Consider the following 57671-nt stretch of genomic DNA (forward strand, 5'->3'; position numbering starts at 1 on the left):
AAGCGGTGATCATCAATCTGAAAGTTGGGGACGCAACCTGTGACGCGCTGTGCGAGACGCTTTATGCGGCGGCCCCGGAGCAGTTTCTCTATGACGATCGTACGGATCGGGCTGGTGCGAAATTCGCTGACGCGGACCTGATGGGGCACCCGTGGCAACTGATTGTCGGACCGCGTGGAGCGAAAGAGCAGAAAGTAGAACTGAAGCGCCGCGCGACAGGGGAGCGCTTTGAACTGCCGGCCGATGAGGCGCTGGCCAGAGTCATCAGTCGCTGATGTTCGGATCATTCGAGCGTGCCGTTGCCGCCCGGTATCTGAGGGCCCGGAAGGGTGAGCGTTTTGTCTCGGTCATCGCGATTTTTTCCCTTGCCGGTATAGCGCTCGGTGTAGCAACACTGATCATCGTCATGGCGGTGATGAATGGATTCCGTTCCGATCTGATGGGACGTATTCTCGGGCTGAACGGCGATCTCACGCTCTATGGTGTGACGCGTTCAATCACGGATTACGAAGATGTTGCAGCGCAGGTTCGCAAGGTGCCCGGTGTCTTGAGTGCCACGCCGCTGCTTGAGGGGCAGGTTCTTCTCAGTGCCGGACCTTACAGTGGGGGTGGGGTCGTTCACGGCATGACACGCGAGGGTCTGCTGGATCTCAAAGCGATCAGTTCTTCGATTATCGCCGGTTCTCTTGACGATTTTCAGGGTGATGATGCGATCGCAATAGGTGTGACGCTGGCGGACCGCGCCGGATTGTCGATCGGGTCAAAAATCACACTGGTTTCGCCGAATGGCGCCGCGACAGCATTCGGGACAATACCGCGCGTGCGGGCTTACCGGGTCGTGGCAATCTTTGACGCCGGTGTGAACGATTACAACGCTGGCTACGTGTTTTTGCCCCTGCCAGCGGCACAGGTGTATTTTCAGAAACCTGGAGCCGTATCTCAGATCGTTGTTATGACGTCGGATGCGGAAAATGTCAGGCCCGTTACGCGGGCGATTGAGCAGACGCTGGGTGATCCCCGTATCCGGGTTCTGGACTGGACGAGCAGCAACAATGCCTTCTTCGGAGCGGTTCAGGTCGAGCAGAACGTGATGTTTCTGATTCTGACCCTGATTATTCTTGTGGCAGCATTCAATGTCATTTCGTCTCTTATCATGATGGTGAAGGACAAGACGGCTGACATAGCGGTGTTGCGGACACTCGGGGCTACACGCGGAGCAATCATGAGGATTTTTCTCATGTGTGGTGCGTCAGTGGGCGTTACAGGAACAATTCTGGGTACGCTGACCGGGGTCGTCTTCTGCGAAAATATCGAGCGTATCAGACAGGTTCTTCAGAAAATAACGGGAACAAATCTGTTTAATCCAGAGGTGTATTACCTGGAGCATCTGCCTGCGAAACTGGTCTGGGGACAGGTTCTGGAAGTAATCGCCATGGCGCTGATCCTCTCCTTGCTGGCCACGCTCTGGCCGTCCTGGCGTGCGGCCCGGACGGACCCGGTGGAAGCGTTGCGTCATGGTTAAAGCGGCAGGAGAGGTGGTGCTGCGGTTGCGCGACGTAGCGAGATCTTATGTCAGTGGTGATGAGACACTGCACGTTCTTCGCGATATCAGCTTTTCTCTGTGCGCCGGGGAGATTGTCGCGCTTGTTGCACCATCCGGTACCGGTAAATCCACACTGCTGCATATTGCCGGGTTGCTGGACCGGCCAGACAGCGGGACTGTCGAGATCAGTGGCCGCGATTCCGGGCGCCTTGCCGATAATGACCGTACGGCAGTGCGCTGTTCGGAAATTGGCTTTGTGTATCAGTTTCATCATCTGCTTGGTGAGTTCACCGCCCGCGAAAACGTTATGCTGCCTCAGATGATCGCAAAAAAATCACAACGTGCAGCGCGCGCGCGCGCGGACAGGCTGCTCGGGCTGTTCGGACTTGATCACAGGCTGGATCATCTTCCTGGCAAACTGTCGGGTGGTGAGCAACAGCGTGTTGCAATCGCGCGCGCACTGGCGAACGAACCTTCCTTGCTTCTGGCGGATGAGCCGACAGGCAACCTTGATGTGAAAACTGCTGATATCGTCTTCGATGAACTGTTGCGGGCCGTCCGTAGCTCGGGTCTCGGCGCGTTGATTGCAACGCATAATGACGATCTGGCTGCCCGGATGGATCGCGTGGTGACATTGCGTGACGGAACGCTGGCAGAACTTTGACGAAGGAATGGGCGCGTTATGCCATTCATGCGGACCGATCTGTGGCGCTGCGCTGCGGTGCATGCGCCTGTCCGGGACCTGGTGTCAGCAGGGACACTGGAAGGCCGGTCAGTCTCCTGGCTGAATGACACGCATTCTTTCCGCTTTCTGGCTGATCCTTTCGGATTCTGGCGCGACGAAATCCTGCATGTCTTCGCCGAAGCCTATGATTATCGTGACCGGCATGGGCGAATTGATCATCTGGCGTTTGATTCCGATTTGAGGCTTCTCGGGCGTCAGACGGTCCTGAGTATGCCGTGGCACCTTTCCTACCCTGTGATTATCGAGGATGCCGATGACATTTTCATGCTTCCCGAAGCGTGGAATTCCGGAACGTTGCAGCTTTATCGCGCAGTTTCTTTTCCGGCGAGATGGGAGCCGGTTACAGACTGGTTATTTCCGGTGGCGGCTATTGATGCTTCTCCGGTCCTGTATGACGGTTTATGGTGGATGTTCTTCTCACCGCCGGGAAATAAGCAGGAAAGACAGTCATTACTGTGTGCCGCCTGGGCGGAAAAGCTGACGGGGCCATGGTATCTGCATCCGGGAAATCCTCTGCGCCGCGATCTGGCTTCGGCGCGACCAGGTGGAACGCCGGTTGTAACGGCAGCGGGTCTGGTGCTGCCGACTCAGGATTGTTCGCGCACTTATGGCGGCGCGATTTCTCTGCTGACCATAACTGATCTTGCACCCGACAGATTTCAGGCTTCTGTCAGCGGTCATCTTGCCGCACCAGCTTCTTTTGCGCCGTGGATAAGCGGGCTTCACACACTTTCAGGCGCAGGGCCGGTTACCCTGATTGACGCGAAACGCATCAGTCTTTCGCCCGCCAGGCACCTTTTTGATCTGCGACGCACAGTCGGGAAGCCTTTTCTGAAGATATGAGTCAGAAAAGATCCGGCACATTCTTTTCTTTGCCACGACATAATCTCTGGGACAGCGATAGTAACTTCATTGTTGTCATATACCGGGCTGTCCTGCCCGTTGAGGATGCTGTGAGGAGAGAAAGGTGTGCCGTTCTTTGTAGGTTTTATGGGACTCGTGATCGACGGCCCCGCGGATATTGCGAGTGAGGCAAGCGGCGATGGTTACGTGCGGCAGCCGGTCAGCTTCACGTCACCGGGTGATGGCAGGCTGACCAGAGCCATTTCTTCATCCTATAGTTTCGGGCTTGCGACGGAGGACTGGGGACTTGTAACCGGTATTCGTATCTATTCCAGTCTCATAGCTGATGCATCTCCTGTTGCATCATGGGGCGTAAGGCCGAAGATGATCGCTGCAGGACAGACATATACGGTGCCTGTTGAAGCATTGTCGCTTCTGATCGAGACACGAGAAGTCTTTGCAGCCGACGATATTCTTGGTCTGACCGCAGATGGCGCAGAGGTTATTGCCGGTCAGACGCTGTCAATTGTGGATGGCGTTCTGATGCTGGCCTCTGCTTCCGGAGGCGGTGACGGATCCGGGGCGCTTACGCTGGCGCAGCTGAATGTAATGATGTCGCAACTGCTGCAGAGTTTGCCACAGGACGATCCGGGGGACGGCACATCACTGTGGCTCAACTCTGATCTTCTCGCGCTTTCTCAGAAAGGGTGAATATATAGATGCGGGTCATGTATATTATCCGTTTCTGTACATGATTGCCTGAATTTAACTAAATGCATCTGACTTTTATTTTGAAATTCATTTTGATCTCTCTTTATATTGATAGAAAGTTTCATGCATGGACGAAGAACGTCATCTTTCGATAACGGATCAACTGGCTGGCATTTCTCCTATTATGCCGGAGACAGGAGCTGATCCGCGTGAGTTCGCAGCCCGGAATGCTGCCGGTCCCATTGTATCGTTTCTGACCGAATCCCAGATTGCCGGTTCCGCCGGCGGAAGTTCAGGAGTGCCGTTGAACGTCGTGACGAAGCCGGGAGCCAGACTGACGCTGGCGTTCGCCGCAACAGGCGACATCACATGGGACGTAACTCCTGACACGGCACTGACTCTGACACTTGCTGGCGGCACAACGGGCGTTTTGCAGCGGCTGACGCTGATACTCCGGCAGCCTGCATCAGGAGGATTCACTGTAACGTTGCCCCCGGCAAAATATCAGGGGGGTGTGACGCCTGTGGTCAGCACGATTGCCGGACAGACCACGGTGATTACATTTATGACTGACGATGCAGGTACGACGATTTATGGGGGCGTGTGAGGCATCAGAACATTGTCGAAGAAAGGGCTGAATACGGACTGTACGCATTAATATGCGAATATCGCCGATTAGCCAGTTTCCGGAAAAGCGGGAGTGACATCTCTGCTTTCATAATGACCTGACGATGCAGCCTGATATATGCCGATTGCGGCAGGGCGATCTTCGTCTAAACTCGGACTGAATGTCGCCGGTAACGCCTTCTCCTCATGATGCACCAGCCCTCATCGCAGGGCATGGTTTTTTTTCCTGTTTGACGCAGGATGGCGAAGTGTTGTCGCTCGACAGAGAGATGGCGCGGCGCTTCGTGGAACGGGAAGACGCTCTGCTTGTCGTACATGCCCCCGCCACAGCCAGAATGTTGGGAGTATCGGCGCCAGGCCAGCCTTCACCATGGTTTGACCTGCTTGAACTCTTCGCTTTCGTCCATCCTGCACGTCCGGTTGTGCCGACATCACGTGGTCTGGCGCTCGCGCTGGATATCGATGATGTTGCCGACGGACGTATTGAAGCCGGTCTGCTGCCACGCCTCGTTGCGCGACTGCTGACCGATCTGGGACGAGTAAGGGGAACGGAAGAACAGGAACTGGTTTCAGCGCTGGCGGTACGTCTTGCGAGGGCAGGATGGATCTGGGGCCAGGCGGTGACGGATGTGCTTGGTGTGAGCGCGCCGCTGCCGAAGGAAGTCATGCAACCCGGCGATGCTCTGCGTATATGGCGTAATCTGCCAAAATGGGAAGAAACGGCGCGTCGGCCTCCGCCGGGATCAAAGCCGGTGACGCCGGCCGAGGCGCGTACACGTTTATCTTTGCTTCTTGGGACAAGCGCCGAAATCCGCGTCGGACAGGCTGATTTTGCCGATGTGGCGACGACAGCTTTCGCTCCCCGGGAAAGTCCCGGCCTGCCACAGGTTGTGCTCGCCGAGGCCGGGACGGGTACCGGCAAGACGCTTGGATATATCGCGCCGGCAAGTGTCTGGGCAGAACGCAATGGCGGTGCTGTGTGGGTCAGCACTTACACACGACATCTTCAGCGCCAGATCGAAGCGGAGACGGCCCGGCTGTATCCCGATGCAGCGATTCGACGTCATCACGTCGTCGTCCGCAAGGGGCGTGAAAACTATCTTTGTCTGCTTAACATGGAAGAGGCCGTAAACGTGGCTCCCACACGCGGGAACGCCGCGGTGATCGCGCTCGCTCTTCTGGCGCGGTGGGGAGTGACATCAGCGGAAGGGGATCTGTTTGGCGGTGATCTGCCAGGATGGTTCGGGGAGATATTTGGTCATGGTGTCGTCTTTGCTGTGGCAGACCGCAGGGGAGAATGCATTCATGGGGCCTGTCCGCATTACCAGCGCTGCTTTGTCGAACATTCGATCCGGCGGGCGCAGGAGGCCGATCTCGTTATTGCCAACCATGCATTGGTAATGTCACAGGCGGCCTGGGCACAGATACAGGGTGTACATGCTGTGGAACGGGGAGATCCGGACGGTGGCGGCCAGCAGAAAAAGGAAGCGGTTCCGGACGAGGATGGTTTGCCGACACGCTATGTTTTCGATGAAGGTCACCATCTCGCTGATGCAGCAGACAGTGCATTTGCACTTGAGCTTTCAGGGCTCGAGGCAGCGGAGCTGCGGCGATGGCTTCTCGGTGCCGAAGGCAGCCGCTCGCGGGCGCGCGGGCTGAAGCGACGGCTTGACGATCTGGTTGTCGGTTTTCCGCGCCTTGAAACACCTCTTGACGCGGCTCTGCTGGCCGCGAAGGCTCTCCCCGCTCCGGGCTGGTCAGCACGTCTCCGGCCAGATGAAGAGAAAGAGCCGGTAGCTGAAGATTCGGAGCCTGTGACCATGTTGCCTGCGCTTTTGTTGCCGCTTCAGCAGGTTGTATCCGAACCTGTGACGGTCAATCCCACTGAGACTTTTCTCAGACTGCTGCGTGAACAGGTTCAGGCCCGCACACCGGGCTCCGGGCGCGAACGGTACGGCAGCAGGGAATGTGACCTTTATCCGCTAATTCCCGGTCTCGGCGATGCGGCAACGACGCTTGCACGGGCGCTGGGCAGGATTTCTGAACCGTTGAGAACATTGGTCTCCCGTCTTGAGGAGCGGTTGCGCGAGGAAACGGAAACACTTGATTCGACGTCCCGTGGGCGAATCGAGGCCATGATCCGTACAATCCGGCGCCGTGCCCTCTCCCGGCTGGACGGATGGGTGGCCATGCTGGCTACGGTCGCTGAACCTCAGAACGGTGAGATCACGCCCCGGTTCATCCGGTTCATCCGGACAGAAACCAGAGAGGGACAGCGGCGTGGCGAGCAGGATGTCGGATTGCACCAGCACTGGCTTGATCCGACTATTCCTTTTGCGGCTGTCGTCGCGGCACCAGCGCACGGACTGCTCATTACCTCTGCGACGTTGCGTGATGAGACGGGATCGGTCCGGGAGGGCGAGGCCGAACGAATCTGGGAGGCGGCAGAAGCGCGCGTGGGCGCAAATCACCTGCCGATGCCAGCGCTGCGTGCGGCGCTGGCCAGTCCGTTTGACTACGCGTCGCAGACACGGGTTTTCCTGGTGAATGACGTTGCACACGATAATCTCGATGCTCTCGCCGCCGCCTATCGCACCTTGTTTCTGGCGTCCGGCGGCGGCGGTCTGGGGCTGTTTACAGCGATCGAAAGGCTGCGCGGAGTGCATCGCAGAATCGCCGCGCCGCTGGAGGAAAACGGCATTCCACTCTACGCGCAGCATGTTGATGCAATGGATAATACCACCCTGGTCGATGTGTTTCGAACCGAAACGGATTCCTGCCTTCTGGGCACGGATGCCATGCGGGACGGGGTAGATGTGCCTGGCCGCGCTTTGCGGTTGGTGGCATTTGAACGTGTGCCCTGGCCGCGACCGGATATTCTGCACCGGGAGCGCAGGATGCACCTTTCTCATGGAGCGCCCGGAGTTTATGATGACAGAATTGCCCGTCTACGTCTTCGGCAGGCTTTCGGGCGTCTGATCAGAGCCCGTGATGACAGGGGTGTATTTGTGTTGCTGGACCGGCGGACACCATCGCGTCTTCTGGGTGCGTTTCCAGCCGGTGTCGCGCCGAGGCGAATGGGGATTGCGGCGGCCGCAGCGGAAATACGGACTTTTTTCGCAGAACGGGACGACTGAGAAAATAGCGTCTTGGCAGCCCCGGACTATGTTTAACCTGATGCTAAATCTTCTCTGTAACACTCTGCCGGATCGAAAGGACTTTCGTAAGGGTTTGACATATCAATGGAGTTTCAGGACCATCACCCGGACAGCGACGTGCGGCAGCCAAAGACCGTCGAACTGACTGCGCTGCATTCATCTGTCTCCCGTTTTGCGTCAACCGATCCTATTATCCTGGCCTGGGCGCAGCAATGTGCCGGTAACCTGGCTGAAGAAGATCAGACAACCGAGGATATGATTCGTCTCTCAGCAACTGTCCTGAAATTCGTTCTTGATCTGGAATTGCAGGCCAGAGCTGCTGTCAGGCAGACACTGCCACGTAAATGGTGTTCTGCGCTCTGAAAAACTCTGATCCGGTCACCTGTTTCAGCGTCTTCTGAAAAGAAGCTCAAGATCGTTCCGTGTCATTCTGACCCATGTCGGGCGGCCATGAGAACAGGTCCCGGCGTGTGGAGTTGCCTCCATGCGGCGAAGCAGCGCACTCATTTCGGCGATCGATAGTTTTCGACCCGCACGAATGCTGCCGTGACAGGCCATGCGCGCGATAACCGCATCAAGTCGTGCATCCAGTGCCGGTGTTTCGTCGATCGTGGCGAATTCATCCGCGTCCAGTTCTTCGGCCAGATCACGCAACAGTTCGACCGGGGATGTGTTGCCGAGCAGAGCCGGTAACGAACGTACGAGTATCGCTCCCGGGCCGAAGGCTTCAATATCGATTCCGAGTTTTGAGAGCGAAGAGGTGCGGGAGACCAGAAGTTCCGCCTGACTTCGGGACAGTTCCACGACATCGGGAACCAGAAGGCGTTGCGCCTGGATGGTGCCACCCAGAAACTGCTGACGGAGTTCCTCGTGAGTCAGCCGCTCATGAGCCGCGTGCTGATCGACCAGGATCATATTCTCATCGCGGGTTACGGCAATGATATAGGTATCGAGAATCTGTGCGACAGGTGCGCCCAGCGGGTAATCAGACTCAGGAGTCGGACTGGCCACCAGATCTTCTATGTCTTTCGTTTGTACTGGCTCGCTCAGCCGGGACGACTCCGGCCGCGTTTCGGGAGCCATGAAGCTTCGGGCGGTCGGTATTGAGCTGAGTGCCAGGCCCGGCTCAGCGAATCCGGGCTGGCGGGGAGGTTCATCCGGCGGATAAAAAATTCTGGCGGTACGGGGTGGTGTAAAGTCCGGCCGCACGCCGACTGAACCAGCGCCGGTCCCGAGAGCCCGTCCGATCGTTCCGATGACCAGGGACCGCACACCGGCTTCATCTGCGAAGCGCAGTTCTGTTTTGGCCGGGTGGACGTTGACGTCGACCTGGTCATAAGGCAGCGCCAGACTGAGTATCGCGACAGGGTGTCTGCCTGCTTCGATGACACGACGGTAAGCAACCCTGATCGCTGTCTTCAGCAGAGGATCGACGACCGCCCGGCCATTGACGAGCATGAACTGTCCGGCTGCTGTGGGGCGATGCACCGAAGGGCTGCAGGCGAATCCTGTCAGACGCATGTTGCCACGTTCTCCGCTGAGTGTGAGGAGGCCGTCGGCATCCGTTACGCCAAGAAGGGCGGCTGCGCGTGCTTCCGGTGTCTCGGACGGACGGTCGAGCACAGAACGTCCATCGATTTCCATAAAGAAGGCGACGCCTGGTGCCGCGAGAGCAAGACGACGCACTGCTGTTTCCGCATGCCTGCCTTCAACGCGGGCGCTTTTCAGAAATTTACGCCGGGCTGGCGTGGCAAAGAACAGATCTTCCACAAGAAGACTGGTGCCAGGCGCTCCCGCGCATGGTTCCGGCGGCAGAATCTGTCCTCCGGCTACATGGATGCGCCACGCGCATTCGCTGTCAGCTTTCCGTGATGTGATTGTCAGACGGGCAGCAGCCCCGATGGAAGGCAGCGCTTCACCACGAAAGCCAAGACTGGCGATTCTGACCAGTGTCTCATCGGTCAGCTTCGAGGTGCAATGCCGCTGGACAGCCAGTTCCAGTTCGTCCGAAGTCATTCCGATGCCGTCATCGGTCACAACAATCCGGTCCGCGCCACCATTTACAATGGCGATCCGGATGCGTCGTGCGTGTGCATCGATGGCGTTTTCGACCAGTTCTTTGAGTGCTGCTGCCGGACGTTCGATCACTTCACCAGCGGCAATCCGATTGATCACATCATCCGGAAGACGGCGCAGTACGGGAAAGGAGGCAGGCATATCGGTCATAGAATATTCATTCTAGCATTTCGTGGCGCGAGACAGGAGGGCACCGATACTCTTTTCCTTTCATCCTCTTTACCTGCAGGGACTCTCTGCGGCAGGAAAGAGAGATGACGAGGATTTTCATTGATGCTGACGCCTGTCCGGTAAAAGACGAGGTCTATCGTGTGGCTGCCCGGTACAGTCTTCCGGTTTCTGTGGTTTCGAACCGCATGATTGCGGTACCACAGAGCCCGGATATCGAACGGATTATTGTCGAGGCTGGCCCCGATTGCGCGGATAACTGGATCGCTGAGCATGCCGGTCCAGGAGACGTGGTGATCACGACCGATATTCCGCTTGCTTCACGCTGTGTGGCATGCGGGGCTGAGGTGCTGGATCCGAAGGGAAAGCATCTCGATGGCAATGCGATCGGTATGGCGCTGGCAATGCGGGATCTGATGACCGACCTTCGGTCTGCCGGTGTGATGACATCAGGCGGTTCTGCCTTCACGAAGACTGATCGTTCCCGGTTTCTTTCCGCGCTGGACACGCTGATTGTCCGGGTCCGGAAAAAGATCCGCTGACAGGCCGGCTGCGTTCAGCCGAACGGGATCAGGGTATTTTCAAACATATCCGTGCAGACGTCCCACGTGAAACGTTCAGCATGCGCACGACAGGCTTTCCGCCTGGCCGTAAGGGCTGACAGGCAGGCCTCCCGCAGATCCGTGCCGGCAGTTCCGACATTTCCCTGAGCAGAGGCCAGAATGTCGCGAGGACCAGTCACATCAAAGGCGGCAACAGGGGTGCCGCATGCTAGGGCTTCCAGGACAACCAGGCCAAATGTATCGGTCAGACTGGGGAAGACAAAAACATCGCCACCCGCATAGGCGGAGGAAAGTTCGTCGTCCTGCAGGCGACCGGTAAAGATTGTTTTCGGAAAGGTTTTTTTCAGAAACGGAAGATGAGGTCCGTCGCCGACGACGATTTTTGTTCCCGGAAGGTCAAGCGACAAAAAGGCGTCGATGTTTTTTTCAATCGACACACGGCCGACATTGATGAAAACAGGCCCGGAAATGCCGCGTTCTGCTTTCCAGTCGCGCCGGGGTTCGGGTGAAAAGCGTGTAAGATCGACCCCTCTCGTCCAGGGAGCGAGACCGGTGAAGCCATGTTTTTTCAGATCTTCCTGCAGGCTGGCTGTCGCGACAAGTGTGGCTCCGGCAGCATTGTGAAAATGCCTGAGTATTGCGTAGGCTGGTCCGGCTCCCATGCCGAGCCGGGTCTGGATGTACTCCGGAAACCGCGTGTGATACGAAGTGGTAAAAGGAAGTCTGCGTCTGCGGGCCCAGCGCCATGCAGCCCAGCCAACCGGTCCTTCCGTAACGATATGGATCGCCTGCGGATGAAATGAGCCGGCAATACGTCCGAACTGAGGTCCGGGGCATACTGCAAGCGGTATTTCCGGATAGCCTGGACAGGGCACGCTCAGAAAACTGTCCGGTCCGACGACGTGAACCTGGTGTCCCCTGCTACGCAGACTGGCGACGATCGTTGTCATTGTCCGCACGACGCCATTGATCTGTGGCGTCCAGGCATCCGTTGCAATCAGAATGCGCAAGACGTGATCTTCGTCATAAAATTATTCCGTTATTGTTTCACGCTGGTCAGCGTGCATCGTCATGCCTTTGCCGGGACGAAAAGGCTGAAAAAAAGATGCCTGCGTGTAGGAAGCTTTCGACTCCACGAGCCAGTCGATCAGAGTAAAAGTGCCATTCCGGTTTTCAACAAGTGCCGTGCAGCTTTCAACCCAGTCACCGGTGTTCATATAGGTAATGCCGTCGATATCCCGGATTTCCGGACTGTGAATATGACCACAGATAACGCCGTCAGCACCGCACCGGCGCGCCTCGCGCGCGAGCGCTTCCTCAAACCGGTCGATGGCCTTGACCGCGCCTTTGACCTGTCTTTTGGCCCAGGCGGAAAACGAGCGATAGGGCAGGCCGAGGCGTCGTCTGACGGCATTGATCCAGCGGTTCATGACCAGCGCGGCGGAATAGGCATGGTCCCCGAGAAGAGCCAGAAACGGAGCATAACGTACGACGCTGTCGAATTCGTCGCCATGCATCACGAGATATCGCTTCCCGTCTGCTGCGGTATGTTCTGCCCGGGGCAGAAGCCGGACGGAGGCGATTTCAAGTTCCATCTGCAGCCAGGAACGAAACATCTCGTCATGGTTTCCGGGAATGTAGATAACGTCCGTACCGCGTCGCGCCATCCGCAGCACTACGCGGAGCAGTTCGTCATGATCTGCGTCCCAGTGCCAGGATCGTCTCAGCCGCCAGCCGTCAATAATGTCTCCGACAAGATAAAGTCTTTCACAGGAAACAGATTTCAGAAAATCTGCGACAAGTCCCGCCCGACTTCCTTTCGTCCCGAGGTGAATATCGGAAAGAAACACCGTGCGATGCGACGTCAGACCAGGAAATGGCGTATCAAAGCTCATGGCGCCCCGCTCATGCAATGTGCGGCTGATAATCCTGTCAGGGTAATAGGTGATCTTCAGCGTAAATTACGTGACAGTTCGATGATTTGTGCAGAGCAGCCATATCGTCCCCTGGTGTTTTCGCGTTGATGCGGTGACAGTGCGGGTGGGAGATGGAGTCAGTCGATGCCGAAGGTCATGTTTGTCATCCATAATCCGACGGCCGGTCGCCGGAATGCTGGCAAACTCTGGGCCGTTCTGGATTGTCTGATGGATCATGGAGTGTCAGTGCGTGTCCTTGAAACACGGTCCGGAGGTCACGCCACTGAACTGGCCCGTTATGCATCCCGTTCCGGTGCGGATGTGATTGTTGCGGCTGGTGGCGACGGCACCATCGCGGAAACTGTGGCGGGTATGACGGGCTCCGCTGCCCGGCTCGGGATCATTCCGCTGGGAACGGCGAATGTGCTGGCGCACGAGTTTGGTCTGCCATCGGATTCAAAAGCCCTCGCTGTCGCACTCACCTCAGCAGAAAGCGTTACACTCTGGCCTGGTCTCATCCAGAGGGCTGACTGGATGCGGCTGTTTGTGCAGATGGTGGGGGTCGGATTTGACGCGCACGTCGTTGATCACATCGATCCGGGTGTCAAACGTTGTCTTGGACGTGGCGCCTATGTCCTGCAGACCTTGCGGGAATTATCACGTTACAGTTTTCCATCGTTGCGCGTGAGTGTCGATGGTACGGATTACCACGCGGCAGGTGTCATCGTGAGCAAGGGACGTTTTTACGGAGGACCCTATCTCGTGGCACCGGACGCGCTGCCGGTCGAACCGGGGTTTTCCGTGCTGCTTTTTGAAAATGGGGGTGCATTTTCGGCTTTGCGGGCAGGTCTGTTACTTCCTTTTGGCAAAATGCCCCATCTGTCTGGTCTAAGATCCTTGCGGGCTTCATGTGTCGAGATCACGGCACCAGAGGATCTGCCGGTCCAGGCAGATGGTGATTCTGTGGAGACGCTTCCTGTTTCCATCCGGGACGCACCGGAACCTGTCAGGCTCGTTGTAGGAGCAGGCTCAGATATTCCCGCTGCTTTTACTCTTTCTCCTCTCCCAGCTGAGCACGCCAGGTATCAAGAGAATGGGAAAATGCCGGGTCCATGACCGGAGGTTTCTGAGCCAGTTTTTCAAGCGTGCCGATAATGGTTTCAAGCACCGTCAGACGGGCAAACCATTTATGGTTGGCCGGAACGACAAACCACGGCGCATAAGGCCGGGATGTATGGCCGATCGCTTCCTCATAGGCATGCTGATACTGATCCCAGAACTCGCGTTCTTTCACGTCGGATCCGGAGAATTTCCATCTCTTGTCATGATCATCCAGGCGGGCGAGCAGACGATTGCGCTGTTCCTCCCGAGAGATATGGAGAAAGAATTTCAGGATGAGCGTACCCTGGCGTGACAGGTAATGCTCGAAATGCCGGATATCCTCGAAGCGCCCTTTCCAGAATGCCGGGGTGCCGACGTCGCCGGGCAGATGTTCCCGGTCAAGAAGCTCCGGGTGTACACGCGTGACGAGGACGTCCTCATACTGACTTCTGTTGAAAATGACGATGCGTCCGGCTGCGGGCGCGTTGATATGGATACGCCACAGAAATCCATGCAGAAGTTCCTGCGGTCCGGGCTGTTTGAAAGACGTCACACTCACGCCCTGCGGATTTACCCCGGACATGACATGTTTGATTGTGCCGTCTTTCCCTGCGGCATCCATTCCCTGCAGCACGATCAGCAGAGATGTTGTGCCATTGGCGTAGAGAAGCTCCTGGAGTTCGAAAAGCCGCTTTTTGGCGATCTTCAGCAGAGCTTTGCCCTGAGCTTTGTCGAGAGGCAGTCCGGCGGTATCAGCCGGATCATAATCAGAAAGGTGGAATGGTTTTTCTTCTCCAACTCTGAAGCGCTGGAGAAGGGCCGACCGGATGTCGGATGGTGCGGCGGTGCTTCCGGGGTGTTCCGTCATATGTATGCTGTCTCCTGTAGCTCCGATGGAACTCAGTCCACACCGTGTTTGACGGCGAGGCCGGCGGATGCCTGGCAGACCGGCATCATCTCGATGCGGTTAATATTGACATGTGCCGGAAGTTTCACGATCCAGGAAACCGTTTCCGCAATGTCTTCCGGCAGAAGCGGATGTGTGTCTTTGTAGACATCGGCGGCTTTCGCATCGTCGCGAAGACGAACGTTGCTGAATTCACTGCCTCCGCAGAGCCCGGGTTCCACGTTGGTCGCCCGGATGCGGGTGCCAAGAAGATCGGAGCGCAGGTTGCGCATGAACTGTGAGACGAAGGCTTTGGTTGCGCCGTAAACATTGGCTCCCGGATAAGGGTAAGTCCCGGCTGTGCTGCCGACTGAAACAATGTGCCCCTTATTACGGTCGACCATACCAGGGAGAAGCGCCCTCGTGATCTCCACCAGCCCCGATACATTGGTGCGGATCATCTGCTCCCAGTCATCGATATTCGCCGTCTGCGCCGGATCGAGGCCAAGCGCGAGGCCTGCATTGTTGATCAGCACATCCACGGTCTGCCAGCCATTCGGCAGACTGTCAGGCAGCGCACGCAGCGAGGCTGTGTCATCCATATCAAGTCTGAATGGCAGAAAAGCGTCACCAAGCACGCTTTTCAGTTCGTCCAGCCGTTCCTGGCGGCGTCCGGTACCGATCACACGATAACCGTCTTTGACAAGCCGGTGAGCAATCGCCTTGCCGAAACCGGCTGTGGCTCCTGTGACCAGAACTGTCCCGACCATCATGTGTCCTCCTTCTATCGTCCGTTCCTGTTCATTAGCCCGCGTCAGTTGCCGTGTTGTCAAATGTCGCGGGGCGCACCATATCTCGGAGTATGTCTCTATCCCTGACTGATACCCTGACTTCCGGCGGAACAGAGGATTCGTTCACCGGGCAACTTCTGATTGCAATGCCTTCCCTGTCCGAGACGGGGTTCGCGCAGTCGGTGATCTATATGTGTGCTCACTCCGCTGACAGCGGCGCAATGGGAATTGTAGTGAACAGGCGCCTCCCTCAGCCAGCCTTCGATGATCTCCTGCTGCAGCTCGACATTGCTCCGGCTCCGCCACGCCGCCGTATAGGGCTGTGTGCCGGTGGTCCCGTCGAGTCAGCACGTGGTTTCGTTCTCCATTCCTCGGACTGGAACGGGGAAGGCAGCCTGACGGTCGATGACAGTACGTGTCTGACCGCCAGCCTGGAAATCCTCAAGGACATAGCTTCGGGTTCAGGTCCGCGGGATGCGCTTCTCGCGCTCGGACATGCGAGCTGGGCCGCCGGTCAGCTTGAGGAGGAGATTGCCCGTGACTCTGCCTGGCTGCTTGCGCCGGCAACACGGGATATCGTCTTCGGAGCGGATCACGCTGTCAAATGGCGCAAGGCACTTGCGGGTATCAATATCGATCCGTTGCGACTGGCGTCTTTTGTCGGGAACGCGTGAACAGTTCCGCGCTCTGGTGAAAGCAGCAGGTGCCACCCGATAGTGTGGCGGTGACTGGCAAATGGCTCTGCAAGATAAAACGCGGCAGATGACCGGAAACAGGTTCGACTCTGGCTGAGCCGAATATGTTCTTAGTGGCAGCCTCCGCCATCTTTGCCACAGCCCTTACATCCGCCACATCCACTTCCGGATCTGGTCGTGATGCGTCCGGCCACGGCGTGACGCAACGGGGCTGGCGCGTGTACGACTTCGAGAACGCTGCCGGCTCCCTGCCACAGTGTGCGCGTCACGGATGGAGCCAGACGTCCGATCCAGTAGAGAGCACAGGCTACGACTGCAACACTGACGATAAACGCTTCGATCATGACGGCCCTCCTCCCAGCGCCAGCGCAACCCGCCATGTGACGAAGGATGCAGCATAGGCAAGCCCGAACAGATAGGTGGCGGTCACGGTAACCATTTTCCAGCCCCCTGTCTCACGGCGGATCACCGCCAGCGTGGAAAAGCACTGGGGCGCGAACACGTACCAGGCCAGAAGGGACAGGGCCGTCGCCAGGCTCCACTGCGCCGAAAGGATCGGGGTCAGCTGCGCGGCGGCATCCGTATCAGAGCCGCCAGTGGCATAAACGGTTGCCAGAGCGCTGACAGCTACCTCACGTGCCGCCAGACCCGGGATAAGAGCCACACAGATCTGCCAGGTAAATCCGATCGGTGCAAAGACCGGCAGAATCCAGTGTCCGATCATCCCGACAAGACTGTAATCGATCGCAGGTGCCGTAGCGCCCGTCGGTGGCGCGGGAAAGCTTGATAAAGCCCAGAGCAGCACACTCACCGTCACAATGATCGTGCCGACACGGGACAGGAAGATGACTGCCCGCTGCCACAGCCCGAGGCCAAGATCTCTCAGATTGGGCAGGCGATAGGCTGGCAACTCAAGCAGCAGAGGATGCTCGGTCGCTTTGCCGCCACGCTTGAGAACCCATGCGACAATCAGTGCGCTGAGAATGGCAGCGATATACAGGCCGAACAGCACCAGACCATGCAGGTTGAACAGGCCTCCCACGGACCGGTCCGGAATGAACGCGGCGATCAGCAGCGTGTAAACCGGAAGACGCGCCGAGCAGGTCATCAGCGGCGCGATGAGAATGGTCGTCAGCCTGTCCCGTGGATTCTGAATGGTGCGTGTGGCCATGATCCCCGGCACAGCGCAGGCAAAGCTGGACAGCAGCGGAATAAAGGACCGTCCGGACAGCCCGGCCGATGCCATGATCCGGTCAAGCAGAAACGCCGCACGCGGCAGATAGCCGGACTCTTCCAGCACCAGAATCCACAGGAACAGGATCAGGATCTGCGGAAGATAGACGATAACCGTGCCTGCCCCTGCGATCACGCCATCCACCAGAAGGCTCTGCAGTACGCCGTCCGGCAGAATATGCCGCACCGTCTCGCCAAACCCGGTCACCAGGGCATCGACAGCATCCATCGGAGGCTGTGCCCAGGAGAAGACCGCCTGAAACATGACAAACATCAGCGCGAACAGGATCAGCAACCCCCAGACCGGGTGCAGCACCCAGCGATCCAGCCGGTCCTCTACTTCTTCGGCAACAGCGGAGGGGCGGGTCACGCAGTCGGCCAGCAGCCGCCGCACCGTCGCATGTATGTCCTCATTTCCCGGCAGGGGAGCAGGGCCGACAAGCGGCGGATGATCCAGCAGATCCAGCAGATCAGACGCCCCGTTCTTCCGGATCGCGACCGCCGTCACGACAGGAACGCCCAGTTCCTGCTGCAGTCGCGGGACGTCGATGGCCAGTCCCTGTTTGCGGGCCGCGTCCAGCATGTTGAGGACGACAATCATCGGACGACCGAGCTGCCGGACTTCCAGCGCAAAACGCAGATGCAGGCGCAGATTGGTCGCGGACAGAACGCAGATTAGCAGTTCCGGCGCCGGCTCACCCCGGTAGCGCCCGGCGCAGACATCCCGTGTGACGGCTTCATCAGGACTGGTCGCCGTCAGACTGTAGGCGCCCGGCAGATCGAGCAGCCGGACGGCGCGACCCGACGGCGTGGTCAGCCGGCCCTCCTTGCGTTCGACCGTCACGCCCGCATAGTTCGCAACTTTCTGCCGGCTGCCCGTCAGCTGGTTGAACAGGGCTGTCTTGCCGCAGTTCGGATTGCCGACCAGAGCGGCCCGCAGCGGAAGATTTTCGACCATTGCGTCCATGATCAGGCCGCATCCCGCAACACCACGCGGGAAGCCTCCACCCGGCGCAGTGCAAACCGCGTAAAGCCGATTTTCACTGCGACCGGATCGGCGCCGAACGGACCGAATGCGATGATCCTGACCGGCTCGCCCGGCACAAAGCCGAGTTCCCGAAGGCGCACGGCGACGACATCATCGGCCTCACGGTCCTCGATGTGGTCTATGATCGCTTCAGATCCGGGTGACAGTTCGTTCAGGCGCATGGCTGCGGATTGTCCGCCTGTGCAGAGTTGAGAATGATACCTATTTCCTTCTCTGTCCCATGTCCATCCTGGCGTGTTGTGCGATGCGGGATGAATCTGGCAGGACGGGCATAACGGGAGCGCAACCCTGTTTCGGGGAGGGGCGTTCCGTTGCCTGTCTGACGGATAAAGGGAGCGCACGACATGACCGCAGAGACCAGAGCGGAAGCTGTGCCGTTCGATCCACGGGATAAGGCGCTGAATGCCCCGGTCTGCATCTGGGATCTGAAAGCGGAACTGGGAGAGGGACCAGTCTGGAGCGAAGCGGAGAAAGTTCTCTGGTTCGTCGATATTCTCGGTCACAAAATTCATCGTTACAATCCGGTCAGCGCCGCGACACGATCATGGGACACGCCGGTCCGGCCCTGCTTTCTCGTCCCGCTGAAAGGCGGGGATGTGCTTTGCGGCATGGAAGACGGACTTCGCCGGTTTGCTCCGGCCACCGGACAATTCGACGATGTTCTCGCTGTCGAGCGCGATCTGCCCGGAAACAGAGTCAATGACGGGCATGTCGATCCTTCAGGCCGCCTGTGGTTCGGTACGATGGACGACGCCGAGGAAAACCCCACGGGCTCCTTGTACAGCATCGGTGCCGGTCACAGGCTGATCCGTCATCATAACGGCTACACTGTCAGTAACGGCCCCGCCGTCTCCCCGGATGGCCGGATTCTGTATCAGTGTGACTCGGGGCTGAGCACGATCTATGCATTCGATCTCGCGCCGGATGGCACGCTGAGTGAAAGACGGATCTTCGCGAAAGTCGGGGATATGGCTCCTGACGGACTCGCAATGGACCGTGCCGGAACGCTCTGGGCCGGCGTCTGGGGTGGTGGCCGGATCGAGCGCTTTCGCCCGGATGGAACGCGCCTGGACCCGATCGCCATTCCGGCCCGCAATGTGACCAAGGTGGCTTTCGGTGGCGCGGAAGGCCGCACGGTTTTTGTCACCACGGCCCGAAAAGGTCTCTCCGATGCCGTGCTGACAGCCGAACCGCAGACCGGGGGACTCTTCTGTCTGAGAACGGATGTACCGGGTCTCGTTCAGGGTGCCGTTACTTTCCCTGTTGCGAACTGAGTCCCCGGAAAGCGCCTTTTACCGGGCACGATCACGCCGCTGCGATGAAGTTTCGCGTGCATTCTGCCGCTGTCCTCTCTATGGACTGCGAGCAATGAAGGCCCGCCGCAGACTCCTGCAGTCTGTGGCGGGTCTGTGTGCAGGAAAGATCAGGCCCGCTTTACGATGGAAATCCGCAATATCGCCATTATCGCTCACGTCGATCATGGCAAGACCACGCTCGTTGATGAACTTCTCAAACAGTCCGGCTCCTTTCACGAGCACCAGCAGGTCTCTGAGCGCGCGATGGACAGCAACGATCTTGAAAAAGAACGTGGCATCACCATCCTCGCCAAGTGCACTTCCGTGGTCTGGAAAGATACGCGGATCAACATCATTGACACCCCGGGCCATGCTGACTTCGGTGGTGAGGTTGAGCGCATCCTGAGCATGGTGGACGGTGCGATCGTGCTGGTCGACGCGGCCGAAGGTGCACTGCCGCAAACGAAGTTCGTGGTCGGCAAGGCGCTGGCCCGTGGCCTGAAGCCGATCGTTGTGGTGAACAAGGTCGATCGTGGCGATGCCCGGCCTGATGAGGTTCACACCGAGATCTTCGACCTGTTCGCCTCTCTGGGCGCGAATGATGAGCAGCTCGACTTCCCGATGCTCTTCGCATCCGGTCGTCAGGGCTGGGCCGACACGGAACTGGACGGACCCCGCAAGGATCTGTCCCCGATGTTCGACCTGATCCTGAGCCACGTGCCGCCGCCGGCTCTCGACAAGGACAAACCGTTCGCGATGGTCGCGACGATCCTCGAATACGACAACTTCCTCGGCCGTGTGCTGACAGGTCGCGTTGAGCAGGGTCGTGCGAAGGTCAATATGCCGGTGCGTGCGATCCGTCAGGATGGAACGATCGTTGAGACCGGACGCCTGACCAAGCTGCTGTCTTTCCGTGGTCTTGAGCGGGTGCCGGTTGATGAGGTCGAGGCCGGCGATATCGTCGCGGTTGCGGGTCTTTCCGACACCACCATTCCTGACACGATCGCCTCTCCGGAAGTCACCGGGCCGCTCCCCGCCATTCCGGTTGATCCACCAACTCTGTCGATGACCTTCCGCCTGAATGATGGTCCGCTTGGCGGCCGTGAAGGCAAGAAAGTCACGTCCCGGCAGATCCGTGACCGTCTGTTCAAGGAGACGGAAGGCAACGTTGCCATTCGCGTCACCGACAGTCCGGAAAGCGAGGCGTTTGAAGTCGCCGGTCGTGGTGAGCTTCAGCTGGGCGTTCTGATCGAGACCATGCGTCGCGAGGGTTTTGAGCTGACGATTGGCCGTCCCCGGGTTCTGTTCCGTGAGAACGAAGAAACCGGCGAGCGTGAGGAGCCTTACGAAGAGGTTCTGATCGATGTTGACGAGCCGTATTCGGGCGTTGTGGTTGAGAAGATGTCCCTGCGTAAGGGCCAGATGCAGGACATGCGGCCTTCAGGCGGCGATAAGGTGCGTCTGACCTTCCTGATCCCCTCACGCGGTCTGATCGGCTATCACGGCGAGTTCCTGACCGATACGCGCGGCACAGGCATCATGAACCGTCTGTTCGCAGGGTATCAGCCTTATGCCGGTCCGATCGAAGGGCGCCGGAACGGCTCCCTGATCTCGTCGGAAGACGGTGTGACGACGCAGTATTCTCTGTATTCGCTGCAGGATCGCGGCACGCTGTTCCTGGGCGCTGGCGAGAAAGTTTATGTCGGCATGATCATCGGTGAGCATTCGCGCGAGAATGATCTTGAAGTGAACTGTGTCCGTGAAAAGAAGCTCACCAACATCCGGGCGGCCGGCAAGGATGAGGCTCTGCTTCTGACCCCGCCGCGCAAAATGAGCCTTGAGCAGGCGATCGCCTATATCGAGGATGACGAGCTGGTGGAGGTCACGCCCTCGGCTGTCCGTCTGCGGAAGCGTTATCTTGATCCGCATGAGCGCAAGAAAAACGAGCGTTCATCCAAGAAAGACTGAGCTGACTATTTGCGGGGCGCGCCATGTCAGGCGCGTCCTGTCTGTGTTTCCGGAATTTCGCGCCGCTTTCAGCTTTGCCGGAGCCGCGCCCGCATTTCCGTTCTGCGGAGTGCTCTTTCACACTGCTGACATTCTTACGGGAACGTGAACGCGTGCTTTGCGTTCGTTCCTCGCAGGATATTTGTGTGAGCTTTGTTTTTTCCGTCCCGAAAACAGGAGAATGACGCGGTTTGAGAGGAACTTTTTTTTCTTCGCTTTCGGATATCCGGTCCTGGTTTGGCTGGATGCCACCAACTCTCGCTTCGCTGCTCATTCTCTTCATGCTCGGGGCGCTTGCCGCCATCATCAGTGGCTTTATTATCCGGCGGGTTCTGGCACGTATTCCGGGACGCAGATCAGGGTCACTGATCCGCACCGCAGCCGTTACCCTGCGCCATCCCGTGCAGATCGCCGTTACATCGACGCTCATGATTTTCGCTATTCCGGCTCTTGATCTTCCGATCCCGATGGCCGGTGGTCTGGCGCATCTGTTTGCCGTGATCCTTGTTCTGGCTTTCGGGCTGGGGCTGATGAAAAGCGCGCGCGTCGGCGCCACAAGCTATATCTCGCATCTCGATGCCTCAGCCGATGATCGCGAAGAAGATATTCTTGGGCGCAAACACCTGACACAGGTCCGGCTGTTACAGCGGATGGCGGAAATCATTATCGGCGTGCTGACGATCGGCGCGGCGCTGATGACGTTTGATCCCGTACGGCAATACGGCCTCAGTCTGCTCGCCTCGGCCGGTGCCGCGTCGATTATCGTCGGCTTCGCAGCCCGGTCGGTTCTTACCAATCTTATCGCCGGCGCTCAGATTGCGGTTACGCAACCCATCCGCATGGGCGATATGATCGCTTTCAACGGGGACTGGACCTGGGTCGAGGAGATCAATTCGACCTATGTGGTGCTGCGTTGCTGGGATAAGCGGCGCAGAATTGTGCCTCTGTCCTATTTTCTCGATAATCCTTTTGAGAACTGGACTTACAACTCTGCCGAGCTGGTCGGGGCTGTCTATCTCTACCTCGATTTTCTGGCGCCGATGGACATGATCCGGACGCGGCTTGCGGAGATCGTTGAGGCCTGTCCGGAATGGAATGGCAAGGATTTCAGCGTACAGGTCGCCGATGCCAGCGAGCGGACCATCATGATTCGCATTACCGCCGGTGCGCGTACTGCCGTTCGCAGCTGGGATCTGCGCTGTGCGATACGCGAGAGGATCGTGTCCTGGATACGGCAAAACTGCCCGGAAGCATTTCCGCAGACACGTTTCTCCGCTCACGCGTCGGAAGAACGTGATCGTCCGTGGGGATACGACGGACCTTCCACGCTCCGGCCGGGGATCGAGGGACGGCCGGGCCGCTGATCCGGCGCTGGCGCCGGAGACACGGATTACCCGCATTGAAAGCCCGTTGTCGCGCTGGTAAGCGTGCGTCATCGGTTTATGTCTTGAGCTGGGTCCTGAGCTGGCCATTTTTCTGATCGGGTTCGCACGCTCAGGCGGTGATTCCTGGAACCTGTTTACAATGCCGGAGCGAGGCGACACGTTCCGGCTGCCGTAGTCTCTGAGAAGAGACGCGATCTTGCCGGAGACTCTCATGAGCACAAAGAAACTGCTGATCCTGCCCGGTGACGGCATTGGTCCCGAAGTCATGCGCGAAGTCGCACGTGTTGCCGCATGGCTTGGCAGGCGTCGCGGAATTACGTTCGATATTTCCGAGGATCTGGTCGGAGGGACCTCTCTGGCAGAATATGGTGTGCCGATCCGTGAGGAGGTCATTCAGAAAGCACGTGAAGCTGATGCCGTGCTGTTCGGTTCGGTGGGTGATCCGAAATGGGCGCATGTCGGGTTCGATAAGCGTCCTGAGATCGCGATCCTGAAGCTTCGCCAGGAACTTGGGCTGTTTGCCAATCTGCGTCCGGCGAAGGTGTTCGATGCGCTGGTGGATGCCAGCACGCTGAAGCCGGATGTCGTGAAAGGTCTCGACATCATGATCGTCCGCGAAACGGTGGGCGGCATTTATTTCGGAGAGCCTCGCGGGATTGAGACACTGCCGGACGGCCAGCGGCGCGGAATCAATACCGAGGTTTATACAACGCACGAAATCGAGCGTGTCGCGCGTGTCGCTTTTGATCTTGCGCGCAAACGGCAGAATTCTGTCTGTTCAGTCGAAAAATGCAATGTGATGGAGAGCGGGCTGCTCTGGAAAGAGGTTGTGACAGACCTTCATGCCCGTGAATACGCTGACGTCACTCTGTCGCATATGCTGGCCGATAACTGCGCCATGCAGCTGGTCCGTAATCCGCGACAGTTCGATGTCATCGTGACCGGCAATCTGTTCGGTGACCTGCTGTCTGATCTGGCCTCAATGCTGACCGGAAGCCTCGGGATGCTGCCTTCCGCGACGCTGGGCGCCGTGCATTCCGATGGGCGTCGCCCGGCGCTGTATGAGCCGATTCATGGCAGCGCTCCGGATATCGCGGGGCGTGGTATTGCCAATCCGATCGCGCAGATTCTCTCATTCGCGATGCTTTTGCGGTACTCGTTTGGCATGCAGGCGGAGTCTGACATGATTGAGAACGCTGTTGCCGCCATGCTGGGGACGGGTCTGCGTACGGCTGACATTATGAGCGAGGGTATGGCGCGAGTCGGCACGGATGTAATGGGGGACGCCATTGTCCGTGAGCTGGACAAGCTGCAGGGGTGAACGAAAAGTGGGGTTTCCGTCTGTCCGGACGGTAATTTCAGGGGGCAGTCCTGAAATCAGGTGCAGACCGAAAGTCTGTTCAGTCTGATTTTACAGGACAGGCAGGTTGTCGAAGGTCCGGTGTTTTCGGATTATGAAAAGACCGGATCGAGATAGGGGCTGGACGCGTCGAAAAAGAGCCTGTTGGTGGTGAGTTCGGCGGAAATCACCCGCAGACTGGCCAGGGCACGGAGAATTTCGACACGCTGTGACAGGTTGGTTTCGACCTGTTCCTGGCGCTCCAGAGAAATCACCGCAAGGCGTGTGGCTCTTTCAGTACGGCCGTAATGGCCCCCGTAACGACCGGTAAACTGCGCCATCCTGGCCAGCATCTGCTGCACGTCATGGGCTGCCGCCGGTGGCAGTTCGGCGCGTGTCAGAATGCCGCGCAGGTTCAGGATCGCAAGTCCGACCGTCATTCCCGACAGCACGCCGCTGAGATATGCGTCGATGACCGGGCCGCGCCGCCCGGCGACCGTATTCAGCAGCCGGACCATACGCTCGACGCTGATCCCCACGACATCCCTGGGCAGGGCCGGATGGGGTTTGCGGGCAAGATTACGCAATCCCCGGAGAATCTGCTGCCGCATATCCCAGCGAACGCCGTCAGGATCAAGTGGCAGAAAAACGCGGTACATCCAGGTGCAGAATGCCATAGCAAGGCAAAGCGGCATGGCGGTGTTAAAAAACAGAATTTCGTCCGTGCGGCCCTGATTGAGGGGAGCTACGAGGATGGTCAGGAACAGATTGTAGGCGACTGCTCCGAGAATCATCGACGGATTGGCGAATGCCAGACCGCCGATCATCATGAACGGCACGAAGGCTGCCGCCAGCATTTCATAGACCGTGACAGCGGGCACCACCCAAAAGGTAATGAGCATGGCGACGGCGGAGACGCACAGGGCGCCGTGCAGAAAGGCGCGGCTGGCCATGGCGGGTGTTTCGAGGGTTGAAAACAGCGCGCAGACGATACAGACGAACATCACGAAAACAATTCCGTCCGGCCATGCCGTGGCAAACCAGAAAACGCCGGCCAGGAATATGGACACGCTGGCCCGCAGGCTGTTGGCGAAGGCGATACGCCAGTCACGCCAGGTGCGCATGGCGAAATGGAACCGGTCGTGAGGTAACGGATTGCGGCTGGCTTCGAACTGAGTGAGGGCTTCCTGGAGCTGGTCAAGCATATCACCGAGCACGTGGAGCGCCTGGCCTTCCCGTGTAACGGCGATTTCGGCTGCGGCTTTCACGGGCGGATGTGTGACCATATTCATTTCGATGTCGAGGCAGGTCGCGGCATCGAGACGGCAATCGGCGCGCAGGGAGGCGAGTTCGGCCATCAGGCCCGGAAATTCCGGCGGATCCTTCAGACGGTCGGGCAGCGACAGCAGGAAATCGTGACTTCGATCGGCGACCTTTTGCCACGTTGTTCCGTAACTTGAAGGATCGTCCATCAGGGCCGACAGATCGAGTGCGCGGGAAAACAGAGCGGCTATATCCGAGAGGGCGGCGCGGGCGTGGTCACCCTCGTGGCCATGCTTACCCATTTCGATTTCCGCGAACTCGATCTGATCCCCCAGCGAGGCCAGTGAGGCGAGCATCTCCGGTGAGTTTCGGAGCGCCTTCCGGTCGCCTGTCAGAGTCATGGCGAGAGCCTGGGCGGCATTGCCGACGGCATTGATGAAATTGCCCGCGAGACGTTCCCGGGCGCGTTCGTTCAGGCGGAACTGGAACAGCGAGGACAGGACGGTTTCAATGACGACGCCAAGCGTAATATAGGTCGCGCGCGACATCGCGATCATGAAGATATGGTCGGGATCGGCGGAACCGTCCAGCGCGATGATGGCGACGGTGAAGCCGCTCGCCCGCATGCCGTGGATACGATAGTTGGTCATGGTCGCGGGACCGGGCAGCAGAGTGCCGATAAAGCAGAACGAGCCGATGCAGGTCGCGAGCAGCAGGATGAACAGCAGCGGCTGCTGCGGTGAGATGGCGACAATTCCAATGGCCGCGAGTGTTCCGACCACCATGCCGAACATATGCCAGCGGGCTTTGGCGAGAGACTTGCCGCGGGAGCCCTGGGCGATCATCCAGACCGTCAGCGCAGCCCATTGCGGGCTGCCGAGCTCCCACCACAGAGCAATGCCGAGTGCAATCAGAGAGGCGATGGTGGTACGAAGCGCGTAACCGAAATTGTAGAGATTCGGCGCGATGAGCCAGCGGACATGCGCAAACAGCCTTGGCAGAAGCGGCGCCGACAGGCCCGTGCGGGCCAGAAAGTTTGTCAGGAGGGCCGTGAAGGGCCTTTTTTTGGGGATCGCCCCATCACTCATGCCCATGCCTCGTGCATCTGGTGTAAGCAAACATCATGATGCCCGCTTACACCATGCCCGGTTTAACCATGTATTGGTGAAACGAATAACTCAATTTCCTGAAGAGTGGGAAATAACAGTGGCGACAGTGGTGGATTTTATGATTGTCCGGCCAGCATTGCTTTATTCATCGTAGGACAGCAGGGCGTGAACGGGAATATCCAGTTTTTCACGTCCTCCGAGCGATGTCAGTTCGACAAGGACTGACGCTCCGACGACTTCGGCTCCGGCTTTGCGCAGGAGGGCGACGGAGGCGGCGAGCGTACCGCCGGTGGCAAGCAGGTCATCTGTGACGACGACGCGCTGGCCGGGCAGGATGGCATCGGCCTGAATATGCAGGCTGTCGCTGCCGTATTCCAGCGCATAGGTCAGGGAGATCGTGTCTCCGGGGAGTTTTCCCGGTTTGCGGAGCATGATCAGACCGCAGCCGAGGCGCGTCGAGAGTGGGGCCGCGGTCAGAAAGCCACGCGATTCGATGGCCGCGAGCTGATCGGGCTGCCATGGTGACACAGCATGCGCCATGCGGGCGGTCGCAAGCTGCCACGCGTCAGCGTTCCGGAGCAGGGTTGAGATATCGTAGAAAAGAATACCGGGCTTCGGAAAATCCGGGATGCCGCGAATATACTGTCTGAGGTCAATGTCCTGCATGATGCCGTGCCTGAAGCGGGTTGATCGGACAGTCCGCTTCAGGGCCAGAACCGCCCTTAATGCGTGTGAAACAGGAACTGTTTCTCAGGGGACGGAATGACTGCTGCGGCTGAGGCGCGGACACTAGCTTCTGACAGACTCTCCCGCAACCTTGCGACGGCACCTTATATCCGATGGCCTGAGTGAGGTTTCCAGCTGCGGAAGCTGCGGTCAGGAGGCGACTTTCTCGCCCATGACCGCGGCCACCGCCTTCAGGAAACCTTCGCGGCGAAAGGGTTTTGGCAAAAGGCGGGCATTTTGGGGCGCTGCTGCGGGACGCGGCATGTCTGCTGTGAAGTCACCGGACATGCAGACAATGCCAAGATCCGGCAGCCGCTCTGCCAGGAGGTGCGCGAGACGGAAACCATCCAATGGTCCGGGCAGCTGCACGTCGGTGACCAGCAGATCGTAATGATTGCCGGCTTCGGTCACCAGATCGAACGCGGCTTCACCGTCAGCCGCCTCACTGACGCGGTAGTCAGCGAGGCCCAGAATGGTCGCCACGATGTCCCGGATGGCCGGATCGTCCTCGACCACCAGCGCCTTGAGAGCGGTTTTCGCCGCCGGCGCTTCGGCTTTTACGAGCGCTGGCGAGGAGGGAGCGCTGATGCTTGCACGCGGCAGCCAGAGCGTGACCTGAGAGCCGTGTTGCGGGGCTGACGATACGACGACGCGGCCGCCGGAATGATGGGCGAAACTGACGACCATGGCCATTCCGAGGCCCGTGCCGGCGCCTTCCTCCTTGGTGGTGAAGAAGGGTTCGAAGAGCTGCTGCAGAATTTCGGGTCCCATGCCGCAGCCGGAGTCGGTGACATCGATCCGGACCCAGGCTCCGGCCGCCAGCGGTGAGCTGTCGGATGTAACCCGCAATCCCCGGTCATTCTCGACCGGCAGGGTCAGAAGATCCACGCCGGCGGGGAAGGTGACATTCGTGGCCTGGATACGGACCGTCCCGCCTTTCGGCATGGCGTCGCGCGCATTGATGGCGAGGTTGAGAAGCGCGCTTTCCAGCTGTGCGGGATTGACCTGCACAGGCCAGATTGTGCTGGCGTCCGCGCATTCGACGGTAATGCGGGGACCGATGACCCGAGCGAGCAGGCCGGCTGTCAGCAGGAAGATATCGGCGGGCCGCACCATATCGGGCGCCGGTCTGTCGCGGCGCATGAAGGAAAGCAGCTGCCCCGTCAGCGTCTCGGAACGCCGGGCGGCATGAGTTGCGGCGTCAATGCAGCGTTGCCGGCGGGAGGGGTCCTGCGACTGGTCGGCTTCTGTCGCGAGTTCGAGATTGCCGAGAATGACGGTGAGCAGGTTCTTGAAGTCGTGTGCGATGCCGGCTGTCAGCTGGCCGACGGCGCGGAGTTTCTGTGCCTCGCCGAGTGCGCGTTCGCTTCGCAGGCGCAGCGTGATGTCGTTGGCTGTCAGCACGAAGCCGCGTCGGTCATCGACATCGACGCTGCCGTCCGGGGCGAAAAAGAGCGTGCGGCACAGTTCGAGATCGGCGTCGTTGATGCCCTTGCATTCGGCCACGACAGGCGGCGCTCCTTTTCCGTTCGAAAGGGCGCGTTCCACGTGGGAGAGGGGTTCGAGCAGGGGGCGTCCGTCGACAATGAGGGCCGCGCTGAGGTCGTCGTATGACAGGCCGGCGCGCAGAAAACCTTCTTTCAGACCGAGGATGGCGCTGAGCCGGTCATTCCAGTGTCTGAGCTCGCCATCGGTGCTGAATACGGCGACGCCGATCGTCAGGCTGTCCAGAACGGCGCGAAGCTGAAGGGCCAGATTACGATTTCTCGCCTCGGCCCGGGCGGCTGCGAGTGAGGTCCGGTCCAGAATCCATCCGGCCGTGATCATGACGAGGACACCGATGATGATGCCCAGTACGTCGAGCCGTTTCTGCCAGCTCGTGTTTCGCAGCATGTCGGCAAGGCGGCCGGCGCGCTCTTCCGTGTCGGCGCTGCTCAGCCGCGTGAGGGCCAGGTCGAGATTCCCGAGAACGATATCGGTATCCGCGCGGCGGAGAGCGTCTTCCGGGGCGGTTTTCCAGGAGGCGATCTGGTCGAAGGCGGTGCGGGCCTGGTCCAGGCTGGGTGTGTTCGTGCGGTTGAGCCGCTCCTGCAGGCGCTCGACAGCCGGGAAGCCGGCGCGGGCATCCGCGATGCGGTCGATGGAACTGATGAAGCAGGCCCGGTTGTCCGGGTTCCGGGTGGCAAGCCAGGCGAAGTGACATCGCCGCGCTTCGTTGACCGCGCGGTCAACAGAGTGAATGAACTGGTCTGATCCGACGCTCTGTCTGTCGATCTGGCCGTGCCGGGCCATTTCGTTCCCCAGCTGCATGGCCAGGGTGCCGAATGTGACAATAAGCAGAGCCGCTCCGAGGAGCGCGAGCACATGGGCCCGTTTGGCTGGGTGGCGCGCCATCTGTTGTTCCGTCGGTATTCGCGGGACGATACCCTCGCCATATCGCGGGCGCCGTCAAGTCCTGATCAGCTGTGCCGGGGTCTCAGCGGGAGCGCGGCCACCATCATCAGGGCGCCGAGAAGCATTCCGGTTGCCATCGGAACGGGGGTGCCGGTCGGCATAAGCCCGATCAGGATGCCGGCCACCGACCCGAAAACGTACTGCATGGTGCCGGCCAGGGCTGAGGCGGCGCCCGCGACTTCAGCATGTTCGGCCAGCGCGCCCATGGTGGCGTTCGGATAGATCAGGCCGGTCGCTCCGAGCGTGACGACCATGGTTGCGATCAGGACGATGACGACCGGCTGCAGACCGCCCTGCGTGACGGGGTGTTTCGCGACCCAGACTGACACCACCATGAGGGCGACGGCGCCGATGGCGGAGGTGAGGACCGAGACGGTGAGGATTTTGCCGGGGTCGAAGCGGCCCACGAGCGCTCCGTTGATCTGTGACGCTCCGATCATGAACACGGCGAACACACCGAACAGCATCGAAAAATGCAGGGGGGTGAACCTGAATACGACGATGAAGACTGCGGATGCGGCGGTCAGATAGCTGAATGACATGAAGGTTGAGAAACCGGCGATCAGGGCGTGGGACAGAAAGTCCCGGTGGCTGAGGAGCGACAGGTATCGTGTGAGCAGGGTCATCGGGGAGAGCCGTGCCCGGCGCATGGGCGCCAGGGTTTCCGGCAGCACGCGGACCACGAGCAGGACGCAGATGAGGCCGTATGCCGCGGAGGCCCAGAAGATCACCCGCCATGAGACCCAGGTGACCACGATGCCGCCGAGCATCGGGGCCAGGATGGGGACGACGCCCATGACCATGACGAGTTTGGACATCATCCGCGCGCCTTCGCGCCGGTCGGGGACGAGATCGCGCACGCAGGCTGTCGGGATGACGAGGCTGGCGGAGGCGCCGATGGAAGCGACGAATCGCGCGGCGCTGAAGGTCAGGATATCCGGGGCGGCGGCGCAGACGGCGGAGGCCAGCGCGAAGATGGCGTTGCCGGCGATCAGCGGCATGCGCCGGCCGTAGCGGTCGGACATGGGACCGACGGTGAGCTGGCCGATGGCGAGGCCTGCAAACCAGATCGACAGGGTCATCTGCACGGAGCCGAGCGAGGTGTGCAGGGACCGCTCCATGGCCGGGAAGGCGGGGAGGTAGATATCGGTCGAGATCGGGCCGACGGCGGTCAGGAATCCGAGCAGGACGGGGAGCCACCAGGCCGTGGCCGAGGGGGTCTCATAGGTGCGGCCGGCCCCGGTAAGGGACGGGCGGACATCAGAGGCCATGCGGACGCTCCGGTTTTCTGTTGGCTGTGAAAAGGTGGTGTAGGGTGGACGGAAACGGATTTGACCCCGTCAATCCGCGATGGCAGCCCTGCCGGGAGGGGAAGCCGGGTTCCCGGACCGGTGATCTGCCGGCGCTCTCCTAAGGCGTGAGGCCCCTGGCTGGCAAGTCATTACCCGCACGGATCAGAAGGACGGCTCAGGAAGACGGGCGGATCAGTCCGGTTCCGGATGGAGCGGGTGTGAGCTCCGGCGCGGTGCGGCGCAGCAGCCACAGGCCGAGTGCTCCTGAAACGGCGAACAGCACGATTGCGACGAGAATGCGGTCTGTGCCATCGATCTTCGCTCCCGAGCCAAGCAGCACGAAGATCATCGTCTGCGGCAGGCTGCCGATAAGGGTCGCCATGGCGAAAGGCATGGCTGCGATGCCGGATAGTCCGGCAAACAGATTAAGAAGCAGAGAAGAGCCGACCGGAAGAAGCCTCAGCGTGATGACTGACGCGAAGGGGTGGTGCCGTAATGTCCGCTTCATTCGAAAAAGCCGTGCCTTTATGCCGCGCCGCGCCTCCGGGGTTGCTTCGCTGCCTTCCAGGCGCCTGGTTGCCCAGGCGCGGCCGCCCCAGCGCGCCCAGCCATAGCAACTCATGGAACCGGCGGTGGTTGCGAGGGTGGCGAGGAATGAGCCTTCCCAGAAGCCGTAGGTCAGTCCGGCGGCGAAACACAGGATCTGCCTTGGCAGGCCGAACAGGCACCAGACTGTTCCGGCGAGGCAGAACAGGAGGCGCCCGGTCAGTCCGTGGCGGAGTGTTCCGGTATTGTCGAGAACATGTCTGAGGGCCGGGGTTTCGCGGAAGAGCACCGCGCCGGCGGTCAGCAGGAGCAGCATCAGGGCGGGGCGGATCAGGGTTGCGAGAAGCGCCGGCCGGCCCGCTTCGTGGTCCGGGTCTGTCTCGCCGCGACCGGCCTGTGAGCCATGCCGGGCATTCAGATCTGACGCTTTGTGCATCAGGCGCGGTAACACCTCCTTGCTCAGCGTTGCAAGTGCGCGTTAAACGGCGCCATGCCTGATACGATTTCTCCCTCCTCCGCGACTGCCCGGACTCCTGATGCGACCGTTATCGACGGGATGAGCATTCGCGACCGGCGGCGGGTTTCCAACTGGCTGCTGACCATCTGCGTCATGCTGCTGGGGATGATTGCGCTTGGCGGCGCCACGCGGCTGACCGGTTCGGGTCTGTCGATCATGGACTGGCGCCCGGTGACGGGGATGATCCCGCCGCTGAGTCATGCGGAGTGGGAGCGGCAGTTCGCGCTGTATCAGAACATCCCGCAGTACAAAATTCTGCATGACGGGTTCGGGCTGGCGGGGTTTCAGAAGATTTTCTGGCTGGAGTGGACGCACCGGTTCTGGGGGCGGATCATCGGGATCTATCTGATGGTGCGGCTGGTGATGTTCGCGGTGCAGGGCGTTCTGACGCGGGGGCTGATCATCCGGCTGGTGGTGTTCTTTGTGCTGGGCGGGCTTCAGGGCGCGATCGGCTGGTTCATGGTGGCGTCGGGCTTTCGCGAGGGCAGCACGGCGGTGGAGCCGGTGCGGCTGGTGCTGCATCTGAGCGCGGCGCTGATTCTGTATGTCGCCATTCTGTGGACGGCGCTGTCAGTACGGTGGCCGCGGGCTGAGGCTGTGCCTGATCTGGCGGCCGGCCGCCGGACGCGGGGGCTGCTGCACGGGGCGCTGGGGCTGGTGGCGCTGACGATCATTGCCGGCGGGTTCACGGCGGGGACGCATGCGGGGTTTGTGTTCAATACCTTCCCGCTGATGGACGGGCATCTGATCCCTGAGGGCTATGCGAAGCTGTCGCCGTTCTGGTTCAACTGGATTGCGAATATTCCGGCCGTGCAGTTCGATCATCGTCTGCTGGCGACCGTGACCGTGCTGATGATCGGGGCGGTTGTGCTGTCGGGCGTACGGGCGAATCTTGGGCCGCGGGCTCATGCGGGTGTGGCGCTGCTCGGCTGGGCGGTGCTGATCCAGTATGCGCTGGGCGTGACGACGCTGCTGCTGGTCGTGCCGGTCTGGGCGGGCACGGTGCATCAGACCTTTGCGGCGGTGCTGCTGGGCATCGGGGTGTTCACGATGCATGCGCTGCGCGGGGCGAAGCGGGGGCGGGTGGTTTCCGGCGGCTGAGAGGCCGGCGGGAGGCTGTTCGGCATCGGGGTCTGGTTTCTTCCGGGTTTTGTGGTGTGGTCAGGGGACGTGTCTCCGTGCTGCGGGTCCAGGGGTTTTTGTTGTGGGTTCGTTTCGGGGACGGGGCGGCTGGGGGGCTGGGGGGCTGATTCCAGAGAGTTATGGACAGTTTTGTTTCTTTTGTGGAATGAAAAAGCTGTTTGTTTGCAAGTGGTTCGGGCTGAGTTTGACCAGATCAGGGGTGACTGTTTTCCAGATGGATGGGGGCAGGAGGGCTTGTTCCGGCAGGGCGGATGTGCGGTCTTTTGGTGGTTTCGGGGCAGGAGGACGTGTCTCTGCCGGGAAAGGCCAGAGGTTTTTCGTCCCGGGGATGATGAAAGGCTTCGGACAGTCCGAGGCTTTGCAGACGCAAGGCCTGTAGAGACGCGGTTTTCCGGGCTTTGTCCCAGGTTCTGCAAAAGAACGCGGTCTCTCTGATTCCGATATGTTTGTAAAATGGGATGAAAGAATCGTTGCACGAATCGTGCCTTTGCGTGACGATTTTTTCGGATGTGGAACGAATCTGTGTCCGGGGAGCATGTAGTTTGCTTCCGATCGGCTCAGAGAACGGATGTTATACAAACGCCGTATGAAGCGTCGGCAGCCAGACATTCCGTTTCCTGGTCTGGAGGGATTATGTAATCTGGCTGATTGCGGTGGTATTTCTGAGCGTGAAGTATGCGAATGCTGTGATGTGTATGACAGCGAGGACTGAAGCGTAGTGTTCGTAATCCCTCATGCATCTCCGGCATGTTTGATGATTTCGAATGTGATATTCTGTTTTTCAGGGGCTTGTGCCGTTTTTGATCCGGTATAGTTCTGATCAGCCCATGCCAGTTCGACATTTCCCTGAGTGGTCTGCGGAATGGTTTCAGCCAGTCGTCCGGCTTCTGCCCGTCATCTCTGTTTGTCGGGGTTATGTGTAAAGTCAGAAGATGTCTGGGGGTATCGGCCGCCATGTGTGGCTTCGGTTTTTTTCGCGCTATCATACCTGCTTCGGGGGCCGCTCTCCGGTGCAGATCGCAGCGTCCGGATGCAATACGCAGCATAATCCGCAGAGCATGATGGCGCTGTTCCGTGGCTTCTTCCATCAGAAGCTGATACGGAACAATCAGAGAGCGCACTCCTCGTCGCTGATATCAGACTGATACGGTCTTAGTGCAGTAATCATCCATTTCTGCTGCGTCGGTCGTGCCAGAAAGTACATAACACTCTCTGGATATATTTCGGGTTAAGGTTGATATAATCGTCAAAATTTGCTTTAGAAAGAAGCGTATGCCTTGAAGATAGAAGAGCTGGCAATCAATCAGGCTGTTTTTCACTCTGGAGAGTAAATTTCTTGCAGAAGATTACAATTTCGATTGCTATGGCCACTTATAATGGAGCGCTCTTTCTGGAAGAGCAGTTACGCTCCCTGGCTGAACAGAGTTTTCTTCCATATGAACTGGTTGTCTGCGACGATGGTTCCAGGGACGAAACTATTGATATTCTGAGAAATTTTGCGCAGTCCTCTCCCTTTCCTGTGCGCATCCTGCAGAACGAGACCAATCTTGGTTACGCTGATAATTTCATGAAGGCTTCCGCTCTCTGTGAGGGAGACTATGTTGCCTTTTGTGATCAGGATGATATCTGGAATTCTGAAAAACTTGAGGTTGCTGCTAACGCGTTTATAAACAGTCAGGTCATGCTGTTTTCTCATGGCTGTCAGCTTATTTCTGCCTCGGGGGCAGCACTTCGGGATCCTGAATACGTAATACCGGATGGTTGCTATCGACTTGCAGACCTTGATCCGCTGAACGCTTTTTTTGGATTTTCCTGTGTATTTCGACGCTCTCTTCTTGCATTGTGGGATTCCGGAAAACGCCCGATTGATTTAATAAGTGACGGGCGACTGCTGGCACATGATCGCTGGATATATTTTCTTGCAACAAGCACGGGTCTGGTCGTTTATAACTCTCGTCCGCTTGCGCTTTATCGTCAGCATGGGAATAACTTTGCTGGCAGTGAGGAATTCAGAAAAAAGAGTAAATTTTCAGTAATTAAAAGTGTTTTTTATAAATATAATAATTACATATACAAGAGAAGTGAAATTTCTCGTGTGATGAATGATGTTGTTATACATCTTTCTGAATGCGGTGAAGCATATGAAGATAATTATCTTCTTTCTGTTTACAAAGATATGTCCGGGTTTTACAGATCAAGACTTGAATTGTTTCGGAAGCCTCGATTTTCTGCGCTTGTTGACGTATTGAAACTCAAATTTTCCGGGCTTTACGACTTGCCTCGGCGTTACAGCAACAATCGAGCATTCTGGGAGGATATTATCGCTATTATTATAGCGCGCCGCACAAAATAATTGGTTCGTATGTCGTTAAAAAACTATTAAATACTTCCGTATGCGGGAAGCGCACGTCTGTTGTCCCTGGGGCGTATTGTCAGTCAGGGTCCGGCGGCATTGGCCTTGTCCTCCATTCGATCTGTGATGTTTTTCCTTTTTGTCAGGAAGGAAGATGAACACGGAGTGATGGTCAATGGGAGCGGAAAAAGAGGATGGGTGAGGTCGGCGTCGTAACTGACAACTGATCAGCGGGCCGGTATTGCCGACGCAGAACCTTTGCTGAATGAAGGCGTTCCCAATAGCTTATACCGCTGATTTGCTCATCAAAAAGTTCAAAGAACAGACTGTCGTTCCGGTCATTTTATCAAAGAAGAACTACCGTAATACACGTAAAATTCGTTTCTCATTTTAAAAAGAGAGAAACGAAATCGAAGCTTCTTCGGAAGACTGAGGCAGTTCAGGAGCATCGCAATACGTTATGACAAGCTGAAATCATCTTTTTCTCAATGCCGTCCAGCTTGTTTTCGCCGCCATCGGTGTCAGCCGACGAAATGCCCAGGGTATGATATTCGACTGACCGCTATAAAGGTGAAACCGATTATATTACCTAAAGGTTTCCAAAGGCGAGCCTTTGGCGGGGTTCGGGGCGGAGCCCCCGGAGTGGTCCCCGCCGGGAGATGAAGGTCAGGTGTTGGCGTCGGTGCCGGGGGCGCCGGTGAGGTCGATGAGCCAGTGGGCGACGGACTCGCCGAGGAGTTTGTAGCCGAAATCCTGCATGTGGAGGTTATCGGGGGAGAGGTCTTCCCGGGTGACGTTGTATTCGGCGCACCAGGATTTCATGCGGGTGTACCGGTCGAAGTAGGGGATTCCCATTTCGAGGGCGAGGGCGGCGGGGGCGTCGCGGAAGGGGGGGAAGGTGGGGCATTCCTCCAGCATTTTGCACCACTGGGGGCCGATCATGGCGAGGTCGCTGCCGTGGCGGCGGAGGGTGTTCAGATCGTCGCGGGTGGTGTCGATAAAGTAGGAGACCGGGACGTTCTGCCAGGCGTCATTGGTGCCGCCCTGCCAGATGACGAGGTCGGCTTTGTCGTCGATGACCTGCTGAAGGCGGTCGTGCATTTCGCGGGCGCCGTTGCCGCCGATGCCGCGGTTGATGACGGTGAGGCCGCCGGGCGCATAGGGGGCGAAGGTGCGTTCGAAGACGGGGCCGAAGCCGTGGTCGGGGGTGCTGGCGCCGACGCCTTCCGTGGTGGAGGAGCCGAAGAGGCAGATGCGGACGGGCTCGCCGGCGGTGAGGAGGCGGGTGAAATGCGGGAAATGCGTCATGCGCGGGGGTTCCTGTGTGGTGATCCGTAAAAAGAGGCCAGGGCGCTGCCCTGGGACCCGGCAAAGGTCGGGGACCTTTGCAAACCGGTTTGCTGAATGAGTGCGGGGTGGGGCTGGGGGAGCCCTGCTGTCTGGCGGGAGTTATGCAGCGGCGACTGGCGCTGATTTTCGGAGCTTTGCCCCGGACCCCACAAAGGGACGTGGTCCCTTTGATCCCGGTTTGTCTGAATAAAAGCGGTGTCCGGAGGCCTGCGGCCTCTGGTGGGGGTTCGGGGGCGAAGTCCCTGAGACCGGAGCGTCATCTCACGCGGCTGCCGTTGCTGCTCTGGCTCGGGCGCGGGCCTCGTTGCGTTTGCGTTCGTAGACGACGGTGACGCCGTAGAGGATGGCGAGGCCGGTGACGTTGATGACGATCTGGAAAGGCCAGGCGTCGCCGAAGGTGGTGAAGATCAGGCGGCCGAACAGGTCGAGGATGGTGCCGACGGTGAAGACTTCGAGCGAGTGGCGGCCGCAGAGGGCGAGGGCCTGGCCGAGGCGGGTTTCGGAGAAGCGGCGGGCGAGGGGTGAGGACTGGACGAGGTAGAAGATGGCCATGACGTCGAGCAGGCGCAGCGGGGCGAGGGTGCTTTTGTCGGGCGAGGGGACGGCGAGGGGGGCGATGACGGGGAGGCCCCACTGCGCCCAGGGGAAGGCTTCGACGAGGGAGAAGGTGAGGTAGAGGCCGCAGGCGATTTTCAGCCAGGGGAAGGCGGGGAGATCGCCGTTGTGGCGGCCGGCCTCGATGGCGGCGGAGGCGCCGAGAACGAAGAGGAACTGCCAGGCGAGGGGGTCGAAATACCAGCCGTCGGGGTCAAGCCAGTTGGGGAAGTTGATGTCCGGGTTGATGTTGATGAGCGCCCAGAGGGCCATGCTGAGGGCGAGGGCGAGGAAGCGGTTGGCGCGGATGAGGACATAGAGCAGCGGGAAGGCGCCGAGCAGCACCATATAGAGCGGCAGGATGTTGAGGTTGGAGGGGAGGGCGTCGAGGAGGAGGACGCGCCAGAGGTCGGAGAAGCCGTGGGCGAGTTCGGGTTCGAGGAAATCGACAGGGACGGGGGAGTAATTGCGCCAGGTGCGGATGGTGACGACGCAGACGATGAGCATGAGGGTCTGGGCGAGATAGAGCCGTCCGCAGCGTTTGGCGATGCGGATGACGGTGATTTTCGCGCCGTTTTTGGGGAAGCCGCGGCCGTAGGCGAGCCAGGAGGCGTAACCGGCGAGGAGGACGAAGATTTCGGCGGCGTCGGCGAAGCCAAGATTGCGCAGGGTGAGCCGGTTGAGCAGGTTCTGCGGCATGTGGTCGACGAACATCATGAGCAGGGCGAGGCCGCGCAGGGCGTCGACGCGGTGGTCGCGGGTGCGGGTTCTGTCCGCCGGCGCGGAGGCCGGGTTCGTGTCTGCGGCTTTACCGGTCGCTGCTTTGCCCGCCGCTGCTTTACTGTCCGTCGCACTGTCTGCTGGCGCCGTTCCGGGCGCGGCGGGGCGCCTGTCGGCGCCTGTGGCCGCGTCCGGTGGCGCGGAGCGGTCTGTCCCGGAAGCGGATAAGGAGACGGAGGAGGGCGAGAGCGTCATATCCTGTCCTGCGCGTGCACTGTTCCGGGTGGGGGGTGGCGCCGCGCTGTATATCGGCTGGCGGCGGATGGATGGCCAGCATGGTTGCGCTTTCTTACACTACGGATAACGCTCTGATGGCCCCATATTGCGTGCAGGGCTGTTAAGCGCGGCTGGCAGGCGACCCGGATTTTCGCCATACAGCCGGATGACGGACGCAACCGGTGACACAGAAAAAGGGCATGGTCATGACGGAGATACATATTCCTGCACGGGAAGACGTCGCGCGTGTTCTTGGTGGAATGATGGATGGCGCGACCGGGAAGCCGCTGCCGGAGCTGGCCCGGCTGGAGGCCTGTCAGGTCGCGGATGGTCGTCTGCGGGTGACGCTGGCGGTTTCGTCCGACATGGCGCGGCAGCTTGGCCCGACGGTGACGCGGGCGGAGGAGGCGCTGTCGACGGCGTTCGCGCCGCTGACGGCGTCGATTCTGCTGACCGCACATCGTGACGCGCCTTCCGGGCCGGCCAGCGGGGGGACTGCCGGGGCGGCACCGGCGGCGCCTGCTCAGGCGGCTGGGGGACACCGGCCGCTGGGTGGTGTGGGACGGAAGCCTGGTGCGGGGGGTGCGCCGGCGGAGCGTCTTCTGCCTCAGGTTGGCGCTGTAATTGCGGTGGCGTCCGGCAAGGGGGGCGTGGGCAAATCCACGACGGCGGTGAATCTGGCGGTCGGGCTCGGGATGGAGGGTCTGTCGGTCGGGCTGATGGATGCGGATGTGCATGGTCCGTCGCTGCCGCGGATGCTGGGCACGGCCGGGAAGCCGGAGGTGCGGGACGGGCTGCTGATGCCGGTTCAGGCCTGGGGGATCAGCGCGATGTCGATCGGGATGCTGGTGGACGAGACGCAGGCGATGATCTGGCGCGGGCCGATGGTGATGGGGGCGATCAACCAGTTGCTGGGGGATGTGGCCTGGGGCGATCTGGATGTGCTGGTGATCGACATGCCGCCGGGGACGGGGGATGCGCAGCTCACTCTGGCGCAGAAGGCGGTTCTGTCGGGGGCGATCATTGTTTCGACGCCGCAGGACATTGCGCTTCTGGATGCGCGGCGCGGGATTGCGATGTTTGAGAAGACGCGGGTTCCGGTGCTGGGGCTGGTGGAAAACATGTCCTATTTCTGCTGTCCGAACTGCGGGCACCGGACGGAGCTGTTCGGGCATGGCGGGGCGCGGGACGAGGCGATGCGGCTGAATGTGCCGTTTCTGGGTGAGATTCCGCTGCTGGCGGATATCCGGATGAGCGCGGACAGCGGGGTGCCGATTACGATCGGAGCGCCGGAGAGCGAGGCGGCGCAGGCGTACCGGATGCTGGCGGCGACGGTGGCCGGGACGATCCGGCGGATCGGGCGCGGGGTCCGGGTGTGAAGGGGTGCGGCGGCTGGCCGGGGGGTGCTGAGGGGAGCGGAGCGGCGGATGCGGCGTAAGGCTGGTCCGGGAAGGGCCTGTATTGCGCTCGTGTTTTGCGGTGCGGTGGCTGCGCTGACCGGGGTGGCGCGGGCGGCGGACGCGGGAAATGTCCCCGGGGCAGATGCGGGGCATCGCGGGGGCACGTTGCGGCTGGTGGCGTCCGCTTCTGCCGGCACGCTTGATCCGCAGATCAACTATTCCGCGCAGTATATCGATCTGTTTGCGAATGTGTATGACGGGCTGACGGGGTTTCGCAAATCCCTGGGCGATTCCGGCAATGATGTCGTGGCGGATCTCGCGGAGGCTTTGCCTGTGCCGCGGGATGGTGGCCGGACGTGGGTGTTTACGCTGCGGCGGGGCGTCCGGTTTTCGGACGGGCGGGAGGTGACGGTTGCGGATGTTGCGGCCTCGATGCGGCGTCTGTTCCGGATCGGCTCTCCGACGGCGGGGGCGTTTTATTCGGCGATTGTCGGTGCGGATCTCTGCATGAAGGCTCCGGAGCGGTGCATGCTGGAGGGCGGCGTGGTCACGGATGCGGAGCGGAACACGGTTACTTTTCATCTGACCGCGCCGGATAATGAATTTTTGCAGAAGCTGGCGTTCACGCATGCCAGTATTCTTCCGGCCGGGACGCCGGATCATGATATCGGGAACACTCCGGTGGCCGGGACGGGGCCTTACCGGATTGTGTCCTATGATCCGAATGGCGGGATGAGGCTGGAGCGCAATCCGTGGTTCCGGCTCTGGAGCGGGGATGCGCAGCCGGACGGTTATGCGGACCGGATCGAGTATACGTTCGGGATTCCGGACGAGAGTGCGGTGACGGCGGTGGAAAATGGTCAGTATGACTGGATGTATGACCAGCTTCCGCTGGACCGGCTTGGTGAGCTGGGGGCGCGTTTTACCAGCCAGACGCATGTGAGTCCGCATCCGGTTGCTTACTTTGCGCCGATGAATGTCAATATTCCGCCGTTCTCGAACGAGAAGGCGCGGCAGGCTGTGAATTATGCCATGGGGCGTAAGGCGATGGTCATTTTCTATGGCGGTTCCGCGCTGGCCCGGCCGCTCTGTGACATGATTCCGTCCGCGATTCAGGGGCATGTGGAGCTTTGTCCGTATTCCGCCGGGGCTGATTTCGGGCATCCGGCGGCCCGGTGGCAGGCTCCCGACCTGGAGCGGGCGAAGGCTCTGGTTCGGGAAAGCGGCACTGCCGGTCAGAAAGTTACGGTGATTGTCTCCAATGGCAGTGTTGATCTTGCGATGGGGAACTACATGCGAGACACGCTGGAGGAGATTGGCTACCGGGCTTCGGTGAGGGCGCTGAGTCCGGGGATTATGTTTCCCTATATTCAGAACAGCGCGAATCATGTGCAGATTTCTCTGAAGAGCTGGGCGGCGGATTATCCCTCGCCGTCGAATTTTCTCGATGCGCTGCTGGGGTGTGAGAATTTTCATCCGGGTTCGGACAGTTCGGTCAATATGCCGGGGTTTTGCGACCGGGCCGTGCAGGCGGTGATGGACCGGGCGAAATCGGATGTTTCGCTGTCGGCTGAGCAGACGCTGGAGCTCTGGCGTGAGGCGGATGCGCGTGTGATGCGGCTGTCGCCGATTGCGCCGGTTATTGAAATGAATGTGGTGTCGCTGACGTCACGCCGGCTGGGGAATTTTTTCTATACGAATGTGTACGGGCTGCTGTTTTCGAAGGTGTGGGTTCAGTAGGGGTATGCGCTGGGTCGGTCGGGTATGTCGCGATAAAACTGATAAAAGTTTTTGGTGAAGCTTTTTTCAAAAAGCTTCAGAAGACGCCGCCTTTTTGAAAAAAGGCGGCACCCAAAAACTTCTTTATGTTTTCAGGATACTGCGTCCCTTTGTGGGGTTCGGGGCAAGGCCCCGGAAAACTGCCGGGCTGTAACCCACGTGTCTGCAAAAGCTGTAAACGCAAAAAAGGCCGGGGATATCCCGGCCTTTCTCTGCACCGTTTTCCCGCGCGGAGCGGGGAAGAGGTGTCGGCAGTCTCAGTTCGGGGAAGATGTCGTTGACGTGTCTTCCGTCGAGGCGGCTTTTTTCTTCTTGTGGTGATGCTTGCCGTGGTGCTTGCGGGTCTTCTTTTTTGACGTATCGGTTTCTTCCGACGTGGTGGCGGGCGCGGCGGTTGCGTCCGTGGCCGGCGCGGTCGTGGTTGCCGGTGCTGTTTCCGCAGGGGCGGCCGGCGGCGGCTCGGCTGTGGCGGTCTGCGCGAAAGCAGGGACGGCTGACGCGCCGGTGAGGGCGATCAGGGACAGGGCCGCGAAAAGACGGGATGATTTCATGGAACAGTCTCCAGTAAACACAAACGGGCTTCCACCTCTGGTTGCGGAAGCATCCGCGTGTACCGGGTTGAAACCAGTTGGAGGCTCGTCTATCATAGTGTTGCCGGACTGTCTCGGATTAACTTTTCATCATGGCGGAATTTCAGGGTCGTAATGCCTTAATTTCAGCATAATCGCTCTGCAAACGGGATCGAATTCATGGTGATGTGTGATTTTTATTCTTTCTTTGAATTACATCGTGTTATGTGTTGGTAATTATGTTTAATAAAAGGTGATTTCATGCGTGCAAATTTGTACATTCAGGAAATATATGGCGATTGTATTTTAATAATATATCTTTCTTATTGATATTCGTTGCGGGTTTCTCTTTTTGGAAAATCCGTATATTTCGATCTTTCGTCCTGTTGTTGTTTTTTTCATGAGAAGCTGTCGTGCTTTGGGGCGGATTATCCGGCCGGATATTCTTCGCCGACGGGGCGTGCGAGCAGACGTTCGATGGCGTTTCCGACGGTGATTGCGCCGGAGACGAGATCGGCGACGGCGTCGATGACGGGGACCGGGACGGTTCTGGTCCGTGCGAGTTCGGCGAGGGCGCCGGCGGTGGGGACGCCTTCCGCGACGCCGCCCAGGGTGGAGAGGGTTTCGTCCAGTGTCAGGCCGGAGCCAAGGGCGAGGCCGGTGCGGAAGTTTCGCGATGCGTTTCCGGTGCAGGTCAGCAGGAGGTCTCCCATGCCTGCCAGGCCGGCGATTGTTGCCGGGGTGCCGCCGAGGGCGGCCGCGAGCCGGCTGATTTCGGCCAGGCCGCGTGTGACGAGGGCGGCGCGGGCGTTTTCACCGAGACCGGCGCCGATGGTGGCGCCGGCTGCGATGGCGATGACGTTTTTCGCCGCGCCGCCGAGCTGGACGCCGGCTGTGTCCGCGCTGTCGTAGAGGCGGAATGAGGGCGTTCCCAGCATGTCCGCGAGCGCGCGGGCGAGGCCGGGTGTCTCTGAGGCGATGACGGCGGCGGCGGGGAGACCGGCGGCGATTTCGTGCGCGAAATTGGGGCCTGAGAGGACAGCGGCGGTGGCTTCGGGGTGGATGTCGCGCAGGATGTCGAGCGGGAAGCGCAGGCTGTGGGGTTCGACGCCTTTGCAGCAGAGGACGATGGGGGCGGTGGCTTCGATCCGGGCGAGGGTGGCCGGGAGATACTGCATCGGCGTGGCGATGAGGAGCATGTCGGCGTGTTCGGGTCTGTCGCCGCTGATACGGATCAGGTCGGGGAGCGGGTGATCGGGGAGGCGGGGCATGGCGCCGTTCGGCAGGCGGGCGGCAGGGTTGCGGGCCTGGAGATGCACGTCCGCGCCGGTGCGGGCGGCCTGGAGGGCCAGCGCGAGGCCCCATGATCCTGCGCCGATGACGGCGATCCGTTTCATTCCGGTACGACCCATTCCACGGCCCATTCCACGCTGGTTTCTGTTTCGTCTTCCGCGAGATATGGGCGCAGGGCGCCGAGAATGGAACGGGCTTCGTCTTCAAACTGCCAGGGGGGATTTGCGATGAGCAGGCCGCATCCGTTCAGTCTGGTCGGGTCGAGTGGCGGGCGGAGGGTAAGTTCGGCGGTGAGCAGATTGCGCTGGCCGGCGTCTTTCAGCCTGTTCAGGAAGGCGCGGGGCGGGGCGCGGTGTTTGATCGGGTACCAGGCGGCGACGATGCCGCCGGGGAAGCGGGTTCGGGCGGTGATGATGGCGTTGGCCAGGCGGGCGAATTCGTCGCCCTGTTCGAAGGGCGGGTCCATGAGGGTGAGGCCGCGTTTCGCCGTGCGGGGCGGGAGGAAGGCGGTGAGGGCGCTGTAGCCGTCGCGGGCGTGGACGGAGACGGCGTGATTGTTGCGGAACAGGGCTCTGAGGCTGCGCTGGTCTTCGGGGTGGAGTTCGCAGCAGGTGAGGGTGTCGCCGGGGCGGAGGAGTTTTGCCACCAGTTCGGGGGAGCCGGGGTAGACGAGTTTGCCGTGATGGGCGCGGATGGTGTCGCGGACGATGGTGAGCCAGGGTTGCAGGGGGGCGAGGTCGGGCGCGTCCGGGCTGGTGTCCAGCAGGCGGCCGATGCCGTCGCGCCATTCGCCGGTGGCCTGGGCCTGCGGTCCGGAGAGGTCGTAGGCGCCGATGCCGGCGTGGGTGTCGAGGACGGCGAACGGGGTGGCCTTGCGGCGGAGCGCGCCGATGAGGGCGGCGAGCAGGGCGTGTTTCATGACGTCGGCGAAGTTGCCGGCGTGGTAGGCGTGTCGGTAGTTCAACGGTGTCTCACTCGCGGTTGTCTCGCCGGGGGCCGGGCGCTCTCCGGGTACTCTGTCGGGGGTGCCCTGTCGGGTGGTGGTTGTTCCGGCGGTTATACACCGGTTCTGCGATCGTCACGAAGTCGGGACGATCGCGCCTTGCGGGCGGTGTGGTCCTCGGGCATCGTCCGGGATGAGGACGGGTTCGAAACGGTTTTGTGGCGGGCCTGGACAGACCAGATGGGCAGAGGGTTATCTTTCATGAAGGCAGGGCTTTTTTCGGGGTTTCTGGCACTGGTGATCGGGACGGCGGCGGTTGCGCCGTCTGTGCTGGTCGGGACGGCGGATGCGGCGCCGTGCCGGGACGACAAGGGCAAGTTTACGAAGTGTCCGCCGAAGAAGCCGGTGAAGTGTCGTGATGCGAAAGGGCGTTATACGAAATGTTCCGCGGATGCCGGCGGTGAGGGCTGAGATGCGGAGCGTGAGGCGGCTGGCTTTCGGGCTGGCGATGGGGCTTTGTCTGTCCGTATCCGGTGTGGCGGCTGGCGTGTCTGCGGCGGCGGAGCCGGCCCGCAAGGTGATCGTGGACGATGACGGGTTTGGTCTTGCCCAGTGGATGCTGTTGCAGGCGCCGGGTGTGGATGTGCTCGGGATTGCGGTGGTCAGTGGCGATGTCTGGCGTGACGAGGGGGTGGCGCAGGCGCTGCGGGGTGTTGAGATTGCGCATCGCACGGATGTTCCGGTTCTGAAAGGCGCTGTTTATCCGCTGCTGAATTCGGAGAAGCTGACGGATCGCTGGGAGGCGCTTTACGGGAAGCTGGTCTGGAAAGGCGCGTGGATGAAGCAGTGGGTCGAGCCGACCGCGCAGGGTCTGCTGTCCTATCATGCGCCGGATGTGGTGCCGGATCTGCCGGAGGGGAATCCGGTGACGAAGGCGTCCGATGAGTCGGCGGTTCTGTTCATGATCCGCAAGGTTCATGAGTTTCCGGGGCAGGTGACGATCATTGCGACGGGGCCGATGACGGATCTGGCGCTGGCGCAGCGGATTGATCCGTCCTTTGCCGGGCTGGCGAAGGAGCTGGTCTATATGGGGGGCAGTCTGAATCCGCAGCAGGTCCGGGGCGATAATGCGGCGGCGGAGTTTGCGCGGGAGTTTGCCAATTCTCCGCGGCGGGAGTTCAATTTCCGCTTTGATCCGGAAGCGGCGAGCATTGTTTTCCGGGCGCCGTGGAAGCGGATTGTGTCGGTTCCGGTGGACCCGTCGACGGCGACGGAGGTGACGCCGGAGCTTCTGCGTCGTCTGGCGGCGGCTAATCCGGCTTTCGCGGATGCGGTGAAGCGGAAGCAGCCGGGTTTCCCGCTCTGGGATGAGATTGCGGCGGCGGTCTGGCTCGATCCGAAGCTGATCACGAAGAGTGAGGAGCTTTATGTGGATGTGAACAGTCAGTTCGGGGCAGGGTATGGCGATATGCTGTCCTGGCGGCCGGGTTATCAGCCGGACATGGATGAGCAGAAGGAGGTTGTGGTGCGGAGTGTGGATGTTCCGCGTCTGGAGCAGAAGATTGTCGATCTGCTGAGCCGGAAGCTGCCGCCTGCGAAGCAGGTCCATTAGAGGCTGTTTCAAAAGCCTTAAATGTACAAAAACTCTCATAACAGACTGATGATGTTATGAGAGTTTTTGAGTTCCGGCCATCTGCCTGCCTCAGTCAGATCCGGAGAATACTTTGCGATAAGCTTTTGATAAAAAATAATAAAAGTTTCCGGGGGCCGTCTTTTTTCAGAAAGGCGGCGTTCTCTGAAGCTTTTTGAAAAAAGCTTCACCAAAAACTTTTGTTTTTTCAGGGATTGTTGTGGGGTGCGGGCTACGGTCCGAAAGACTGTTACGCCGGTGAGGATCGTTCCAGACGTTCCAGCAATGAGAAGCCTGTTTTTCTGAAAATTTCCTCGCCATAGCGTGACAGAACGAGTTCACGCGCCTGCGTTCCCATTCCTGCCAGGGCGTCCGGTTTCTGCAGGGCGTGGTGCAGGGCCGCTGCGAGGGCCGCGGGGTCTTCGGGGGGAACGTGCCAGCCGGTGAGGCCGTCCTCGATGGAGTAATTCATTTCGCCGACCTGCGAGCCGATGACGGGGAGGCCGGCGAGCATGGCTTCATGGGCGGCGATGCAGAAGCCTTCCCAGCGGGAGGGCTGCAGATAGAGGTGCAGGCTGGTCAGAAATTCGTTCGTGCGGGCGGTGAAGCCGGGCAGGTGGACGCGGTCGGCGAGGCCGTGCCGGGCGATGATGGCTTCGAGTTCGGCGCGCTGCTGTCCCTCGCCGGCGATGATCAGTTCGAAGCGGGGGAGATCCGCTGTTTTCAGGCGTGCGATGGCGTGCAGGAGTTCGGCGTAGCCTTTGACCGGGTGGAGGCGTCCGAGCGAGCCGAGCCGGATGGTTTCTCCGGGTGTCCATGGTCTGGCCTGTGGCGCGGAAGGCTTTGCGCAGAAGATCGGCCAGCAGGCGAGGCGGGAGGCGGGGATGGAGAGGGAGGTGCGCGTGACTTCGGTGACGTAGCGGGAATCGCCGACCCAGAAGCAGGACAGATTCCGGAATGCGCGGAGCAGCAGGCGGTTTCCTGGCTTCAGCCGGGCGGAGTGCTGCCAGCTGGCGACGGGGACGCGGAGGCGGCGGCCGGCCTGCTGGCCGAGAATCGTGGCGCGGGTCAGGGATGTCCAGAGATGGGTGGGCCGCCAGGCGCGCAGGGTCCGCGTCAGCCAGAGACTGGCCCGCAGGTGGTCGTGCAGTCCGGCGGTGCAGGTGAAGACGTCCAGCCCGGCGGCGCGCATGGGGGGCTCCGCGAGGCCGTCGCGCCGGGCGAGAGCGAAGATGGCCACTTCGTGCCCGGCTTCACGGAAGACGCCGGTGATGGAGGGGACCGGAAAGGCCGCGCCTCCGCCTTCAAGTGAATTGATCACATAGGCGATACGCATGCGCGGGATTGGCACCATGGAGGGCGTCGAAGTCAAGACCGGGGGTGGGGTCTGGAACGGGGTCCGGGGCGGTCTCTGGCGGGGTTGTGATCGTGCGGGGCCGGTTTCCCGCCGCTGGCGAGTGAGGGTATAGGAGGGATGATTCTAAGGAGTGTGGTCGTTGCCGAATATGCGTTCGCGTCGCTTTCTGACGTCTGGTCTCTCTGTTTCCCTGATGTCCGTCGTTCTGTCGGGCGTTTTTTCAGGTGTTCTTCCGGGTGGTTCGCTTCCGGCCCGCGCGGCGGATTCGTCCGTGCCGGCGCATCAGACGGAGGGTGATTCCGCCACCGATATGGCGCGGGAGATTCCGGCGCGGCATGAATCGTCGGGGAGCGTGACGGTCGGGGGGAAGCGGATCGATTATCGCGCGGTCGCGGGGACGCTGATCGTTCATCCGGAGGGGTGGGACGATTCCGCCAGTGTTCTGGCGGCCCGGACGGGTGTGAAGCCGGATGCGAAACCGGACGCGAAATCCGACGACGGCAATCCGGATGCGACGGCGGCGATGTTCTATGTCGCGTATTTCCGGAAGGATGCGAAAGCGGAAGACCGGCCCATCACCTTTGTCTATAATGGAGGGCCGGGTTCGGCGACTGTCTGGCTGCATATGGGGGCGTTCGGACCGCGCCGGATTGTGACGATGAACGACTCGCATGATCCCGCGGCGCCGTATCAGCTGATCAACAACGATTCCAGTCTTCTGGATGTCAGCGATCTTGTGTTCATCGATGCGCCGGGCACGGGGTTCGGGCGGATCACGGGCAAGGATAAGAAAAAATCCTTCTGGGGCGTGGATGCGGACGGCCGGGCGTTTGCGAATTTCATCACGCAGTTTCTGGCTGTTTACGGACGGTACAACTCACCGAAATATCTGTTTGGCGAGAGCTACGGGACGCTGCGTTCGGCGGTGGTTGTCAATGATCTTCAGACCGATGACAACATCGATTTCAATGGTGTGATTCTGCTGTCCCAGATTCTCAGCTATGACAACAATGCTGATGAGCCAAGGATGAATCCGGGAAACGATCAGCCTTATGTTCTGGCTTTGCCGACCTATGCCGCGACGGCGTGGTATCATCATCGGCTGCCGGCGCATACGGGGGCGCTGCGGCCGTTCCTGGCGGAGGTGGAGAAGTTCGCCAGTACGGACTATCTGCTGGCCCTGCAGGAGGGTTCCGATCTGAGTGCGGAGCGGCGTAAGGCGATCGCCGACCGGCTGCATGATTATACGGGGCTTCCGGTGGACTACATTCTGCGGGCTGATCTGCGGATTGATGGTGGCGAGTTCGAGAAGACGCTTCAGGGGGATACGGACACCACGACGGGGCGGCTTGATACGCGCTTTTCCGGCCCGACGCTCGATCCGATGAGTGAGAGCGCGGAATATGATCCGCAGTCCTCGGCGATCAGTTCAGCCTATGTTTCGGCGTTTAACGATTATTCCCGCAAGGTTCTGGGATTCGGGCAGGGGCAGAGCTATCTGGCCGGGATCAATGCCGACTGGGAGACGAAGCATTCTGTTCCGGGCATGGGTAAATCCGATGGAGCGCCCAACGTGATTCCGGATCTGGCCTATGCCATGAAAACGAATCCGACGCTGAAGGTGATGCTGAACGCCGGGTTCTTCGATCTCGCGACGCCCTATTACGAGGGGATTTACGAGATGAAGCATGTGCCGGTTCCGGAAAAGCTTCGGAAGAATATTGAGTTTGCGCAGTATGAGTCGGGGCATATGGTTTATGCGAACGAAGCGGCGCTGAAGCAGCTTCATGATAACGTCGCGGCGTTTATCCGCCGGTCGTCCGGGCCGGCGCCGGCGGTACGTTAACACGGCGGGGCTGCTTGCGGCGGCCCCTTCACGTCCCGGTTTGTTCCGGGCAGTTTTTTGTGAAATCTGTTTTGAACTATAAAAAGTTTTTGGGTGCCGCCTTTTTTCAAAAAGGCGGCGTCTCTGAAGCTTTTTGAAAAAAGCTTCACCAAAAACTTTTGTTTTTTCAGAAGGCCGTCAGGATCTGTCGGGCGGCTGTTGTCCAGGGAACTGGTCTGAACTCTTTTCTGACCCGGTCCGTGGCGGCTGCGAGGGCGGACTCATCGAAGAGGAGGCGGCTGATTTTTGCCAGGGCTTCCGTGGCGTTATCGGGATCGAAGCTGTCGGCCAGGCCCTGTCCGGCTTCGGGAAGCGATGAGCGGTCTGAAATCAGGCAGGGGCGTCCGCGTGCGAGACTTTCTGTCACCGGGAGGCCCCAGCCTTCGTAGAATGAGGGGAAGACCGTGAAAAGGCTGTTCCGGACGAGCGAATCCATCACGGCGTCGGAGGGCGAGCGGATCAGCATGAGATGACCGTCGAGGAAATTGCTGTTGCGGATCTGCCGGAGCAGGTCGTCCACGAGCCATCCGGGTGAACCGGCGAAAACGAGTTTCGGGATGTCCTTACCGGGGTTTTCGACGATCAGACGACGCCAGACGCGAAACAGCAGGGCGTGATTCTTTCGGGCTTCCATGGTGCCGGTGACGAGTACGTAACGGCCGGGATCACGGACGATCCGCGGGGGGGCGGGCGTGCCGGTTTTCTGTGTGGTGAAACCGCTCGCCATGGAGATGACGCTGACCGGGTGACGCAGCGGGATGGATGTGCGGCTGGCATAGGCGGCGATGTCGCGCTGCGTTGCGTGCGAGACGGCGAAAATCCTGTCGCATTCGGGGAGGAGCGCGTCCAGCCAGCGCCGGAAGACGCGGGGCAGGCCGGGCTGGCACCATTCGGGCCAGAGCAGCGGGATCAGATCGTGGATGAGCAGGCCGGTCCGCATGCCGTATGTCTCGCGGCATTTCCGGAACAGAGAGGCATAGCTGGCGTGGGACCAGGGCGCGCCGAGGGACAGGAGAACGTCACCGGGCGATGGTGAAAAATCCTGATCGGGGCGGGATTTTTCTTTTGCGTGGACGGTGCTGGCGAGTATCTGGCCTGAGGCGCGGAACAGCGTGGCGGCGTCTTTTGCGGCCTGGGTCTGGTGGGCGATGAAGCGGCCGAGCGGGATGCGCAGAAGGGTCGGCAGGCGGAGTGCGAGGCGGCGCAGGCGGCCTGGTTCGTGCCGGGCGGTGCTGCCGGTTTCGATAACGGGAGGGGTGTCGGTATCGGTGGTGAGGCGGCGGTAGAGGGCGTGGACGTCGTCCCACGGGACGGAGACGAAGCCGGTGCCGGCGCCGTTATGGCGGAGGAAGCCGATGCGGTCGTAGAAATCCTCCTGGCTGAGCATGGCGAGGCAGAGTTCGGCGCCGACGCGCTGGATTCCGCTCGGTCTGGCGTTGTCGCGCGCGTAATCGAACAGGTCTTCGACGTCGATCCAGAAACGGGGGCTGGCGCTCATGGTCAGGCTTCGTGACGGATACGCTGCCGCCAGTCATCGAGGACGGCGCGGAGGGTGTCGTCCCATGCGATCGAGGGGCGCCAGCCGAGAAGATCGGCGGCGCGTTGCGCGGAGCCGGCGGCGCGGGGGAGATCGACGGGGCGGAGTTTTTCCGGGTCGGTCCGGACGGTCACGCGGGCGCCGGACAGGCGGATCAGATCGTCGAGGATGCTGCGGATGGAGCGGGTGTGGCCGGAGCACAGGTTGAGAATGGCGCCGGGTCCGGCTTCGGCGGCGTGACTGAGGCAGGCAGCGTAGGCTGTGCAGACATCGCGGACGTCGAGGAAATCCCGTTCGGCGTCGAGATTGCCGACGGAGAGGACGGGTTCCTGGAGACCGGCTTCGATGCGGGCGATCTGGCGGGCGAAGGCGGGGACGACGAAATCCGCTGTCTGGCCGGGGCCGGTATGGTTGAAGGGGCGCATCCGGAGGCAGCGCAGGCCCTCATGGGCGAGGGCGCCGAGGGCGAGGTCGGCGGCTGCTTTTGTTGCGGAATAGGTGTTGGCGGGGGCCAGCGCGGCGGTTTCGTCGAGAGGGGTGCCGCCGCGGAAGCTGTCGCCGTAGGTTTCGGCGCTTGAGGCGAACACGAAGGTGGCGGCGGGAGAGACGTGCCGGAGTGTGGTGGCGAGTCGCAGGGTGCCGTGGAGATTGACGGTCCATGCCTCGTCCGGATCGCTGCGGGCGGCGCCGATGCTGGAGATGGCGGCGAGGTGGAAGCACAGATCCGGGCGGGCGCGGGTCAGCGCTTCGGTGACGGCGTCTGCGTCGGTGATGTCGAAACGGCCGGCTTCGACAGTGCAGGCGGAGTGGGTGTGGCGGAGGGTGCGCAGCAGATGTCGTCCGACAAAACCCTGTGCTCCGGTCACCAGAATCCGCGTCGCCATGACGGGTTCAGCCGGCGAGTTTCGCGCGGTGGCGGGCGAGATCGGCCTCGACCATTTCGGCGATCATGTCTTCGAGGGAGGTTTTCGCGGTCCAGCCCAGCATGTTTTTTGCTTTTGAGGCGTCGCCGAGGAGGACATCGACTTCCGCCGGGCGGAGGAAGGCGGGGTCGGTTGTGACGTGATCGGCGTAGTCGAGGCCGGCATGGCTGAAGGCGATGCGGCAGAATTCGCGGATGCTGGTGGTGCGGCCGGTGGCGATGACGTAATCGTCCGGTTTGTCCTGCTGCAGCATGAGCCACATGGCTTCCACGTAATCGCGGGCGTGGCCCCAGTCTCGGGTGGCGTCGAGATTGCCGAGGGCGAGGGATTTCGCGAGGCCGAGTTTGATGCGGGCGACGCCGTCCGTGACCTTGCGGGTGACGAATTCGATGCCGCGCAGGGGGCTCTCGTGGTTGAAGAGGATGCCCGAGGAGGCGTGCAGGCCGAAGCTCTCGCGGTAGTTCACGGTCATCCAGTGGGCGTAGAGCTTGGCCACTGCGTAAGGCGAGCGGGGGTAGAAGGGGGTTTTTTCGGACTGCACCTTATCCTGGATCTTGCCGAACATTTCCGAGGAGGAGGCCTGATAGAAGCGGATGGCGGGATTTACGATCCGGACGGCTTCCAGGACGTTCGCGGCGCCCATGCCGGTGACGGTGCCGGTCAGGAGGGGCTGTTGCCAGGAGGCGGCGACGAAGCTCTGGGCGGCGAGATTGTAGACCTCGTCGGGCTTTACGTCCTGGACGATGCGGATCAGGCTGGAGAGGTCGGTGAGGTTACCGTCGACGAGTTCGACTTTATCGGCGATTCCGAGCCAGTGCAGGCGCAGGCCGACGACGTCGGCGCTGGCGGAGCGGCGCAGCAGGCCGACCACGCGGTAGCCTTTCGAGAGCAGGAGCTGGCTGAGATAGGCGCCGTCCTGGCCTGTAATTCCGGTGATCAGGGCTGTGGGCATTGAGAACTCGCGACTGCTTCGGACAGACCCGGCGGAGGCGGTGGGCTTTGTGCCGGGACGATCCTGCATAGTCGAGCGATGGCGACAATGCCAGCCGGGGCGGGGCTTGGGTCGTTTATGGATTTTATCGACGGGAGACCGAACGGGGCTCCGGCCTGCAACTCTGTTCGCGCTAACAAACCGGGATCAAAGGGAGCGTGTCCCTTTGTGGGGTCCGGGGCAAAGCCCCCGGGGTAACTGTTTTTATTTCAGGGTGCTGCCCTGAAACCCGCAAAGGGGCGTGGCCCCTTTGATCCCTTTTTATCTGCGAGGGGTGGGGGAGTTTCAGAGGCCCTGGGCGATGATGTTCTGGGCCTGGGCGGGGCTCAGGGTGGTGGCGGAGGCCGACACGGCGCCGATCAGGGCTTCCAGGGCGGGGAGCAGAGCGGCGACGGCCTGAATGATCAGATTGGCCTGCGACGGGAGGACGCTCTGGAAGTCCTGCAGGATGCCGATGGCGGCTTCGACCGCGCTTTCGGCGGTGGCGATCCAGCTCTGGGCGACGGTGAGGCTGACGGTGCTGGCTGCCGTTGCGGCGACCTGGGCTGTGACGTCGCTGACCGAGCTGATGGCGGCGGTGAGTTTCGTGACGTTGGCTGCGCCGATGATGCCGGTGACGGTGGCGGAGGTGGCGATTTCCGTCAGGCCTGCTTCGATGCTGCTGATGATGGACAGGAGTTTCGCGACGTTGACGGTGTAGGTTGTTGTGCCGCCGCTGGTTGTGGCTGTGCAGGCGGCGAGGGCGGAGGCGGCGGCGAGAGCGCCGGTGGCTTTGACGGTCGAGCAGAAAAGGGCGCGGCGGGAAATGCTGGACATAAAGTCTCCTGAAACCATTACGGAATAAAAATCGGACTGAGAGCTGAAATACCGGCGTGGCCCCTTGCCCCGTATCGGGAGCCGGGAGAGGGAATGTGGTCGCCTTACTGTGAACGGATCATCGGGGATGCCGGGGCCTGGCCGCCTGCCAGTCTATATGTCCCTGCTGTATGGTTCCGGTGTTCGCGTTCCGGTGTTCGGATTTCTCTGGCCGGTTTCTCTGGTCAGCGTCTCAGGTCGGATGTTTCTGCGTCCGGTGTTTCTTTTCCGGCGTTCCGGTCCTGGTTCGTGCCGCTTTGGCATGGCGCCGCTGTGACATGACGCCGGTGTGACATGACGAAGGGGGAGCTTCCCCATGTTTCGTGATGAAGTTAAAACAATCTCAGTAGGCGGGTGACCGCGCAACTGACCTGTAAAGAGGCCAAAACGTGAAAGCCCGCCTGTTCAGTCTTTGTCTGATTGCTGTTTTTTTCTCCGCGCCGGCTCTGGCTGACGACGATCTGTCCGAAGGTCACAGCAGCAGTACTGTGCCCAATGCCCAGTTGCAGAAAGAGCTTGCTGTGCTTCAGACGATGCCGGATCAGGCCAGTGAGGCCTGTATCGGCGCGCTGAAGGAGCTGCACGAAACGCAGGGCAAGCTGGAGGCGGAGCAGGAGCGAACGAAGGATCAGGATCTTGCCGTCGCGCAGGATGTGCTCGAATCCGATTATGAGAATGCGATCGAGATGTGCGGCCCGGATGCGCGCCGTCTCTGCGAGACGCATAATCCGGCTGATAAGCTGGCCCATGCCTGCGAGGTTCTGGGCAGCGTGCCGGACTGAGGACCGTTTCGCGGCCCCGTTCCAAGCTCCCGCAGCAGATGCGGCCCTCTGCTGATGTAAACAGACCGGGATCAAAGGGACTGCGTCCCTTTGCGGGTTTCAGGGCAGAGCCCCGAGGCGTCAGTCCGCCTTAAAACGACTGACTTCAATGCCGGTGCCGACGGGCAGCAGGACGCTGCTGATATCGGGTTTTGCGCGAATGGCGCGGCTGTATTTTTTAACGTCTTCCGTGCCGGGGCGGATCATGTTGTCGGCGACGATGATCGCGCCCGGGGCGAGCTTTGGGTAAAAGGCCTCCAGGCACGGGACGTAGAGATCTTTCCAGAGATCGACGAAGACGAAATCGAGCGGCTCCGTGAGGTCGCCGATCATCTGTACGGCATCGCCGACGCGGTGATCGATATAGTCGGCGAGGCCGGCTTTTTCCGCCATGTCACGGGCGTAGGCTGATTTGTAGCCGTGCAGTTCCATGGTGATGAGTTTTCCGCCTGTGCTGCGGGCGGCGTCGGCGAGCCAGAGGCCGGAATAGCCGAAGGATGTGCCGAGTTCGAGAATGGTGGGTTTGTCGAGGCTGCGGGCGAGGATGTTCATCAGCTGCCCTGTGTCGGGGCCGATGGCGCGCATGCGCTGATCCTGGCCGCCGTCACGGCCGCCGGGTGGTTCGGTGCGGGGCTGGCTGCGTTCGGCGCGCATCCGTTCGTGATAGAGGTCGAGAACGGCGGAGAGTTTTTCATCCATGTGTCTGTCTCCTCAGTGAGGGGGGCAGGGCGCTGCCTTCAGATCCTGGCTGATTCAGCAAAGGGTCTGCAAAGGTCTGCGACCTTTGCCGGACCCGGTTTTTCCGGGCCGGTCTTCTGGTCACAAAGTCTGTGCCTGCTGAAAGTTCTCAGCTGCGTTCGATGGCCTGGGCTGCCGCGTCGAGCGCGGCCGCGATTTTTCCTGCCGTATCCTGGTCGATTTCGCCCTGTCTCATGCGGAGGCGCATGGCCAGTTTCAGGTTTTCCATGGCGCGGATGACGGGGGGCGGGGCGTTGTCGCGGCCTTTGCGGCCCTGCGGGATGGAGCGGGAGAGGATTTCGTCGGCGGCCTTGCGGTTTTCCGTGAGGAACGCCTGACCCTCGGGGGTGATGTGATAGCTCTTGCGGTCTCCGTCCACGACCATGTTTGCGTAGCCGGAATCGTCCAGCCAGGAGAGGGTCGGGTAGATGACGCCGGGGCTTGGCGTGTAGCTGCCGCCGAATTTTTCTTCGATGGCGCGGATGAGTTCGTAACCGTGACGCGGCTGTTCCGCGATCATGGAGAGGACGAGCAGGCGGAGTTCGCCGTAATCGAAGAGCCGGTGTCCGCCGCGGCCACCGCCGCCATGACGGCCCCGGCCTTCACCGCGCGGGTCGCCTTTGCCGCCCCGTTTGCGCTCGCCGCCTTCGCGATCATCGCGACCGCCTTCGGACGGGCCTTCGCCGCGTTCCCGCATGGGGCGGGAGCGACCACCTGCGTCGCCGGTTTCAGGAGAGAGGAAGTGACGGTGACGACCGTCTGCGTGTCTGTTTCTGTTTCTCATGAACACCGATATAGGTCTCGATATATCTCACGTCAAGATATATCTGAATTTATATCGGGAATAATGGGTTTTTGGTTTGAGAGCTGTGTAATTTCAGATGGTTAGGTGGATTCGCGTTGGGGGGTCTTTTCAGGGCTCTGCCCTGAAACCCGCAAAGGGACGGGGTCCCTTTGATCCCGGTTTGTTTAAATAAATGGTTTGCAAAGGTCTGTGACCTTTGCCGGGTCGGGGTCTGACTTTGGTGGTCAGAGACTGGTGATGGTCATGCCAGCGGGCTGCCACCGACACTGTTTATATATGGGATATAGAGTCGTCGGGTAATGGATCGGGGCCGGAGTGTCTTTCTCAGCATTCTGCCCTGGAGCCCGTAAAGGAGCGCGGTTTCTTTGTGCCCGGTTTGTCTGGTTCAGATAATCTTTTATGGCGCAGGCCATAACGACCTGTATTTCGTTCGGGAAAACAGGAAACCAGAATTGCCCTCACGGATGCCTCTTTAAAAAGCACCATGATATCGAAAACATGCTCGCAGGCCGCATGCTTCAGAATCGTCTGATGAGTTGTCGAAAGACTCCGTTATTCTGACGGGAATTTTCGTGGTGTTCTGATTTTCGTGAAATAAAGAAGACGCGAAAAATACTTCATAATGTCATGCATGTGTGACGTTACTTCGCATTATTAAAATTACACGACGTAACCGCAATGTATCAAAAATAAAGCGAAGGGTGCGTGCGTGTATGGTCGTATTTCCATCCACACTGTCGAAACAAGAGAAATAAGGTCACAGGATGCGCGTTTTCAGATATGCGGCGGCGGTGCTTTCTGCTGCTTTTATGGTTACAACGGCGGCGAAAGCAGAGAGTACCATTACGCAAAGCGGTTTTACACCGCTGTACCTTGGTGTTGACATTGAGACAGCACGCGTGGATGGCAATCATGCTGATATTGTCAGGGTGGATCTGCATGCGCCTGGGCTGCATTTCGAGACCACCTCGGCCGGGGGGACATTAAATACGATTTCTGCTCCCCTTAGCCAGTTTGTTACGGATCACGATCTGCAGCTCGCGGTGAACGCGAATTTCTTCTCGCCGTGCTGCTCGTCATCGGTATCGCCTGAGAGTCTGATTGGTCTTGCTGTCGATCGCGGGCATGTTGTCTCCCAACCCTCTTATTCGGCCGGAAACGGCAATGTCGTTCTGGTGCTTGACCGCGAAAACCATGCGGAAATCAAAACGCTGAAAAGCGCGGATGATCTTGATCTGGACAATGTTTATAATGCTGTGGCCGGTGACATGCTCGTGGTACGGAACGGTGTGAATGTTGCGCCGACGGACAACGCCGCGGGCAGCTTTGACGGGCCGAACCCGCGGACCGCGGCTGGTCTGTCCTTCAACCAGCGGTATCTTTATTTCGTGACAATTGATGGACGGATCAGTGGTTACAGCAGCGGGGCGTCGCTGGCTGAAACCGGTGATCTGATGGTTGCTGTCGGGGCCTGGAATGCGCTCAATCTGGATGGCGGTGCCTCTACCGAGATGGTGACGCGGAAGACTGCTCATTCGGACCCGTTCATTGTCAATAATCCGAGCGGCGGTACGGAACGGATGGGTGCATCAGCGATCGGTTTCCGGGCGCTTCCTCTTCCGAAACATCCTCAGGCTCTCACATGGGAGTCCATGTTTGGCGGGCGGTTCTG

General features: G+C 60.1%; 50 protein-coding genes (2 of these 50 running past the window's edge). 25 read left to right on the forward strand and 25 right to left on the reverse strand.

The window, feature by feature from the left end; translation table 11 throughout:
* The 8 genes from proS to GOB93_RS04605 all read left to right on the forward strand — a co-directional run.
* A protein-coding gene (proS, locus tag GOB93_RS04570; protein ID WP_173582313.1) for a proline--tRNA ligase crosses the window boundary here: on the forward strand, positions 1–275 show its final stretch. Its footprint begins 1042 nt before the window's first position; only the last 275 of its 1317 coding nucleotides appear in the window; its start codon lies beyond the left edge, outside the window; its stop codon occupies positions 273–275.
* Complete coding sequence (locus GOB93_RS04575; protein WP_173582314.1) at positions 275–1522, forward strand: lipoprotein-releasing ABC transporter permease subunit; 1248 nt, start codon at positions 275–277, stop codon at positions 1520–1522. The genes proS and GOB93_RS04575 overlap by 1 nt, the downstream gene beginning before the upstream one ends.
* Positions 1515–2207: an ABC transporter ATP-binding protein gene (locus GOB93_RS04580; RefSeq protein WP_173582315.1), complete on the forward strand. Its 693-nt coding sequence runs from the start codon at positions 1515–1517 to the stop codon at positions 2205–2207. The genes GOB93_RS04575 and GOB93_RS04580 overlap by 8 nt, the downstream gene beginning before the upstream one ends.
* Before the next feature lie 18 nt (positions 2208–2225).
* Positions 2226–3131 (forward strand): glucosamine inositolphosphorylceramide transferase family protein, encoded by a 906-nt coding sequence (locus GOB93_RS04585; protein ID WP_173582316.1) that lies wholly within the window; start codon positions 2226–2228, stop codon positions 3129–3131.
* Between the two features lie 126 nt (positions 3132–3257).
* Positions 3258–3842: a hypothetical protein gene (locus GOB93_RS04590; RefSeq protein WP_173582317.1), complete on the forward strand. Its 585-nt coding sequence runs from the start codon at positions 3258–3260 to the stop codon at positions 3840–3842.
* A 127-nt stretch (positions 3843–3969) separates the two neighbouring features.
* Positions 3970–4449, forward strand: coding sequence for a hypothetical protein (locus GOB93_RS04595; protein ID WP_173582318.1), 480 nt, complete (start codon positions 3970–3972; stop codon positions 4447–4449).
* Between the two features lie 181 nt (positions 4450–4630).
* On the forward strand, positions 4631–7606 hold the full coding sequence (locus GOB93_RS04600; RefSeq protein WP_173582319.1) for an ATP-dependent DNA helicase: 2976 nt from the start codon (positions 4631–4633) through the stop codon (positions 7604–7606).
* A gap of 138 nt (positions 7607–7744) precedes the next feature.
* On the forward strand, positions 7745–7990 hold the full coding sequence (locus GOB93_RS04605; protein WP_338422291.1) for a hypothetical protein: 246 nt from the start codon (positions 7745–7747) through the stop codon (positions 7988–7990).
* A 24-nt stretch (positions 7991–8014) separates the two neighbouring features.
* Here the strand turns inward: GOB93_RS04605 and mutL are convergent, their stop codons facing one another.
* On the reverse strand, positions 8015–9853 hold the full coding sequence (mutL, locus tag GOB93_RS04610) for a DNA mismatch repair endonuclease MutL (protein WP_173582321.1): 1839 nt from the start codon (positions 9851–9853) through the stop codon (positions 8015–8017).
* Between the two features lie 104 nt (positions 9854–9957).
* Here mutL and GOB93_RS04615 point away from each other — a divergent pair, with 104 nt between their 5' ends.
* Positions 9958–10413 carry a YaiI/YqxD family protein gene (locus GOB93_RS04615; RefSeq protein ID WP_173582322.1) on the forward strand — a complete coding sequence of 152 codons (456 nt, stop codon included), beginning with the start codon at positions 9958–9960 and terminating at the stop codon, positions 10411–10413.
* Between the two features lie 14 nt (positions 10414–10427).
* On the opposite strand, the gene GOB93_RS04620 is transcribed toward GOB93_RS04615, so the two are convergent.
* Together GOB93_RS04620 and GOB93_RS04625 are read right to left on the reverse strand one after the other, a co-directional pair.
* Entirely contained in the window at positions 10428–11444 is a 1017-nt protein-coding gene (locus GOB93_RS04620; RefSeq protein WP_173582323.1) for a glycosyltransferase family 4 protein, read from the reverse strand.
* A 21-nt stretch (positions 11445–11465) separates the two neighbouring features.
* Entirely contained in the window at positions 11466–12329 is an 864-nt protein-coding gene (locus GOB93_RS04625; protein WP_173582324.1) for a UDP-2,3-diacylglucosamine diphosphatase, read from the reverse strand.
* Between the two features lie 165 nt (positions 12330–12494).
* Here GOB93_RS04625 and GOB93_RS04630 point away from each other — a divergent pair, with 165 nt between their 5' ends.
* Positions 12495–13466, forward strand: a complete 972-nt coding sequence (locus tag GOB93_RS04630; protein ID WP_242010536.1) for a diacylglycerol/lipid kinase family protein — start codon at positions 12495–12497, stop codon at positions 13464–13466.
* Here GOB93_RS04630 and GOB93_RS04635 read toward each other — a convergent pair.
* Complete coding sequence (locus tag GOB93_RS04635; protein ID WP_173582325.1) at positions 13399–14319, reverse strand: polyphosphate kinase 2 family protein; 921 nt, start codon at positions 14317–14319, stop codon at positions 13399–13401. The genes GOB93_RS04630 and GOB93_RS04635 overlap by 68 nt on opposite strands.
* 32 nt (positions 14320–14351) lie before the next feature.
* Positions 14352–15107, reverse strand: coding sequence for an SDR family NAD(P)-dependent oxidoreductase (locus tag GOB93_RS04640; protein WP_173582398.1), 756 nt, complete (start codon positions 15105–15107; stop codon positions 14352–14354).
* Positions 15108–15199: 92 nt separating this feature from the next.
* On the opposite strand from GOB93_RS04640, the gene GOB93_RS04645 reads away from it, so the two are divergent.
* The gene (locus GOB93_RS04645) at positions 15200–15802 is read left to right on the forward strand and encodes a YqgE/AlgH family protein (RefSeq protein ID WP_173582326.1); all 603 of its coding nucleotides are present in this window, start codon (positions 15200–15202) and stop codon (positions 15800–15802) included.
* A gap of 131 nt (positions 15803–15933) precedes the next feature.
* Here the strand turns inward: GOB93_RS04645 and GOB93_RS04650 are convergent, their stop codons facing one another.
* The 3 genes from GOB93_RS04650 to GOB93_RS04660 are packed head-to-tail and all read right to left on the reverse strand — an operon-like array spanning position 15934 to position 18265.
* Complete coding sequence (locus GOB93_RS04650; RefSeq protein WP_173582327.1) at positions 15934–16167, reverse strand: DUF6587 family protein; 234 nt, start codon at positions 16165–16167, stop codon at positions 15934–15936.
* Entirely contained in the window at positions 16164–18023 is a 1860-nt protein-coding gene (feoB, locus tag GOB93_RS04655) for a ferrous iron transporter B (protein WP_173582328.1), read from the reverse strand. Before feoB ends, GOB93_RS04650 begins: the two co-directional genes overlap by 4 nt.
* Positions 18024–18025: 2 nt before the next feature.
* On the reverse strand, positions 18026–18265 hold the full coding sequence (locus tag GOB93_RS04660; protein ID WP_173582329.1) for a FeoA family protein: 240 nt from the start codon (positions 18263–18265) through the stop codon (positions 18026–18028).
* Between the two features lie 183 nt (positions 18266–18448).
* Here GOB93_RS04660 and GOB93_RS04665 point away from each other — a divergent pair, with 183 nt between their 5' ends.
* From GOB93_RS04665 to leuB, 4 genes are all read left to right on the forward strand, one after another.
* The gene (locus GOB93_RS04665; RefSeq protein WP_173582330.1) at positions 18449–19378 is read left to right on the forward strand and encodes an SMP-30/gluconolactonase/LRE family protein; all 930 of its coding nucleotides are present in this window, start codon (positions 18449–18451) and stop codon (positions 19376–19378) included.
* A gap of 165 nt (positions 19379–19543) precedes the next feature.
* The gene (gene typA, locus GOB93_RS04670) at positions 19544–21367 is read left to right on the forward strand and encodes a translational GTPase TypA (RefSeq protein ID WP_173582331.1); all 1824 of its coding nucleotides are present in this window, start codon (positions 19544–19546) and stop codon (positions 21365–21367) included.
* A gap of 230 nt (positions 21368–21597) precedes the next feature.
* Entirely contained in the window at positions 21598–22770 is a 1173-nt protein-coding gene (locus tag GOB93_RS04675) for a mechanosensitive ion channel family protein (protein ID WP_173582332.1), read from the forward strand.
* Between the two features lie 232 nt (positions 22771–23002).
* A complete protein-coding gene (gene leuB / locus GOB93_RS04680) occupies positions 23003–24112 on the forward strand; it encodes a 3-isopropylmalate dehydrogenase (protein ID WP_173582333.1) in 1110 nt (369 codons plus the stop codon).
* Between the two features lie 131 nt (positions 24113–24243).
* Here leuB and GOB93_RS04685 read toward each other — a convergent pair whose 3' ends face one another.
* The 5 genes from GOB93_RS04685 to GOB93_RS04705 form a co-directional block, all read right to left on the reverse strand.
* On the reverse strand, positions 24244–26487 hold the full coding sequence (locus tag GOB93_RS04685) for an FUSC family protein (protein WP_173582334.1): 2244 nt from the start codon (positions 26485–26487) through the stop codon (positions 24244–24246).
* A gap of 156 nt (positions 26488–26643) precedes the next feature.
* Positions 26644–27168 (reverse strand): adenine phosphoribosyltransferase, encoded by a 525-nt coding sequence (locus GOB93_RS04690; protein WP_173582335.1) that lies wholly within the window; start codon positions 27166–27168, stop codon positions 26644–26646.
* Between the two features lie 210 nt (positions 27169–27378).
* Entirely contained in the window at positions 27379–29622 is a 2244-nt protein-coding gene (locus GOB93_RS04695) for an ATP-binding protein (RefSeq protein ID WP_173582336.1), read from the reverse strand.
* A 65-nt stretch (positions 29623–29687) separates the two neighbouring features.
* The gene (locus GOB93_RS04700) at positions 29688–30953 is read right to left on the reverse strand and encodes a multidrug effflux MFS transporter (protein ID WP_173582337.1); all 1266 of its coding nucleotides are present in this window, start codon (positions 30951–30953) and stop codon (positions 29688–29690) included.
* A gap of 196 nt (positions 30954–31149) precedes the next feature.
* Complete coding sequence (locus GOB93_RS04705) at positions 31150–31956, reverse strand: TVP38/TMEM64 family protein (protein ID WP_173582338.1); 807 nt, start codon at positions 31954–31956, stop codon at positions 31150–31152.
* Between the two features lie 120 nt (positions 31957–32076).
* Here GOB93_RS04705 and GOB93_RS04710 point away from each other — a divergent pair, with 120 nt between their 5' ends.
* Together GOB93_RS04710 and GOB93_RS04715 are read left to right on the forward strand one after the other, a co-directional pair.
* Positions 32077–33138, forward strand: a complete 1062-nt coding sequence (locus GOB93_RS04710) for a COX15/CtaA family protein (RefSeq protein WP_173582399.1) — start codon at positions 32077–32079, stop codon at positions 33136–33138.
* Between the two features lie 1378 nt (positions 33139–34516).
* A complete protein-coding gene (locus tag GOB93_RS04715) occupies positions 34517–35533 on the forward strand; it encodes a glycosyltransferase family 2 protein (protein ID WP_173582339.1) in 1017 nt (338 codons plus the stop codon).
* Between the two features lie 666 nt (positions 35534–36199).
* Here GOB93_RS04715 and GOB93_RS04720 read toward each other — a convergent pair.
* Entirely contained in the window at positions 36200–36841 is a 642-nt protein-coding gene (locus GOB93_RS04720; RefSeq protein WP_173582340.1) for an SGNH/GDSL hydrolase family protein, read from the reverse strand.
* Positions 36842–37144: 303 nt separating this feature from the next.
* Positions 37145–38452 carry an OpgC family protein gene (locus tag GOB93_RS04725; protein WP_173582341.1) on the reverse strand — a complete coding sequence of 436 codons (1308 nt, stop codon included), beginning with the start codon at positions 38450–38452 and terminating at the stop codon, positions 37145–37147.
* A 227-nt stretch (positions 38453–38679) separates the two neighbouring features.
* Here GOB93_RS04725 and GOB93_RS04730 point away from each other — a divergent pair, with 227 nt between their 5' ends.
* Positions 38680–39852, forward strand: a complete 1173-nt coding sequence (locus tag GOB93_RS04730; RefSeq protein WP_173582400.1) for an Mrp/NBP35 family ATP-binding protein — start codon at positions 38680–38682, stop codon at positions 39850–39852.
* Positions 39853–39900: 48 nt separating this feature from the next.
* Positions 39901–41613: an ABC transporter substrate-binding protein gene (locus GOB93_RS04735; protein WP_173582342.1), complete on the forward strand. Its 1713-nt coding sequence runs from the start codon at positions 39901–39903 to the stop codon at positions 41611–41613.
* Between the two features lie 296 nt (positions 41614–41909).
* On the opposite strand, the gene GOB93_RS04740 is transcribed toward GOB93_RS04735, so the two are convergent.
* The 3 genes from GOB93_RS04740 to GOB93_RS04750 form a co-directional block, all read right to left on the reverse strand.
* Complete coding sequence (locus GOB93_RS04740) at positions 41910–42203, reverse strand: hypothetical protein (RefSeq protein WP_173582343.1); 294 nt, start codon at positions 42201–42203, stop codon at positions 41910–41912.
* 446 nt (positions 42204–42649) lie between these two features.
* A complete protein-coding gene (locus GOB93_RS04745; RefSeq protein ID WP_408742353.1) occupies positions 42650–43633 on the reverse strand; it encodes an NAD(P)H-dependent glycerol-3-phosphate dehydrogenase in 984 nt (327 codons plus the stop codon).
* Positions 43615–44478, reverse strand: a complete 864-nt coding sequence (locus tag GOB93_RS04750) for a 23S rRNA (adenine(2030)-N(6))-methyltransferase RlmJ (RefSeq protein WP_242010537.1) — start codon at positions 44476–44478, stop codon at positions 43615–43617. Before GOB93_RS04750 ends, GOB93_RS04745 begins: the two co-directional genes overlap by 19 nt.
* Between GOB93_RS04750 and GOB93_RS21405 the strand changes: the two genes are divergently transcribed.
* Complete coding sequence (locus GOB93_RS21405) at positions 44464–44928, forward strand: hypothetical protein (protein ID WP_242010538.1); 465 nt, start codon at positions 44464–44466, stop codon at positions 44926–44928. The two genes, GOB93_RS04750 and GOB93_RS21405, sit on opposite strands and share 15 nt — an antisense overlap.
* A gap of 1 nt (position 44929) precedes the next feature.
* On the forward strand, positions 44930–46069 hold the full coding sequence (locus tag GOB93_RS04760; protein WP_198912672.1) for a nucleoside hydrolase: 1140 nt from the start codon (positions 44930–44932) through the stop codon (positions 46067–46069).
* A 268-nt stretch (positions 46070–46337) separates the two neighbouring features.
* Here GOB93_RS04760 and GOB93_RS04765 read toward each other — a convergent pair whose 3' ends face one another.
* Positions 46338–47423, reverse strand: coding sequence for a glycosyltransferase (locus GOB93_RS04765; protein ID WP_173582403.1), 1086 nt, complete (start codon positions 47421–47423; stop codon positions 46338–46340).
* Between the two features lie 169 nt (positions 47424–47592).
* On the opposite strand from GOB93_RS04765, the gene GOB93_RS04770 reads away from it, so the two are divergent.
* Positions 47593–49290, forward strand: a complete 1698-nt coding sequence (locus GOB93_RS04770; protein WP_408742361.1) for a S10 family peptidase — start codon at positions 47593–47595, stop codon at positions 49288–49290.
* Between the two features lie 166 nt (positions 49291–49456).
* Here the strand turns inward: GOB93_RS04770 and GOB93_RS04775 are convergent, their stop codons facing one another.
* The 4 genes from GOB93_RS04775 to GOB93_RS04790 all read right to left on the reverse strand — a co-directional run bounded on the left by GOB93_RS04775 (position 49457) and on the right by GOB93_RS04790 (position 53596).
* A complete protein-coding gene (locus tag GOB93_RS04775) occupies positions 49457–50827 on the reverse strand; it encodes a glycosyltransferase family 4 protein (protein ID WP_173582346.1) in 1371 nt (456 codons plus the stop codon).
* Positions 50828–50829: 2 nt separating this feature from the next.
* Positions 50830–51750 carry a GDP-mannose 4,6-dehydratase gene (locus GOB93_RS04780; RefSeq protein WP_173582347.1) on the reverse strand — a complete coding sequence of 307 codons (921 nt, stop codon included), beginning with the start codon at positions 51748–51750 and terminating at the stop codon, positions 50830–50832.
* 7 nt (positions 51751–51757) lie between these two features.
* Positions 51758–52741, reverse strand: a complete 984-nt coding sequence (gene gmd / locus GOB93_RS04785; RefSeq protein ID WP_173582348.1) for a GDP-mannose 4,6-dehydratase — start codon at positions 52739–52741, stop codon at positions 51758–51760.
* A gap of 324 nt (positions 52742–53065) precedes the next feature.
* A complete protein-coding gene (locus tag GOB93_RS04790; protein WP_173582349.1) occupies positions 53066–53596 on the reverse strand; it encodes a hypothetical protein in 531 nt (176 codons plus the stop codon).
* Positions 53597–53723: 127 nt separating this feature from the next.
* Between GOB93_RS04790 and GOB93_RS04795 the strand changes: the two genes are divergently transcribed.
* A complete protein-coding gene (locus GOB93_RS04795; protein ID WP_173582350.1) occupies positions 53724–53912 on the forward strand; it encodes a hypothetical protein in 189 nt (62 codons plus the stop codon).
* A 112-nt stretch (positions 53913–54024) separates the two neighbouring features.
* Positions 54025–54417: a hypothetical protein gene (locus GOB93_RS04800; protein WP_173582351.1), complete on the forward strand. Its 393-nt coding sequence runs from the start codon at positions 54025–54027 to the stop codon at positions 54415–54417.
* A gap of 120 nt (positions 54418–54537) precedes the next feature.
* On the opposite strand, the gene GOB93_RS04805 is transcribed toward GOB93_RS04800, so the two are convergent.
* Entirely contained in the window at positions 54538–55155 is a 618-nt protein-coding gene (locus GOB93_RS04805; protein WP_173582352.1) for an O-methyltransferase, read from the reverse strand.
* 148 nt (positions 55156–55303) lie between these two features.
* Positions 55304–55978, reverse strand: a complete 675-nt coding sequence (locus GOB93_RS04810; RefSeq protein WP_173582353.1) for a PadR family transcriptional regulator — start codon at positions 55976–55978, stop codon at positions 55304–55306.
* A 785-nt stretch (positions 55979–56763) separates the two neighbouring features.
* Between GOB93_RS04810 and GOB93_RS04815 the strand changes: the two genes are divergently transcribed.
* Positions 56764–57671, forward strand: the 5' portion of a protein-coding gene (locus tag GOB93_RS04815) for a phosphodiester glycosidase family protein (RefSeq protein ID WP_173582354.1). It continues 91 nt past the right edge of the window; only the first 908 of its 999 coding nucleotides appear in the window; the start codon lies at positions 56764–56766; its stop codon lies beyond the right edge, outside the window.

It is taken from the genome of Acetobacter musti (genome assembly GCF_011516835.1).
In the GTDB taxonomy this organism is placed as follows: domain Bacteria; phylum Pseudomonadota; class Alphaproteobacteria; order Acetobacterales; family Acetobacteraceae; genus Acetobacter; species Acetobacter musti.

What these genes read in the sequence shown, in the direction of transcription:
- GOB93_RS04575 (WP_173582314.1), top strand. Translation starts at nt 275, where the DNA reads ATGTTCGGATCATTCGAGCGTGCCGTTGCCGCCCGGTATCTGAGGGCC.
- GOB93_RS04580 (WP_173582315.1), top strand. Translation starts at nt 1,515, where the DNA reads ATGGTTAAAGCGGCAGGAGAGGTGGTGCTGCGGTTGCGCGACGTAGCG.
- GOB93_RS04585 (WP_173582316.1), top strand. Translation starts at nt 2,226, where the DNA reads ATGCCATTCATGCGGACCGATCTGTGGCGCTGCGCTGCGGTGCATGCG.
- GOB93_RS04595 (WP_173582318.1), top strand. Translation starts at nt 3,970, where the DNA reads ATGGACGAAGAACGTCATCTTTCGATAACGGATCAACTGGCTGGCATT.
- GOB93_RS04600 (WP_173582319.1), top strand. Translation starts at nt 4,631, where the DNA reads ATGTCGCCGGTAACGCCTTCTCCTCATGATGCACCAGCCCTCATCGCA.
- mutL (WP_173582321.1), bottom strand. Translation starts at nt 9,853, where the DNA reads ATGACCGATATGCCTGCCTCCTTTCCCGTACTGCGCCGTCTTCCGGAT.
- GOB93_RS04615 (WP_173582322.1), top strand. Translation starts at nt 9,958, where the DNA reads ATGACGAGGATTTTCATTGATGCTGACGCCTGTCCGGTAAAAGACGAG.
- GOB93_RS04625 (WP_173582324.1), bottom strand. Translation starts at nt 12,329, where the DNA reads ATGAGCTTTGATACGCCATTTCCTGGTCTGACGTCGCATCGCACGGTG.
- GOB93_RS04630 (WP_242010536.1), top strand. Translation starts at nt 12,495, where the DNA reads ATGCCGAAGGTCATGTTTGTCATCCATAATCCGACGGCCGGTCGCCGG.
- GOB93_RS04635 (WP_173582325.1), bottom strand. Translation starts at nt 14,319, where the DNA reads ATGACGGAACACCCCGGAAGCACCGCCGCACCATCCGACATCCGGTCG.
- GOB93_RS04640 (WP_173582398.1), bottom strand. Translation starts at nt 15,107, where the DNA reads ATGGTCGGGACAGTTCTGGTCACAGGAGCCACAGCCGGTTTCGGCAAG.
- GOB93_RS04645 (WP_173582326.1), top strand. Translation starts at nt 15,200, where the DNA reads ATGTCTCTATCCCTGACTGATACCCTGACTTCCGGCGGAACAGAGGAT.
- GOB93_RS04650 (WP_173582327.1), bottom strand. Translation starts at nt 16,167, where the DNA reads ATGATCGAAGCGTTTATCGTCAGTGTTGCAGTCGTAGCCTGTGCTCTC.
- feoB (WP_173582328.1), bottom strand. Translation starts at nt 18,023, where the DNA reads ATGGACGCAATGGTCGAAAATCTTCCGCTGCGGGCCGCTCTGGTCGGC.
- GOB93_RS04660 (WP_173582329.1), bottom strand. Translation starts at nt 18,265, where the DNA reads ATGCGCCTGAACGAACTGTCACCCGGATCTGAAGCGATCATAGACCAC.
- GOB93_RS04665 (WP_173582330.1), top strand. Translation starts at nt 18,449, where the DNA reads ATGACCGCAGAGACCAGAGCGGAAGCTGTGCCGTTCGATCCACGGGAT.
- typA (WP_173582331.1), top strand. Translation starts at nt 19,544, where the DNA reads ATGGAAATCCGCAATATCGCCATTATCGCTCACGTCGATCATGGCAAG.
- leuB (WP_173582333.1), top strand. Translation starts at nt 23,003, where the DNA reads ATGAGCACAAAGAAACTGCTGATCCTGCCCGGTGACGGCATTGGTCCC.
- GOB93_RS04685 (WP_173582334.1), bottom strand. Translation starts at nt 26,487, where the DNA reads ATGGGCATGAGTGATGGGGCGATCCCCAAAAAAAGGCCCTTCACGGCC.
- GOB93_RS04690 (WP_173582335.1), bottom strand. Translation starts at nt 27,168, where the DNA reads ATGCAGGACATTGACCTCAGACAGTATATTCGCGGCATCCCGGATTTT.
- GOB93_RS04695 (WP_173582336.1), bottom strand. Translation starts at nt 29,622, where the DNA reads ATGGCGCGCCACCCAGCCAAACGGGCCCATGTGCTCGCGCTCCTCGGA.
- GOB93_RS04700 (WP_173582337.1), bottom strand. Translation starts at nt 30,953, where the DNA reads ATGGCCTCTGATGTCCGCCCGTCCCTTACCGGGGCCGGCCGCACCTAT.
- GOB93_RS04705 (WP_173582338.1), bottom strand. Translation starts at nt 31,956, where the DNA reads ATGCACAAAGCGTCAGATCTGAATGCCCGGCATGGCTCACAGGCCGGT.
- GOB93_RS04710 (WP_173582399.1), top strand. Translation starts at nt 32,077, where the DNA reads ATGAGCATTCGCGACCGGCGGCGGGTTTCCAACTGGCTGCTGACCATC.
- GOB93_RS04720 (WP_173582340.1), bottom strand. Translation starts at nt 36,841, where the DNA reads ATGACGCATTTCCCGCATTTCACCCGCCTCCTCACCGCCGGCGAGCCC.
- GOB93_RS04725 (WP_173582341.1), bottom strand. Translation starts at nt 38,452, where the DNA reads ATGACGCTCTCGCCCTCCTCCGTCTCCTTATCCGCTTCCGGGACAGAC.
- GOB93_RS04730 (WP_173582400.1), top strand. Translation starts at nt 38,680, where the DNA reads ATGACGGAGATACATATTCCTGCACGGGAAGACGTCGCGCGTGTTCTT.
- GOB93_RS04735 (WP_173582342.1), top strand. Translation starts at nt 39,901, where the DNA reads ATGCGGCGTAAGGCTGGTCCGGGAAGGGCCTGTATTGCGCTCGTGTTT.
- GOB93_RS04740 (WP_173582343.1), bottom strand. Translation starts at nt 42,203, where the DNA reads ATGAAATCATCCCGTCTTTTCGCGGCCCTGTCCCTGATCGCCCTCACC.
- GOB93_RS04745 (WP_408742353.1), bottom strand. Translation starts at nt 43,633, where the DNA reads ATGGGTCGTACCGGAATGAAACGGATCGCCGTCATCGGCGCAGGATCA.
- GOB93_RS04760 (WP_198912672.1), top strand. Translation starts at nt 44,930, where the DNA reads ATGCGGAGCGTGAGGCGGCTGGCTTTCGGGCTGGCGATGGGGCTTTGT.
- GOB93_RS04765 (WP_173582403.1), bottom strand. Translation starts at nt 47,423, where the DNA reads ATGCGTATCGCCTATGTGATCAATTCACTTGAAGGCGGAGGCGCGGCC.
- GOB93_RS04770 (WP_408742361.1), top strand. Translation starts at nt 47,593, where the DNA reads ATGCGTTCGCGTCGCTTTCTGACGTCTGGTCTCTCTGTTTCCCTGATG.
- GOB93_RS04775 (WP_173582346.1), bottom strand. Translation starts at nt 50,827, where the DNA reads ATGAGCGCCAGCCCCCGTTTCTGGATCGACGTCGAAGACCTGTTCGAT.
- GOB93_RS04780 (WP_173582347.1), bottom strand. Translation starts at nt 51,750, where the DNA reads ATGGCGACGCGGATTCTGGTGACCGGAGCACAGGGTTTTGTCGGACGA.
- gmd (WP_173582348.1), bottom strand. Translation starts at nt 52,741, where the DNA reads ATGCCCACAGCCCTGATCACCGGAATTACAGGCCAGGACGGCGCCTAT.
- GOB93_RS04790 (WP_173582349.1), bottom strand. Translation starts at nt 53,596, where the DNA reads ATGTCCAGCATTTCCCGCCGCGCCCTTTTCTGCTCGACCGTCAAAGCC.
- GOB93_RS04795 (WP_173582350.1), top strand. Translation starts at nt 53,724, where the DNA reads ATGCCGGGGCCTGGCCGCCTGCCAGTCTATATGTCCCTGCTGTATGGT.
- GOB93_RS04805 (WP_173582352.1), bottom strand. Translation starts at nt 55,155, where the DNA reads ATGGATGAAAAACTCTCCGCCGTTCTCGACCTCTATCACGAACGGATG.
- GOB93_RS04810 (WP_173582353.1), bottom strand. Translation starts at nt 55,978, where the DNA reads ATGAGAAACAGAAACAGACACGCAGACGGTCGTCACCGTCACTTCCTC.